The organism is Halanaerobium saccharolyticum, from assembly GCF_003053565.1.
In the GTDB taxonomy this organism is placed as follows: domain Bacteria; phylum Bacillota; class Halanaerobiia; order Halanaerobiales; family Halanaerobiaceae; genus Halanaerobium; species Halanaerobium saccharolyticum_B.
Genome location: NZ_QAXS01000017.1, coordinates 1 through 57671, shown reverse-complemented (window position 1 = coordinate 57671; position 57671 = coordinate 1). Strand labels below are relative to the sequence as shown.

Here is a 57671-nt window from a genome sequence, read left to right as displayed (position 1 = left end):
CAAGAGCAAAGCTGCCAGCAAACTGAAAACCGTCCAAACCCCAAATATTTTTATTCGTTGGCCCTTTAGTTTCCTTCTTAATGCAATAAATGAAAATAGTAAAATAAGTGAGCAGAAAATAAAGATCACTGCAGATAAAATAATCCTATTAACTGGTAATATACTTGATTGATTTACTGAAAATATCATAAATACCCCTCCTAAAGATTTATTGTGAATTAATAATATATTATTCTATAAACAAATACACCCATCTAAAGTTAGGGTTTTAAGATATTTTTATTCACCAATATATTTAACATTGTCCTCTCTGTCAGAAACAATAACCTCTTCAATGTTAAAAATTATTAAATTAATATCTTCTCCCAGAATAAATTGAGGCATCTCACAGTTTTTCATGTGCATTTTTCTATAGTACTCTTCTTTTTCATCTCCCGTATTTAAAGTTAGAGCTGTGCCTAAAAACATAGCACTTTTATTAGTTGAATTTGAAAATATGAGCAGTGATATATTTTTGTTTTTTTGAATATTAGTATATTTTTTGCTGTTTTTTCTACTGCTTAAGATAACTATATTTTCTGATTCTAGATAGGTATAATTCATCAATGATAAGTAAGGCTTTTCATTCCAACAGGTTGCCATACTACACAATTTATTGTTTTTCAGTAAAGTTTTAATTTCTTTTGGAATTTCCATAATTACCTCCTCTATGCTGGCAAAGATTAATATAATGTTTTATGAAAAATAATCTTCTTCAACTTAAATCTCTTCTAAATACTCTTTTTTGAATTTAAAGCCCCAGCCATTTCTTTCTCTCGGATATATATATCCATCTTCTATTTTCATTTTATTGTCTATTAATTGATCAATCCAGTCAAAAGATTCAGCTCCATATGGTTTCGAAATTGTTGTGAGCAGGGGAACATCATAATCTTTATAATAATGAGGAAGAACAGGAATATTATTTAAAATAGCTAAAGAAGCTGATTTTTTCCATTCTTCAACTCCACCAATTCTTATGATATCTGGCTGCCAGAGATCTATAGCATTTCTTCTAATGAGTTCTTTTAAAGCTGTACAATTGTATTCCCTTTCTCCCATTGCAAGAGCAATATTTGTTTTACGTCTAATAATTTCATAACCGGAAAAGTCATTGTGCAAAATTGGCTCCTCAAACCAGTGAATACCTATCTCTGAAGCAAGTTTAGAGAGTTTAATTGCTTCTGGAACTTCCAGGCCCTGATTTGCATCAATCATAATCTTTATATCTCTTCCAACAGTTTCTCTTACTTTTTTAATTCTTTGAACATCTCTTTCAATATTTTCTGAACCGACCTTTATTTTTACTGCTTTAAACCCCCGTTTTTTATAATCTTTAACCTCTTCTAATAATTCTTGTTCTGAATAAGATAACCAGCCCCCACTTCCATAGACAGGAATTTTGATTTTGCTTCCTCCAAGAATTTTCCAGATTGGCTGCTCTAATTGATGGCCCCAGGCATCCCACATTGCAATATTTAAAACTGCTAAAGCCCATCTCTGCAGACCGGGATTACCAAAATATTCTGTTTCAGCTTCATAATCTTTTTTTAATTTAACTGTTTCATAAATATGATATTCTCTTTCTAAAATAAAATTCTTTAAATCTTCTAGAGCACCTTTTATTGCATTAGGAGAATAATGAAAGGAAAGCAGATAACCCTGTCCTCTAATTTCTTTGTCAGTAACTATCTCTAGAATATGAAAAGAAATATCTGAAATATCATGGGTTGCGTCAGAAATTTTTCGAGAAGTCTTAGATTTTGCCTTATAAATTTTTAGATCTTTAATCTTTGTCATAATAACCTCCCTCTTAGAATTTTTCTCTTATAAATCTTTTTATTTCCTGGGCTATAAGATCAGATTTTTCATGATGGACATAATGTCCAGTATTAAGCATTTTATAATTTCCACTTTTAACCTCATCTAAGTACTTAGATAAATCTGCTGTCCAATTGGGAATAATACTGATATCACTATTTTCTGCTATAAAAAAATACATTGGGATATCTGAAGGTATGCCGTTTCTTTTTACTTGGGAAGCGTTCTCTTCAATATAATCAATTTCGTTTAACATATTTTTTGTCAAAGAACTTTTATAAAAAACTGCAGTAAGTTTTTCTTTATCTTCAACTGTTAAATCTTTAGATTTAAGTAGAGGTAAATTTTTTTCTAATTCTGACCTCCCCATAAATCTGGTTAATCCTATTTTTGACATAAAATACATGATATATAATTGACTTTTACTGGGGAGTTTAAAAGCTGAATTCAAATAATGATCTGGAATTGCTGGATCAAGTCCTATAATTGCTCTAATCTCGTCTGGATATTTTTGAGCCCAGCAAATTGCTTCTAAACCTGACATTGAATGAGGTACAAGTACATATGGCCCATCTTCCCCTGAAAGTTTTAGTGCTTTTCTTGTTTTTTCAAGCATTTTTTCTATGTCTCCTGAGCCTGCTGATTGTTCACTCCAGCCATAACCAGCTTTTTCTACTACTGTAATCCTATACTCATCTAATAATTTACTCCACAAAGGTTTAAAATCTATTGTCGGGCCACTTGTGCCAGATCCTGCCATAAATACAAGAGTAATATCACCCTGGCCCTCAGTAAATACATGCATTTTATTATTATCAACCGTTATTAATTTACCAGGAGGAGGATATTTTTTGGCTTCATTTCTGAGCTGATATATATGATAAAAAGTGGAAAAAATCAAAAGTGCTGCTATTAATCCACTACCTAATAATAAAAGCTTCCCAAATATTTTCATTTCATCCCTCCAGCATATTTTTTTATAATCCCCAAATTAATTTTATCTCTATTTAAATAGATCAACTTATAGATAAAAAATTTACTATTAAAAAAATCGCAACAACATCTGCTAAAAGATGGGGAATCCAGGCAGCAAAAACATTTTTAGTTTTATAATAGATTATCCCATAGATAATACTGTCTATGAAAATAGTGATAATATCAAAACTAATAATAGAAAGTGGTCCACTAGCATAGTGCAGAGAAGAAAAAACAGCTGAAGATATTAAAATTGCTGGTATAATCCCGATATACCAGTTTAATCTTTTCTGAAAAAATACGCGAAATATTAATTCTTCTCCCAGTGTTGCTGCAAATAACATGATCATAAAGGGGATTAAGTGTGAAGGATCAATTAAAGGAATTCTAGATTGTATATGCTGCAGAAAACCAGCAAAAAAATATTCACCAATTATTAGGGTAAGCACCTGGGTAACAATTACCACTAAGATGACTAAATACCAATTATTTTTTAGATCAGATAGTGTTTGTTTAAACTTAAAACCTATATCATTCCAACTTCTTCCCCTTTTCTTGCGCTCAATAAGTAGATAAATTAGGGGTGCTAGATTGACATCCTCCCCGCCCGTTCCTATCGTCACGAACGAGGATTCCTTAAAAGAACTTGCGAGGTTGTCGAATGATTAGAAGGCAGTCTATTTCTAGTAGCCCAATTCGACTTCGACTCGAGGCTGTGCCATCAGCCCTCCTGAGATAGCCGACTATACATTTCAATAGTATAATCCTAGCATTATGCTAATATAGGCACTCAGGCACTTAGACTATTACCATCTAAGCAGATTGTTGCTCTAAATATTTATTAGCTATATTACGACTTGCATTTAAATCAGAGTGGATATGATTACCACACTCGCAAGAGTATAAGTTAGCTTTGCGGTTAGATTTTTTAACCTTAGCACATCTAGAACAACTCTGGGAAGTGTACTTTGGATTTATGTATTCCACCTTAATCCCAGCTAATTCAGCCTTATATTCAATAAATTGTTGAAGTTGATAGAAAGTCCAGCTGTGGATGTTTCTATCTGCTCTATTAAGACTATTAGCAGTATTACGGATATTTTCTAGATTCTCCATAATTATAGTACCAACTTTCTTTTGCACAGCAAAATTAATAAGCTGGCGACTAATTTTATGGTTTAAATCAGTCATCCATCTCTGCTCTTTGTCATTAATATTTTTAATAGCTTTAACTTTTTTTGATTGACCCAGTTTTCTTCTTAACATACGATACTTTTTGCGGATAAAACCTGCCTGTTTACCATTGTGAAATTGGCGATTAATTTCTTTGCCTTGGGGATTTTTAACACTGGCAACCGCTAATTGACGAAGCCCTATGTCAATTCCCATTAAATTAGAGGTAGAAGTTTTTTTAGCCGCAATTCTAATTGTTACAGCAAAATACCATTTGCCTCTTTTGTAGAAGAGACTGGCTTTACCCAATTTGCAGCCACTATTGATATGCTGCTGCAGCTTTTCAAATCTTTCAGTCTGCTTAACAGGAAAAGCAAATCTTTGACATTTAGTTGTATAAAGAGGAATTGAGATTATATGGTGATCAATCTTATAATTTTGATTATTATAGCAGATAGGCTGGTTAGCTTTGAATTCGATATTATCTTTATCAGAACCAGATTTTAAAAATAATTTGTGGAGAGCTTTAACTTCCCTAATATTCTGATTCTTAACAGCAGAAGGTAGGTTTATATTCTTAAAATCAGCAGAACTCAATTCAGTTTTTCCTGCTTTAAGTTTAATAGCAATAGCCTGACGATTTTTAACTACTTCTGCAATATTATTTAAGAATATATTTTCTTTTCTTTTAGTTGGTTTTAATAACTCCAGCACATATGTTAATTGCATAGCAAACACCTTTTCATTAATTATTAGATATCAATGATATTTTAATCCAATGCAAAAAACTTTATTACTAAGTATATTATACCACTAAAAGAACAAGTGTTCAACATATAAATTAGCCGATTCATCCCCGCCCATTGACATAAGCGAGGCTTTCTCGGCTAAATTAGGTAATGAAACTCTTATATTCAGGATAGAGAAACGAAAATATTACAGTCAGACCCATAACAGCAATCATTTCATATAGTAAAGCGTTTGATTTTTTAAGCATTATAATACATATCGTAGACAACATAGCCTTTAATCTCTGCAAGTGACCCAGGATAAGTTTCCTGACACATCATACATCGCGGTTCTTCCATAGGAAAACCACTGGTTGGATAAATATCATAGTTACTTGAAGTCTCAAAACCAAGTCTATTATAAAAATTAAAGTCGCCTTCAACTGTTATTCCTCGGTATCCCAATTCTTTTACCTTGTTAATTCCCTGAGTTAACATAGCAGTACCTATTCCCTGTTTGAAGTGATCAGCATGGACTGCTACCGGGGCCAGCATTATTATTTCAGTTTTAGCATTATTATGATGTCCGCCTTCTTTGGTCGGAGATAAAGGAAAATGTGAGAACATAAAATGTCCTACAACTTTATTTTCAAGCTCTGCTACAAATGATAATTCCGGTATATAATACTTAGAGTCTCTAATTTCTTCAATTAATGCTACTACATCTGTACCATCTGAATATGGAGTCCCTTCCTTAAAAGATCGTAATACAAGTGATACGATATCTTGATAATCTTTATGTGTTTCTGGACGAATTTTAATATCTTTTCTGATTGATTTAGTCATTTTATTTTCCTTCCTATAAAAATATTTAATCAGGCTTAATATATATGACTTCCCAAAATTCTGAATATTTTTCGCTAGATCATCAGTCTTATATCTAAGAAAAATAATAGCTTTAATCTTTATCCAATAAATCAATTATATCCTTTTCAGTTAAAGCATCTTTAGGATTAAAGTTTTCCTTTCGCGCTTTTACTATTCTCTCGATAATAGTGTCTTCTATTTTATCATATTCGCTTTCGAGTAAGTTTTGAAACAGATCAGTAGAAACTGAAAGCACCAGGGAAGCAAAAAGAAAAAACATCCCGATTAGAATAAGCCCTGGAGCATCATCTACTTCTCCAACAATATAAAAAAGCGGCAGGGCCAGTAGATAAAGAAAGCTGATAATATATCCATACCTTTTTATCTTATTTAGAGCATTTAATATTGGCTTAGAAAAAAACTCTTCTGCTCGAACATAGTTTAAAACTTTAAATATCTGAAATAAGAGGGCAAAAAAAGGTGCAGAACTAATATACATTATAGTTAAAATGGCATACAACACATAGGCCATCTTTAAACTGCTGGCTGCAGCATCCTCAGCTATTAAGGGTAAGACAAAGATTAATAGAGCTGTGACGAGGATTCCAATTAGAATAACAGCAGCTTTTAAAAATAGAGCTTTTAGTTTCATAGATAAACCTCACTTTTTAAGTCCTAAAAAATCACAAAAAATTTCTACCAGTATTTTGGGTGATTCAACGCCTCAACACAGTGGGAGGCACCGGTAATTACTGGTATTTTACCATTATTTAAATTCTGGCCCAGCCATCCTTCGGGATAGGAAAGTTTTAAAGGAGCATTTACTATTTCTTCAGATATTTTTTTATAACCAACTTTTGAGTAAAAGTTGATATCACCATAGGTGAAGACAAGTTCTATACCTTTTTTCTTTAAATCTTTGTGGCCAAAATTAATTAACTTCTGTCCGATTCCTCTTCCCTGATATTCTGGAAGTACAGCAACCGGTGATAATAAAAAAGCGTTAAACTTGCCTTTTTCAAATTCTAATCTAGTAAAAATAATACTGGCTATGATTTGGCCATTTGCCAGAGCATTGTAGGCATATAGGTCTTCACTATTAGTTTTGGTCAATAAAGCAGATGCGAGTTCTCCTATTAGCTTTCCTTCTGCCTCGCCTTCTGAATCTGAAAAAGTTTTCACAAATAATGCTTCAATTTTATCTATTTCTTCATTTTTATATTTCCTAAATTCCATTGTTAATTCTCCTTCAACAATTAATTTATAATATTTTTTTGTATAAAAAACCTGGTATAATTTTGAGCAGCCAGGCTGCTAATCTCCAGCGTTTTGTAATATAAGCATGGTCTTTCTTTTTTTCTATAGCCCTGAAGATTTGTGAGGCAGCCGTTTCAGCTGAAGCGACCCAGAATTGATTATCTTTAACTGCCATATCTGTATCTACATAACCTGGCTTAATATCTGTAATCTTTAATGATAAATTTTCTTTTTCAGCTTTAACTCTTAAGCCCTCCATGTAATTTGAGACATATGCTTTTGAAGCGTGATAAGCGGGAGCATCATCTGCTCCCCTCAGAGCAGCAATTGATGAAATCCCTACTATATGTCCTTTTCCTCTTTTACTGAAATATTTATAGGCAGTATTTATTACAGCAGTAAAAGCTGAAACATTAAGGTCAATAGTCTTTTTTTCTTTTTCAAAATCAAGCTCTTGATTAATATAAATACAGCCAGCACTAATTATAATTAAATCTACGCCATCCATCTCTTGAATAAGTCTTTTTAATTTCTCTATACTATTCATTGATGTGATGTCCAAGCTTCTAATCAATGATTTATTGGGCAGTTCCTCCTGAAGTTTTTCTAATAGGCTTTTTCTCCTGCTAACTAGACCCAGAGTATAACCTTTATCAGATAAAATCTTTGCCAGTTCTTTTCCTATACCTGAGGAGGCCCCAACAATAACTGCTTTTTTCATAGTGATCATCCTTTTTTAGAAACTGACTGGATAAGCTAAATCACCACTTATTATCTACTAAACTGAAACTTCTCCCTTGATGGTAGGGTGAGGATCATAATCGATCAGCTCTATATCTTCAAAATCAATTTCAAAAATGTTATCAGTCTCTTTATTTATTTTAATCTGCGGTAAAGGTCTGGGTTCTCTACTCAGCTGTTCTTTTATCTGGTCAAAATGGTTGTGGTATATATGAACATCGCCACCGGTCCAGACAAATTCCCCAACCTCGAGGCCAACTACATGAGCAATCATATGAGTTAATAAGCTGTAGCTTGCAATATTGAAGGGGACTCCTAAGAAAGTATCACAGGAGCGCTGATATAGCTGACAGGAAAGTTTACCGTCAGCTACATAAAACTGAAATAAAAGGTGACAGGGAGGAAGAGCCATCTTGTCTAAGTCTCCCACGTTCCAGGCATTTACAATTAATCTTCTGGAATAAGGATTTTCTTTAATCTGTTCAATAACCTCAGATATTTGATCGATTGTGCCCTCTCTGCCTTCCCAGCTCCGCCACTGGTGGCCGTAAACATTTCCTAAATCTCCATTTTCATCAGCCCATTCATCCCAGATATGTACATCATTATCATTTAAATATTTGATATTGGTATCTCCCTTTAAAAACCAGAGCAGCTCATGAGCAACTCCTTTCCAGTAAACCTTTTTGGTGGTCATTAGGGGAAAACCCTCCTGCAGATCAAACCTCAGCTGATGACCAAAGATACTCCTGGTTCCTGTACCTGTTCTATCATCGCGATCGACTCCATTATCTAAAATTTGCTGACACATCTTAAGATACTGCTTCATTAAAAATCACTCCTAGAAATTTTATTTTTTCGCTGATAAAGATGATAAGAATATGAATAAGGATTATCGCTGTCAGTAGTTCCCTGCTTTTCTGATACTTTATCCCACTTCTGCCAGTCTATCTCCGGGAAATATGTATCTCCAGAAAACTGATGCTCAATGATTGTTAGATATAATTTATCACTGTATGCTAAAAACTGTTTATAAATTTCTGCACCACCGATGATAAACGCTTCTTTGTCTTTCTCCAAAAATTCATCCAGGATTTCTTTCTTTGAATGAACTACTTCACAGCCTTCAGCTGCATAATCTTTGTTTCTGGTCAGGATAATATTTCTCCTGCCTGGTAAAGGAAAACCTATTGATTCAAAGGTCTTTCTTCCCATGATAACTGGTGCTCCCATAGTTGTTTTTTTAAAGTATTTTAAATCAGCCGGTAAGTCCCAGGGGATTTTTCCCTGCTCTCCGATTAATTGATTCTGATCCATTGCTGCAATTATTGATAAACTCATCTGATCACCATCCCAAATCTAGATAAAATTATATTAACTGTAATCATTATAGCAAGAAATTGACTTTGAAGAAAGCAAAAATAATAATTAAGGGTTTTAAAAAGTCCAGGCCCAGGCTGATAATTTAATAATTACTAACAATTTGCATAATCAGCCTTTTAAATGATAATCTAAGAATAGAAATAAAACTACTCAAAAAAAGGAGGAATATATTATGTCAAATGAAACTATTCAAAATATCAAAGAACGGAGAAGTGTCAGAAAGTACATTGATAAAAAAATACCAGAAGAAACACTGAAAGAAATAATTGATTGTGCTCGTCTGGCTCCTACCGGTAATAATAGACAGGCCTGGTCTTTTCTAGTCATTACTGATGATGAGATCAAAAATAAAATCGCTTCTTATGCCCGCTATGGTAGATTTATTGAAGAAGCTGGTGCCTGTATAGCAGTTTTTGTTAATCAGGATAAAGCTACTACTCCAATGCAGGATGCCGCTGCAGCTACCGAAAATATCATGATAGCTGCTAAATCGCATGATCTGGGGACCTGCTGGGTTAATTCTTATCAGAAAGAACATTCACCAAAAATTAAGGAGCTGGTTAATTGTCCTCAGGAGATGGAATTAATGACTCTGATGTCTGTTGGGTATTATGATGAGAATGATGTGAGTATGCCTGCTAAAAAATTTTTATCAGAGGTAATGGTCTGGGATAAATTTTAATAAAAAATTCTTTTTGTTTTCCTGTTAATATATTTTGAAAAACAATTTCTTTATTTACAGGAGCGGCATCAAGTAATACCATCCCTGCTGTATTTTCTGGATTGATGCTTGCAAATAATCTTGAAATCAATCCGCCAAAAGAATGACCTACTAATATATAAGGTGGTCCTAAAGATCTATTATCAAGAATTTTAGTCAGATCCTGGACAATATTTATTCACTCTTGGGGCCATCTCTGCTTTCACTTTTTCCTGTCCCTGCTCTATCATAAGAAAATGTTGAGGTAATTGATTATATTTCATCCTGTATCTCTTTCCAGGTACTGCTGTCATCTCCTAAGCCTGATTCAAAAATTACTGTTGGCTGACCATTTTGACAATGTTTACAGTAGATTCTATGATTATTAATTTTATGATAGCCTTGATTGTATTGAATAATTGACATTAAAATCTCTCCAGTTATAGAAAATAGATTTTAATCTAAATTATTTCTAAAATCCGAAATGTTTATAGATCAGTTCAAATTGTTGATCAACGCTCATTTCAGTAGTTCTTTCTAAGATCTTTATCTCATTTTTAATACAGGCCTTTTTTATCTTATTAGAGAATTTAACCATCGATTTATTGCTGTGCTTAATTGTTTGTTGAGGATTTTCTGTATTATTTTCTATACACTCAAGAATCATTTTATGATCATCTCTATAAAAATATAAGTTTTCAATTTCTTTTTTTGAGGTAAAAAGTCCTATTATATTATTTTTAGAGATAAAAGGTAATATATCTTCTGGCATAACTCCTAAATCTACGATAACTGGCCTGTCATCTGGCATTTTTAATAAATCAACCACAAAAAACTCCATCATTTCCCGGGCAAAATCAACCAGCCACTGTAAATGTAAGTCGACTGGTTTATTAAACCATTTATCCCAGTCTAAATTTTGATTTGGTTTTTGAAGAGCACTATGTATTTCTGGATTAGAAAAAGATCTATATTTTAAAACATCATCTTTTAAAGTTTGAAAGCCTAATTCATTTACAAATTTTTTGGTCATCGTAGTTTTTCCAGCACAGGGCCCACCATTTAGCCAGTAGACATGTTTTAATTTTTCTTTTAAATAATTATTATTTATTTTCATTTATATCTTTCCTCCACTAAAATCTTCAATTTGAATATCTAATACATTAACAAAATGAGTTTTCCAGGATTTCTCCAGCTTCTATTATCCTCATTCTGAATATTTTTTTAAAATCCCCAGGTCAGTATCAAATATCTCACCGTTTTCTGGATTTCTGGGAGAATGAATATTATATATATATCCTGTCTTCCCATATCTCCCTTTTTTATTTTCGTCATAATAGTCTTCATCCATTGCTATATGCTTCATTTTTAAACAGACAACAACGTCATTAGCCCCTTTAAAATGGTCTTTTTTCCATAAAAAATCACATTCAATATTTAAAAAGCATTCAGCTATTCTGGGTGCCTCAACTGTTTTTGATTTTTCAGCTGTTAAACCTGATTTTTCAATTTCATCATCTTCAAAATCATTATTTTGAATAGTTGCCTGACATTTATCATATATATCGGCTGCAGGGAAATTTAAGACACATTCTTTTGTCTTCAAGAGACTCTCATATAAGTGTCCCTTTTTTGAAACTGAACCAATAAGACAGATAAATTCTCCTGCATCCCCAGTAAATGTTGACCAGGACTGCAAACAGGCATTTGGCTTTCTATTACTTTTATAAGTAGTAATTAAAAATATTGGAGATGGAATTGCTGTTAAATAATCTCCCCAGGAAAAAGTATTAAATTCTCCAGGCCACTGATCTTCATATAGATCTGGTTTATGGCTAAATTCTTTTTTCATATATATCAACTCCCTATTTCTAATACAAAAATAATATATAAAAAGAAATTAATAAAACAATTATATAGATCCATTTATTCCATTCAAATATTCTTTTACCACCGAAACTGGCAAGCGGATAGAGTGGGACAATGCTGATCATCATTATAAAAACTGACATTTCTCCCATAATTCCTAGAAATTGTGTTTGGCCCAGCTGGGTTTTAGTTATCAATATAATAGTTATCAGAGATATCCATTGGGCCAGTGCGGTGAATCCCAGAGAACGTTTAAAGTCTGACTCTTTTCTATAAACTTCTGGATACCAGTTTCCTGAAATTAGAAAGATACCATTAAAAAAAGAAGCTATAAACGGTATAATATACCCACCATCACAAACTCTAAAATGCCAATTTTCCTTTGAAAACAGTGTCCCAAGATAACCAAAAGCTATTCTAATTACAATAATAGCTGCAATTGCGGCAATAATAGATAAAGCATTTTCGATACCGTGGATGAATCCTGGCGATAATAATAAAGCTGTGAGAATTAAATATTTAAAAGCTTGGAAAAGGGAATTTCCTTTTCGAGTAGAAAGATCATCAGCCCCTAATTTAAGATAATAATCCATACCAGTTGCAAAAATAAAAGGAGTTTTAAATGTAAGTTTTAACATATCTAGGATACCAAAATTTCTCACTAAATCATCCAGACCAACTCTCTGCAGACCTCGATTAATAAACATTTTCCAGGAGCCAACATTGTCATCTCTAACGAGGGCACTGCAACCATCACAGTCTTCTTTTTCCATTGCTTTTAAACAGCGGTCAACAAGTTTGCTGCCAATACCTTTATCATGAACATTTTCATCTACAAAAATGTAATCAACATAACCAATCTTTTTATCAGCTACAGTGAAGAATTTATATAATACTGCACCAATAATATTATTTTCTTCAACAGCAACAAAACAGTTTTTTGGTTCTGGTATAAAAAGCCCTTCAAACCATTCAAAAGTTTTCTTTCCTAATTTTTTTACTTCCTCTGCTTCACTTTTTTTCATGGCTCTAATTTCAATCATGGTATATGTCTCCTCTGATATCTAATTTAATTCTACCTTAAAATTGAAGATACAAACAAATCTCCCTGGCCATCCTTTATACTCTCAATCATATCATCTATATCCTTTATTTTTCTCTCAAACTGAATTCCAGCTGACTTATTAATCTGCTTCTTATGGGTATCTGAACCTACTAACTTTAATAATTTATAATTGTCAGCATACTCAAGAGCCCGTTTGTTTTCAAAATCAGTTCTGCCGGCATTAAATATTTCAACAGCATCTACTTTGCGGGGGAACAATCTGATCATATCTATATATTCTGCTTCCCGGAATGGATGTGCATGAACTAGAAACCCTCCATCTTCATGAACCAAATCACAGTATTCAACTAGACTAAGACTAAGTAAATTAGGATGCCTTAAAAGCCACTTTTTATCCAAACCATAAGTTAAGATATCTGTCCCGCGATACGAATACTCCCAGCCAAAAAATACATCAATACCAACTTTTTTCCCTTCATTATATGCTCTTTTATAACCATTGTAAAACAATTCAATTCGTTCTTCCCACGGTAGATTTTCGGGAACGGTTGTATTTCCATTTAAAAAATGATCACTTATACATATTCCACTATATCCTATTTTTTTATATAGATTAACAAGTTCAACTGCAGATATATTAGAACATTTACTTCCTTCAGTTGTATGAGCATGCATTTCATATTTAAATGATTTCATCAATAATTCCTACTTTCTATTTGATTAAGATAATAATCTTTGCTCAATAATTTTATCAAAAGCTTGAATGTTTTTGTATTAGATAAAATTATTAGTTTGTTTATTTTTAAAATTAAAAAGATGAGCCTGGCTTTCCACGATATATGTTTCTGGAAAACTGATCCAGTAGAATTAAACCATTGTTTAGGGTCTAATTCTTCAAGTCAGAATTTAAGTATTTCTCTACTTTTATCAGTCATTTTTTTCTTTTGCCTTGAAATTTCACTAACGCTAATAAATTTGCATGGAATGTGCTGTGAACTCTTCAATCTTATCTAATGCGTAGTTTTTAAACTTTTAAAATATAAATTCTAATACTATAAAACGTATTCTAACTGACAGTCATGAGGTTCTTTAGCTACTGAGAATATTTTTTACTTCAAATAAATTAGATATCAGTCTATGATTTATTAGTATTTTTACTTATACACTTCTAAAACTAACATTTCTATCACATCATCTGAATTGTTAATTAAACCATGTGATCCAAATGGCTTATTAGTAATGATATCACCCTTTGTGACATTTTTTTCTTCATCATCAATTTTCATAACTCCTTGTCCCTCTAATATTATATAAAGTTCTTCATTATCACCATGTTTATGATATCCAATAGATGTTTTTGGTGGTAATTCCATATACCTTATAAATCTTAAATTAGTCTCAAAATCATCATCGTCAAGTACAAGGGAATTTCTTACTATTCCCTTACCATTATGACAATTATTCTCCTCTTTCACTTTTGAAGATAAAAAATTCTTTATTTTAATTTTAATCACCTCTTTTTTAAAATAGTTAAGCTGATTGCAAATTGCTTTTCTATAATTTCTTCAAACTTTTCTCGAACAAGTACTTAAGATCATTTCTAAGCTCAACTTTAGTAATATCAAAAGCTTGTTAAACGAAAAGTTCTGTCACCTGATCAGTACAGGACCATTTCTAAAAGTTTAGCTTCTTTTTTTGATGGCCTTTGCTCTTATCTTTATTAATTAAGAACGTTAATAATATAATTCTTTTAATAGAAAAAAATACCTGCATAAATATCAAAAACATTATACATGCATATTTCATGCATTATTGTTAAGATGAAGAAATATTAGATCCTGTAAAATTAGTTAGAGAGGATCGTGAAAGATGAGAATTACAATCGATGTAAGTGCAGCTGTTGAAATAGTGATGGGTGGTAAAAGACAAAAAGATATTATAAATATATTAAATGACGCAGACTGGGTTAAATCTGCAAGCTTTATGACAGAAGGCATGACGCCAATCTCATGTTATACGATAGAGCGGGTTTGCTCTTTTGATAAAATTTAGAAATTTTTATAAATAAAAAAAGGGGTTTATCTCCCCCTTTTCAAGTATTCTTTTATATGCACTTATATAAACAACTTGATCTTCTCTTTTACCAACAGACCAAACCATAACTTCTTCTTCATTCAATATTTGATAAACAACTCTATATTTTTTCCGATAAAAGTAGATTTTTAAACAACCTGATAGATCAATTCCACTTTTATTTCCAAGTGGTTTTCTTAATTCAGGTGATCTTTTAATTTTATTAAGTGTACTTTTAAGTCTCGGTTTAATACTTCCATCTAAATTATCAATATCATTTTTAACTTCAGGATGAAATTTAAGCTTCATCAACTTAAGCTCCCTAAAATCTATTCTTTATCTAATAAATCCATTATCTCTTTTTCGCTTACTGCATCTTTAAGATCAAAGTTTTCTTTTCTTTTGGCTATAATCTCTTCAATATGGGCATCTTCTAATTGATCTTCCAGAAATTCGATTTTTTCTAGTAACATTTCATATTCTTCAATATCCATCATAATACCTTCAATATCATTATTTCTGGTAATAAAAAGCGCGGACTCTTTTGTTTTATCTAACATTTTACTAAAATTACGAACAATTTCAGAAGATGAGACCATATGATCTCTATCAATTCTTAAAGTAACCATTATCTGCACCTCCATAAATTAAAATATTTCATAAATGATTATCTTAATTAAATTATACATTAAATTTTATGTAAAATCAATTGCAATATTTTTAGTTTTAATTTATTTTGATTAATATTTATCGTTTTCTAAGGGATTAATTTGATAGATAACATATTATTTTAAAAGACTTTTTTAAACCAGCTCTTTCGTATAACGTTACTGGGATTTGCGCTCGTGCCTGGTTCCGTATGAACTGGCGGAAAGCTTGCCTTCCAAATTTCTTGCAGTTATTATTGCAAGCTTTGTGACAGAAGGCATGACGCCAATCTCATGTATACGCTGTAGCACAGCTTTACTTATGTACTATCCAGAAGCGACATTCAGTTGAAAACTCTTTTACTTCTTTATTCTCTTTAAATAGATCTTCTCTATAAAAATCTTCTATTAGCTCCCAGCCGGTCTCTTCTAGACATTCTATTATTTCTTCCCGGTTTGGAAAATGTATAAATAAATCTCTATTATCATTATCTGATGGCAGGATCTTATCTCCATATTCATAAGTTCTTTTATCTTGATTACCCGCTTCCCAGATCTTTTCTTCTTTTTCCCAGAACTCTTTAAAGTTCTCGTTATTTTCGCGATCATGAGTTGTAAAAATAAAAATACCATTTTCGTTTAAGACTCTTTTTATCTCTTTTAATACTTTAATTCTATTTTTTCTCTCTGGTATCTGCATTAATCCATTAAATGAGAACAATGCTTGATCAAAATAATTATCTTCAAAGTTTAAGTCAGTTGCATCTCCAACTATAAATTCAATTTCAGTCTTTTTTTCTTTATTTATTGTTTTAGCTGCAGATATCATTTCCGGAGTTAAATCTAAACCGATAATATTTTTATAGCCCATTTCATAAAGGTTAAATGTTGTTCTTCCTGCTCCACAACCGACATCTAATATTGATTTATTCTTATCAAAATACTTATTGATTACATATTTCTCTGATTCCCATAAGCCGATATTTTCAATGGCATTACTATAGTTTTCTGTAGCTTTTTCAAAAGATTTTTTTACAAAGTTCTTGGTTATTTTCTGCATATTATCCCTCAATTTTTTTATCTTTAATAATAAAATTCAGTTTATAAAACATATTCTAACTGACAATCATAAGGTTCTTTAGCTACTAATTCTTCATTATATTCAACCGCCTCTTTACATCCTATCGCCGTATAAAATAATTGTGTCTCTTCAGATGAATGTGCCGATATATAAAGTTTTTCTGCACCTGCGTCTTTTGCTTTTTTACATACTAGTTTAAATAAGTTTTTCCCTATGCCTTGACCACGATAATTATTAGATGCATGAATACTGGAAAGTTGTAAATAGTTATTTTTTGAACCCAAAAATTGATTTTCTAAAGAAGCAAAGCCAACAAGATTTTTTCCTTTAAATGCTCCAAACACTGTTCCACCTGTCTTTATAGTTTTTTGTAAGCATTTCACTAAAAATTCATATTCATCAATTCCCCAATTTTCAGTAAATGATATATTTTTTAATATCCATTTTTTATTTTCTTTTCGCCAACACTTAGTAACTTCCTGATGTCTGTCGAAGTTTGAAAATAATGATAGTTTCATTTCGTCAATTTTCAATGATCTATAACTGATATTGTTCATTTTCTTTCTCTTTGATACCTTAGAAAAAACTTCTATCTGGTTTCCTTCAGGATCTTCAAATTCAAAGACTATATTATCCAGGATTTTAGTTAAAGGAAAAATGATCTTTAAACCCCGGTCTTCTATCTTTTCTTTTGTTTTCTCAGCATCATCAACTTCAAAACTCAATAAACAGTTATCTCCATATTTTACTTTTTCATTCTCATTATTATGATCAAATAAGAAAAGGCGGAATCCATCTACTTCAAAGAGAAATAAACTATCACCTTTCTTAGCTGCTGATCTTTCTAAAAACCATTCATAAAAATTTATTGCTCTCTCAATATTTTCTGCAGCAATGTAAGCAGATTCTAATTTGGGTTTCATAAGTCTTTATCCTTCCTTGAGGGATGTTCTTTATTTTTGGTTAATTAAATGTCTGAAAATATAATGTTTACTTGCTTTATAAATAATACAAATAGTATAATATTTATAGGTGATGAAAATGAAATTTAAAAAATGGTTAAAATCATTTTTACGAACAGAACAAAAATATCATCAAGCTTTAAAAAGACTGGCCAGTCCTGAGGGTGATACTGAAAACTTATATGGTATTTTTGAAGATGAGACAGTCCCGGATAAAAAAGAACTTAGAAAATATTTAAGGAAAAAGATATTAGCTGAAATTGAACAAAATAATGAAAAAACAAATGATCCTAAAGAAATATTAGATCCTGTTGAATTAGTTAGAAAAGATCGTGAGAGTGATAGATTGTATAATCTAATAAATGATGAGAAAAAAGAAGAACTTTTAGAATTATACCGAGAACTAGAGAAAGCTGAAAACGAAAGTAAAGATAGTAAGGTTGGTACTTCTCATGATAAATTGATCAAAAAAATTAGAAAAGAACTCGAGAAGTAATTTCAGTTAAATTATATATCAATTTTATGTAATATAAATAGATTTAATTTTAGCAAGTGAGGTGAAACAAAATGGACTTTATGGATCACAAAGATCTTAAGAACGAACTTTTTGAATCTGAAGAAGTTAAAGAAAAATATGAAAAGCTGAATGTTATGTATGAAATAAAAAAGCAGATAATTAGGTATAGAATCGAAAATAATTTATCTCAAAAAGAATTAGCAGAAAAAATAGGAACTAAACAGTCTGCTATCTCCAGACTAGAAAATGATGGTTATAATCCGGGTGTTGAATTTCTTGATAAAGTTGCTCATGCAATTGGTAAAAAACTTGAAATTAGATTTAAATAACAGTGCTGAAGGTTCAACGGCACTGTTTTTTTGTGTTTTAAATTTTTAGTTATTAAAGCGTTTGCTACGGTTTCATATAATATTCCTAGGGTTCCCATCGTGCTCGGGTCCGTAGGACCTGGCAGAAAGTTTGCCTCAAAATTACTTACCTTATTAATTGTAAACTTTGTGACAGAGAGCATATCACGTAGGGTAGCCCGCTCTTTGGCGTTACGAGAACTCTCTGTTATGTGAAGTAATGGCATCTTCATATACAAATTATTTTATTCAATATTTATTTTATATCTATTTACATAAACTTGATCTTCTTTATCAAATACTTTGTCAACAAATTTACCACTATTTTTTTCTATTATTTTTATGGATCCAATATTGTCTTCATCACATGTTACCATTAATTTTTTAATATTCATTTGTTTTGCTTTTTCTAAACTTAATTTTAATAATTTTGTTCCATAACCATTACCTCGATATGATGGAGGTACATCATATCCTATATGTCCATATATTTTTAATGGCTTGTTTCTTATTCTAATAATTCCTATTATCTCTTGAGTTTTACTAGTGATTAGCCAGTAAGTTGAATATCGTCGCCATCCCTTTGGTAGGTTTTTTCCTTTTGCATGATCTTGTAGATCATTAACAAATTGTTTAAAATTTTCTAAAGCAGGTTTATATAAATTATAGTGAACATTTTCATTTGCATTTTTGTAATCTTTTACAGCTTTTAGAAACTTATCTTTATATTCATAAGATGGTTCAATTAATAATAATTTGTTTGACATATTTATTCCTCCTAGAAAATAATAACATAGTCATTATTTCACATAACGTCTCTGGGATTTGGGCTCGTGCCTGATTCCGCAGGAACTGGCGTAAAGCTTGCTTTTTTATATCCGTTATTGGTTAGCTTGCAAGCTTTATGACAGAGGGCATGACGCCAATCTCATGTTATCTGTTCGTTTACTTCTTTTGATCTTCCCTTAATATAATTACTTATTCTCTTTAATTTTCCTGCTTGCTTTTATAGTAATACAAATGTTATAATATAGTTGAGGTGAATGACTATGAAAACTATAAAATTAAGAAAAGTTGGTAACAGTTATGGCTTTACAATTCCTAAAGAACTTAAAGAAAAATATAATCTTAAAGAAGGAGAAGAACTTCATGTTATTGAAACTGAAGATGGATTTAAGTTAACTCCTTTTGATCCTGAATTTGAAGAATGGGCTAAAGCTTTTGATCGAACTAATCAAAAATATAAAGATGCTCTTAAGGAATTGGCTAAATGAATGACATTAAATTTATTCCTAAAGATATAATTCTTTTTTTCCACGAACAACTTGTTAAAATTTATGGTGGTAGTTTTGATATTAGAGATGAAAATTTATTAGATTCAGCTCTTGAACAGCCTAAAGCAACTTATCAGGGTGAATATTTACATGATTCACTGCTAAAAATGGCAGCAGCTTATGGCTATCATCTTTGTAATAACCATCCATTTATTGATGGAAATAAAAGAATAGCTTTTGTAGCTATGGATACTTTTTTGCAAAAAAATGGTCTAGAAATTACATCTTCTGAGAAAGAAGCCTATAAAATGATGATCCAGGTATCTTCTGGTCAGTTATCAAAAAAAGAACTAACATTATGGCTTAAAAATAACACAAAATTTATAAATTGATAAACCTTCTGAATTAATATATCAGGAGGTTTTTTGTTTCGTAATCTACTAATCGGCAAATGTCAGATAACGTATTCGTATTGCCGAAGTTTATCAGACTTAGGTAGCTCTTATCTTAGTCTGATAGATTTGGATGAGGCAATAGCGAAACCGGCAATATTTTGTTATCGGATGGATGAGGTTTCCCCGTTAAACTGCAATATAATAATGATCTTTTAATCCTAGAGTCTATGTAATCTTCTGATTTGTTAATGTCCCTTGATGAAAAATCATTTTCCAACTTCCCTCTATATATTTCCATATTGAACTACGAATAGAACATATTTTTTTATCTTCTAGCTTGTTATTTTTTATTGCCTTATATTTTGCCAATATTATATCTTCTGCCAAAATATCAATTGAAAAATCTTTAATTTTCCAGATCTGAACATCACTATTGTCTTTACTATTAATAACATCACCTTTTTTATATTTATATATTTTTCCTGAACTACAATACTCAGTAAATTCGTCAGATAATAATCCAGAAACCTTTTCTGCAGATAGACGTACTTCCGGCTTTAATAAACTTTTTTCTAAATTCAAAATATGTTCTTTAAGAAAATCACTATCCATAATTTTTCACCTTTTCTTATAATATAGATATTACTTAACAACTATCCTTTAAACGCGATAGCATCAAGTTGAAATAAAAGCCCTTCCTGTCCGCCACGATGAGCAAACTCTGTTTGTATTGATTTTCTAGCTGGATATTCACCCTGGAATTTTTCTTTTATAATTTTTTCCATTACAGGTATATCCCAAATATCCCTAAACATACAATCAATTTTTACTACTGATTCTAATGTCAAACCAATTGACTCTAATCGGCTATTCAAATGATCAAACGCACCATTTATTTGATTTTCAATAGACTGTCCTATATTTCCTACACAATAATTTATGAAAACAAAGTCACCAGCTTCAACAATTCCAGAATGTGCCCATTTCTCATTTATATCACTTCTTATAATTTGACTCATTTAATTACCCCCTTGAATAAAGTATTTTTTTCTAAAATTTATGATTAATAAAATACTAAAGATGTGTCTGCAATATTTTTTTGTTTTTTAGATTTTCAATTTTTTCGCCTCATCTTTCCGATAACGTCCCTGGGATTTGCGCTCGTGCCTGGTTCCGCCAGGAACTGGCGTAAAGCTTGCTTTTTCGTATTCGTGATTGGTTAACCTGCAAGCTTTATGACAGAAGGCATGACGCCAATCCCATGTTATGCGAAGTACAAACTATTTTTTATTAATAATATTCTTATTCAATCCATTCTATTCTTATTTTGTAGGGAATATTTTTATTATCTTCATTTTCATTAATCAATCTTTGAATATTAAATCTTCCCACATTATAAGCACAATAATTAACAATATTTGCTAATACCTTACATGCTGATGGATTATTATTTATTTCTTTTAATAAATCTATTGCAATATATCCAAATTCATCGTAATCAGGAAAACTTAACTTTTTATTTTTTATTTTCTCAAATAACTTTTCTAATAAAAGCTCTAATTCATGATTATATTGAACACTAAAAATTTCCAGTAATTCATATGCTATTCTTCTATTACTTAATATTAATTCTAGCATAGTATTACCTGCGTCTTTTCGAATTAATAAACTATACATTTTTTCCGTAGAAATATCATTTTCTTTATACATTTTTTCTAGCTCTTCAGATGGCTCAAATGAATAACTAGAATTTTTTAATTCTTTGTATGCATTATACAATTCAGAAATATCTTTGTATCTTCTATCTAAATTTTTATTCGTTGCATTATCTACAATACTTGAATATTTATGTTCTATACTTGCAATACTTCCGCTAAAAATATAATCTATAATTTTTCCTAAAGAATATATTTCTGTTTGAATATTTGCATTTTGAATATTATCCAATTGTATAGGATCCGCGAAATGTGCAGTTCCAACTTGTTTTTCAAATTTAGTTTCGTAAGAATAAATTTGAGTCAAATCTTTACCTAATCCAAAATCAGCTAGTTTTGGATTGTCATTAAACATAAGAATGTTGTTATAACTCAAATCACGATGTATTGTATTATTATGTAATTCTTTCATTCCAAGAATTACCTTTTCACATAATTCTTCTTTTTTAGATAAAGAAATTTCATCATTTTTTTCTTTAATATATTCTTCTAAAGTACAATCAGCTAACTCCATTTCAAAAGAATATTCTTCTTCATTAAAATTGTATACTGACACTGTATAACAAGACTCATTAAAATCTTTCATTATTTCATATTCCCTCTTGAATCTGTGGGTATACTCTCTATTTTTTAAAAATTTTCTTTTAAGTTTTTTTACTGCATACTTGCTACCATTATCATTTTTTAAAAAGACTATAGAGAAATAACCTTTTCCTAATATATGCTTTTCTTCATTCATTAAGTATCCCTCACTTAACTGTAGTTTTGTTTGTATTTCGCATAACGATACTGGGATTCGCGGTGTGCCCGATGTCAACAGACCTGGTGAAAAGTTAGCAATCATATCCGCAATTGGTCAAGTGCTAACTTTTTGCCAGAGGGCATGCCGTTAATCCCATGTTATCTGTCTGTTATGACAATATCGACTCTATTACTTCTCATTTATCTTCAAAACTCCGAACCTCTATCCTCTTTTTTGCAACGGTCTTCCCGCAAAAAACTTAACCATTAGTCGGAAGTTTTGAAGATGATGCTGTAACCTATCATAAAATTGATCATGTTCTCCATTTACGCACCCAGGTTCGTTAATACCCTGCAGTTTCTATTTACTTTCCCCGGAGAAAGTATAATCACTTCATCCAGCGATGACCAAACCCTTTCTCTCGGTCTTATTAGCTGCAGTGACATTGTCATAATGTCAGATAACGTTCCTGGGATTTGCGCTCGTGCCTGGTTCCGCAGGAACTGGCGTAAAGCTTGCTTTAATATTTGTTGCTATCTAATATTGCAAGCTTTATGACAGAAGGCATGGCGCCAATCCCATGTTATGTGACGTACTTCGTTTCTAAAAATATATTGTATTTTAAATATCTACAGTATTTCTTAGTTCATACAATTTGTTATATTTAAAAAACTCAGATGGATTACCGTTTTTAATATCATTTTTATAATTATGTCTTTTAGTACTTGTACATAGTATAGAAGCTTTTCGTGCACGAGTTATTCCAACATAATGTAAATTAATATCCTGTTTAGGATTAGGATAATACTTTTCCCCTTTTTTGATTCTTTTTGATGGTAAAATCCATTCATATAAGTCTAAATGAAACACGACATCAAATTCCAACCCTTTAGATTTGTGTATAGTCATAATCTGAACTTCACTTTCCTTAGCTGGTTTAAAAACATCTAATGATTTAGGGTCTTTTAAAGTTTCTTTTATAAGACTAATTGATTTTTCACACTTATTATTCGGATAAATAATTTCAGCAATTTTTATAAAATAATCTACTAAAAATTTAAAATTACTGCTAATATCAGAAACTAATTCTTCTAATTTTTTCATTAGATCAATTAACTTTTGTAATTTATTTTTTTGTTTTGTAAAATCAATAAAATCTTCAAGCATTCCTATTTTTGTTTTACTATCATCAAATAAAACATATAATAATCTTCTAAAAATTATTGACCATCGATTTATATCTTTATCCAGATCTGTAGTAGTAAAAAATTTATGTTCTAAAACTAATGAATTATCTATTATTTTCCCCGTTCTATTACTTCTAACTAAAACTGCAAATTTCTTATTATTATCTATATCAAATTTTTTAGAAAAATAAGGAATTGCTACACTCAACCAGTCAGCTATATTAGATTCTAATCCAATTATTTTTTTGTCAAACACTCTTACATCTTCACAAGTTATTAATTTTGCTTTCTTATTTAATAAACGAGCAGAATAATTAACTATTGAAGGATGACAACGATGATTTACTGTTAATGGATAGAACTCAAAGTCATCATTACCCCCCTCCTCACTAGCTAAAGATTCTAGATATTTAGATTTTTTACCAGAATAAGCATAAATAGATTGATCTATATCTCCAACCGCAATAGCTTTTAAACCTAAGTCTTTCAATCTAAGAAACATAAGGTGTTGCTCAAGACTAGAATCTTGATATTCATCGATAATAATATGAGTATACCTAGCTTTTAAATAGTTTCGACAAGCAAGTGAATTATCATAAATATACAAAGCTAGCAAACCTATACTTTCCAGCCCAATTAAACCTTCAATAAATAAATTTTTTAAACAATCTATTTTATCTTTTGTCAAATCCTTATAATTTAAGTCTGTTATCCAATATAATTCATCTAGTTGTTTATCTACTTTTATTTCCGAATTAGGAAGTCCAAAAATTTGTTTTCCAAAAGGTATAATAATTTCAACAAGTAAAAAATTATGTATTGTTCCAAAAAAAGAAGCTTTCTTATCCAAACCATCTTTTAAACATCTGTTTTTTAATTCATCACTTGCTTTATTAGTGTAAGATATTGCAATAACACCTTTATAATCTAAACCTTCAGGAAGAATTTTACGTATTTTTTTTGATAGAACATAAGTTTTTCCACTTCCGGGTTTTGCAATTACAACTATATTATTTTTTTCATTTATTATTTCTTTTTGTTGTTTAGTAGGAGTAATCATTTTAATTCACCTTTAATAATTTTCTTAGAACAGTATAATGGTTTGGCAATATCATTATTTTCTAATTTTGATAAACAATCGCTATTTCTTAACAAGAAATCAAACATAAAAGTTGCTTTTTTATCTTGCATTTTTTTCAATGCATCAGTTACATCACTAGTTTCTAAGAAATCCATTATTTCATCTTTTATTTCACTGACTAACAAATCATTTTCTAAATCAGTTTCTGCTAAAAATATTTCATATTTTTTTAGTTGATCAATAAATCTAGTTGCCGATTCAACACTTTCATCAGGTGGGTTTTTAGTCTTAAAACAATTTATTAATTCTATTTCTTTTTCTTTTAAACTCTCAATAACTTCATCTTGTTTACAAAAATCATCGTATATCCCTAATGCTCTTTTAATTCCGGCAAATCTATATCTATTTTTATTTTTGATTTTAAAAATATCGTTATCTGTTCTAACTAACCATTCTATGTTTAATGCATTTAAAATATTAATATAATTTTTAAAACCTATTCCATCAACCATTAATATACTGATATTCAAACGGTCTAAGTCTATATTTAATTCTTTTGCCAACGTTTTATAAAATATAACTTCTGATTTTCCTTCTACTAAAAAAACTAAATCTGCAAAAAATGCTTCAGCTGGTATAATACTCATTCTATGACCGAATTCCTCAAATGCTTCATTTATTTTTCTTCCACATCCTTTATTTGCAGCCATAGTCTTTAAATTATCTTCATATAATCTTATTATTGAATTAGGAGAAAATTCAGAAGTAATCTGTGGTGAATGTGTAGTTATTATAACTTGTCCATTCAAAGTATTATAAAGATATCTAGCTAATTTTCTTTGCTGGTGAGGATGGAGATGAGCTTCAGGTTCTTCAATACAATAAATTACAACTTCAAGAGGATTAGATTCTTTTATCTCATTTTTAGCTGCCCATAATGCTAAAAATATTTGATTATTACGACCATCTCCACCAATTGTCAGACTTTTCCCATTAGCTTTAGAAGATAATTTAATATTATCTACAAAATGAGATACATTGGAAGCTCCAACATCAAATATAATTTGTTGATTTTCATGATGAAAAGCTAAATCCTCTAGTTCTTCATTTATACTAGTAGTAGCTTTTTTAATAAAAGATAAATTTGTAACTTGGTTATTAACTTGATCAAGGCTGCCTTCTATCTCATTTAATTTTCTATTATCTTGACTTATTTCTGATTCTACTCTTTTTTCTTTAGCTTCTTGTAGTAGATATTTTTTTTCTCTGCTAATATATGAAAATAAATCTCTATTACTGCTAATATATTTCAAATGCAAAAAACGACGATAAAATCGTTCTCTTAATTCTTCCATTTCATTTTCCTTATGTCCAGCATAAAACTCATAACTTTTTGCGTTTGTTTCTGGGTCTCTTGTAGCCTTATATTTTAAGTATAGTATATCATTATCACTTATATAACCTTTCATCTTAGAGATAACACATTCTTCTTTAACTTCTTCAAATTTTATTAAAATAGACAATTCATTAGTTTCTTCATAAGCATAAAAATCGCTGTCCTTTGGTTCTATATCAACTTCTGAAAAACTTTTATCTAACAAAATTCTCAAAGCATGTAATAAATTTGATTTTCCAACATCATTAGCTCCCATAATTAAAGATTTTTGATTGAAGTTAATTGTTTCATTTTTAAAATTTCTAAATCCTTTAAGTTTCACTTGACTTATTATCATATTATCACCTTTCTCAATTTTTTCATATAATATTATAGAAGACTTGTATAATTAATATAAGGCAGATGCTAATCAAGAAGTATGTCACATAACGTATCAGGGATTTAAGAAGTTCATGAACCTTAGCGCGACGCGCTTGGTGAATGAATTTGGATGGAACGTAGTGGAATCTTAAATCCCATGTTATGTGATGTATTAAAACTCACCTTTTAAATCATTATCTTTCTTCCAATTAATATCGACCAAATTTACTTCCAATTCTCGATAAAGTCCTTTATTATCTTTAATATATATTATTTGTTTTTCGTTTATTTCTTTCGGTATTATTCTTCCATTTTTGTTTGTTGCAACTAACCCATTCATATTATTATTTAAATCAAAAATAGTTAGTTTTACAATTATATTTTCTAAAGCATTTATAAGTTCATTATTACTTGAATTATTTGTAAACCATTCTTCAATAATAAAATATCTTGAACATAAAGACCATTTATAATTACTAGAAAAGTATCTATTACTAATCCTCTTTTGATTTACTGATATTTTATAATAAGGTATAAAATTATCTGCTTTGCTTGGCATGAGTTTTGGTTGATACATATCAACTAATTCTAACTCCACTTTGTATTGTTTGTTCGGGGCAAATATTAATTGGTTTTTCATTATTATTTCCCTCTCTTAATAAAACTCCCTTAAATAAGTTTTTAATAATCTAAGTTTTAATATTTCACATAACGTAACCGTATTGCCGAAGTCCATCAGACCTTAGATAGCTCCTATCTTGGTCTGATGGATTTGGACGAAGTGACGTAGGAGCGGAGTCGGCAATATATTGTTATATGATGTGGAGCGCTATCCCACGTTTATAAACCATAATTTAATTATTATGAATTTCTTTTATTTCTATTTAATTGATTTCATAACCTTACTATAGGATAAACTTCTATTTACCAATACTAATACAGACTTATTTATTTATCATTACTTTTTTTATACTTTATTACTAAATAACTCAATAATATTATACTAATTATAATAAACTCAATAATAAAGTCTCTTTCAACACCAAACTTTTCTAAAACTGTAGATATCACAAAATAACTTAAGACTCCTAACATAAAACTTATAATACTATTTTTTTTTAACATATAGGTTGTCTCCCTTTTAATTATATTAATTTATTATTTCAGCGCACCATTTCATATAACGTTACGAGCATTTGCGACGTGGCTGTCCTGCTCTTTAGGTTGGCACATCTCTTGCCATTAATTCGCATTTTTAGCTTAAGCTGCTGCAAGAGATGTGACAAAAGCCATGTCCCGAAGGGCACGGATGTCTTGCTGCTCAATTTTATACCCAGTAGCGCCAATGGTCTGTTATATGCTGTAATAACTTGCCGCGTAAAAAGTTTATCTCTGCTTCAACTTAATGAAATATCACTATTCTTCCTTAACCAGCAGATAAGTTCATGAATTCTGTACTATATTAAATCTTCACGAAGTGCGTGAAGATAAATTACAGTGACTAATTTACCTTCTGATATATGTAAATAATTTTGTAAATTATAATCGCCCAGGTCTATTGTTAAAACCACAGAAATCTATCAATTACTATTTTCTTCATTTGCAGGAGTTAGTTCATGCCAGTTAGCGATGCCCCAACCCTCCTTTTATCTTTTTCTCTTCTTTGCCGATGTTCAGTTATTATTGCATATAACGATACTGGGATTCGCGGTGTGCCCGGTGTCCACAGACCTGGCGCAAAGTTAGCTATCATATCCACAATTGTTTAAGTGCTAACTTTGTGCCAGAGGGCATGCCGCTAATCCCATGTTATCTGTCTGTTATAGCAACATCGACTCTATTACTTCTCATTTATCTTCAAAACTCCGGACATATATCCACTTTTTTGCAACGGTCTGCCCGCAAAAAACCTTAACCATCAGTCGGAAGTTTTGAAGATAATGCTGTAACCTATCATAAAATTGATCATGCTCTCCATTAATGCACTCAGGTTCGTTAATACCTGGCAGTTTCTATTTCCCTACCCCGGAGAGAGTATAAAAATATCATCATGCGATAACCAAACCCTTTCTCTTGGTCTTATTAGCTGCAGTAACTTTTGCTATAATGTCAGATAACGTCCTGAGAATTGACGACGTGGCTGTCCTTGCTCTTTAAGGTTGGCGCATCTCTTGCCTTTCCTCTGCATTTTCAGCTTAAACAGCTGCAAGAGATGTGACAAAAGCCATGTCCCGAAGGGCACGGACGTTTTAATGTTAAATTTTATACCCAGTAGCGTCAATGCTCTTGTTATGTGCTGTAATAATTTGCTGCGTAAAAAGTTACTCACTACTTCAACTTACTAAATGCTGATATTAACTCTTAACCAGCAAAAAAGTTCATAAATTCTGTACTATATTAAATCTTCACGAAGTGCGTGAAGATCTAACAGTGACTAATTTGCCTTCAGATATATGTAAAAAAATTTGTAAATTATAATTGCCCAAGTATATTGTTAAAACCACAGAAACCTAACAGTTAATATTCTCTTCATTTGCAGGAGTTAATACATCTCAGTTAGCGATGCCCCAACCCTTCTTTTATCTCTTTCTCTTATTTGCTGATGTTCAATTATTATTGCACATAACGTTACTGGGATTTGCGCTCGTGCCTGATTCCGCAGGAACTGGCGTAAAGCTTGCTTTTTCGTATCCATGATTGGGTAATCTGCAAGCTTTATGACAGAAGGCATGACGCCAATCCCATGTTAGACGACGTAGAATTTCATATTTTACTACCATTCATTATCCACTTTCTTAACCAATTAGGTTTTAAACCTTCATATTCTAGCCACATCAATATTTCTTTATAATTTATATCCTTACTACATTTCTTTATAATTTTTTTTGATTTTCTTGCTAATTCATTATCTTTATCATCAGCAAAAAATATTGTTAAAATCGCTAATTCATTTATATTTTGATTATTTAAATTGATTTTTTTAATTACATTATTTAATGATTTTTTTATATCAATGTAATTTAATTTTCCTTTTATATAATATTCAGTAATAGCTGCGAGAGATATTTCTTTATTATCTTCTTGGAAAAATTCATCCTCAGAAATTTTCATATAATCTTTATTTTTTATGAAAGAACGAACTTCTTCAACACTAGAATACAGTTCATTATGTATTTTATTCCACCTATTTTCCCAAATGCCTAATCCAAGTTCCATTGATATTGTTCTAGCTGTTAATGTTTTTATAACCTGTATATATGAAAAATCAATATCAGTGAGAGGAAAAAAGGGAGGTAAAGGCCATATAACTTTATCTTGATAAACTTGTCGTCCATGAGCAACTTTATTTCTTGATTTGATTAATATCTTCACTAAATTTTGCACCTTTTTATCTAGCAAATTAAGATTATCTAACATATAACATATTTTAGTATAAACAGATAAATTATTTCCCAATAAAGCATCATTAAAATAATTTATATTTTTGTTTTTTTCCTGTAATAAATGATCACCATATAAATTAAACATATTTTCTAATATATCATTAAACACTTTTTCTATCTTTTTATTAACCTCAAATTTCAATTGTTTTTGATACTCTGTTGAAAGAAGCTCTAATATATGAAAAAAAGACAATAAAGCTTCATCATCGTGTAAATAACTTCTCTCTTCTGTTTCTTTTAACAAATATAAGGCCTTTCTCCATCTATCTAATAATGATGACACTAGCCTTTTTGTTGATTTATTTTTGGAAGAGACTTTTTCTAACAATATTTCAGCATCATTATTTAAATTTTTACCATCAAATTCAAAATTCATTACTTTAACATTTTCAATTTCAGCAACTCTATCTCCTTCACATAATTTTTCAGCTTCTGTACTTAAAATTTCATATGAAGTAAATGGATATTCTGTTAAAAAACTTAATACACTAAGTATGATTAACAAACGTGGTCTGACATACCTAGATATTTCTATAACTGAATCAATTTCATATAATGGTGATTCAATTTCTATTAATATATATTTTTTTATATCTTTAGATAAATAATCTAACCCTTCCGATTCACTTTTTATGTTAGGTAATTCCTTTATTGTTTTAATATGTGAGTTTAATACAAAAAAATTAACATTTAAATTAAAGTTTATTGGCAAATAGTATCTTTTAACTCCTCTTTTTAAATTAATATTATTGTTACATTTATTCATAATATGCCTCCAATTCTATGTCGTCTAACGTCCCTGGGATTTGCGCTCGTGCCTGATTCCGTCAGGAACTGGCGTAAAGCTTGCGTTTTCATATCCGTAATTGGTTAAGTTGCAAGCTTTATGACAGAAGGTATGACGCCAATCCCATGTTATGTGAAGTATTATTCGGCCTCTATTTCAATCTGACAATAACTAGATCTCAATATTATTTTTTCATTATCTCTAACTGCATTCACATAGGTATTTAAATCATCTAATGAAAAATTAACTAAAAATTCTTTTGCAATTATTTTAACTGGTTGTCCATTTCCACGTACAATAATATCTCTACTCATCATTAAATATCTAATTATAAAACCTAAATGTTTCTTTTTTAATGACATCAATTCTGTTCCACCATGCATAATACTTTTAATTAAAAGTCTCGCAACATTTTCTTTTTTGTTAATTAAATCATAATATAAATCAAAACTTATAGATAACATATATTCTTTAAATTTTTTTGTGATCTTTCTATTATTTATTAGTTCTGCTAGCATACGTCCTAATAAAATTATACTACTAATAATTATATTATCATTTTGATGTTCTACACGATCAATTTCAATTTTAGCATGATTGTTTTCTTCATTTAAGTATTCAATAGACTTTATCCAATCCCTAACATCAGAAAATAATAAATATAAAATATAATTATATTTTGTGGGAAACTCGTCATCTAAATTCACATATTTATTAGGGTTATAATTAATACATATTTCTTTTACAAAGTAGTAATAATAATATAACCACATATGCCAGTCAATTTCTTGAAGAATAGAATTATAAATCATGTATACAAAAAATTTTCTTCCTTTAACAATAGGATTTTTTTCTAATAATTCCTCATCTTCATTTTCATAAGGTTCATTGAATTTATCATTATCAGTTCGCCTCATTTCAAGTAGAGTACTAATAATTCCTTCACCAATTGGTCTATATACCTCATATTCTTTTGCTACACTGATATCATTAAATAAAAAGAATAATATTTCATTATCATTATTTGGCTTTTTCTCACATTGATCATAATCTAAAGTACTTATATAAGAAGTTTCGTCTAATTCTTTATATAAGATACTTTTAGGATCAAGTATACAAAAATTTAAGAATGTTTCAAGGAAATTATTTGTATAATAATTTTTTTCTAATTTTACCAAATCTAATGCAAAATAAGGTTTAATTTTTATAAGATTCCTAATAAAATTTTCATCTGTAAAAAGTATTCTCAATAGTTCTTCAACACTTTCTTGTTTTTTGATTTTATTATCATTAAAAATTTTAAATAAAGAGGACTTAATCTTATTTATCTTTTTGTTTTTTGTCTTGGAGTTCTCAAAATCGTCTGAAAGAAAATCTTCTAGCTTATTTTTCTTTTTAGAAATGTTAAAATTTAATATTTTCCTCAATACATTCATATTACTACTTAGCAAATAAATTAATTCATTATAATTTTCTTTAAATTGCAATTCTTCTAAGGTTAATTTTAAAACATCTATTTTATAGGTAGGTATTTCTCCATATTTTATTCTCAAAAATAAATATAAAAACATAATTATAAACAACATATATAATGAATTAGCTGGTGTAACTCCATATTTCGATAATCCAAATCCCAAATTTAAATTGAAATTTACAAATATATTATAATACAATAAATAGTGAACTACTAAAATAAAAATAGTGAAAATTATAAAATCTATTCTCCTGCTTTTGGTTTTTAATTCCAATTTTTTATATTTAGGCATAATACTATATATTGCAATTATTATAGATCCCACTGTAAGTATACTGTTAAAAGACATAATTACTCCCCTTTTTTAGAATAATATTTCACATAACGTCCCTGGGATTTGCGCTTGTGCCTGATTCCGTTAGGAACTGGCGTAAAGCTTGCTTTTTCATATCCGTTATTGGTTAACCTGCAAGCTTTATGACAGAAGGCATGACGCCAATCCCATGTTATCGGATGTACGGACGTGTTTTTAATATCATCTCATAAACTTTCTAGAAAAAACTGAAATGAATGCAGCAATTAAAAATGCTCCAATTAAAGCTTCAAAACTAGCAAATAATTTTATCCAAGATTTTGTTGGTACAAGATCACCATAGCCAAGAGTTACAAAAGTTACCATACTAAAATATAAACTTTCTAAAAAAGTTGAATCTTTTAAGCCTCCCGAAAAGAAATAAATAAAACTTGAACCTAAAATTGTTGAAATCCATAAGAATAAAATCCGTAACCAACTTGTACCATATTCAGTAGTAAAGTCGGCTAAACAAAACTCCAAAAATTTATGCAAATAAGAATTATATTGATTTCTTTTAGCTCTTCTTTCTAATTTAAAATATTTATCAGCTTCTTCTCTATCACCAGTTTCCTCACAAAACAATCTAGCTTTTCTACATAAAAACTCTTGCACTTTTTTATCTTCAAAAAATGTTTTTTTACATGTGACTTCCTTAAATTCAGATCCTGAAAATTTAACAGAATTCTTAAATATAGATCTATCAAAGTTAACATTATTATGAAATTTTGTATTATAGAAACGAACTTCCTTTTCAAATATTGAATCAGAAAAATTTGCCTTTAATACAAATTTTGTATTTGAAAAATCTGCTAATGACATAAAAATTGTCTTTCCACAATCTGTAATATCCAACATTTTGATTTTTGAATTTTTAAAGTTGGCTCTTCCAAAGAATTTTACATTTGAAAGATATATTTGATAAAAATCAATCGAAGAAAATTCGCAGTCTTTTTTAAAGACTACATTTTTAAAAGTTATACTTCCTTTGGGAGATTTTACGTAAGAAAAATTGACTTTTTCTTTAAAAAGAGTTCCCTCAAAAACACATTCATTAGTAAAATAGCTGTTATTAAATATAATTCTTTTTTTAATTTCTCTGTTTTTAAAAATTGATAAATCACAAAAATAAACCTCTGTTAAATCGAGTTCTTTATTTTTATTATTTTTAATTTTTTCGTTAAGTTTATCATTAAACAGTTCTTTAGGTTTTTTGTTATTTTTAGCATGTAATATGCAATAATTTTTTTTTGAATTCTTCCAAGCTTTATTATTACATTCATGGTATTTCCCGAAATCGTCTTTATAATTATGTTTGCATTTGTTTTTTTCCATAATTTCACTCCACATTCTTTAAAAAATAATATGAGTTTAATAAATGATTTAAAAGAAAATCTACCAAGTATTTCCGATAACTATCAATTTGCGAATAAAAGTTCATTATTTGTAAAAATGCTGGATCTTCACGTAGTTTTTTTCGTTAAAATCTGTATATATCATAACTTATCAAAAGGATTAGTTATTTCAATCAAATTTTTATTACTTACATGAGTATAAATCTCAGTTGTGGTCGAGCTCTTGTGCCCCAGCAGATTCTGAATATATCTCAGATCAACTCCCTGCTCCAGCAGATGGGTGGCAAAAGAATGCCTCAGCGAATGAATCCCAACCTCTTTATTGATCCCGGCTTTCCTGCAGGCGCGCTTAAAAACCTTCTGAGCACTCCGCTTTGAGAGATGCTTATCTTGGTTTTGCCCAGGGAAAAGCCACTGTGCATCATATTTATGCACCTGAAAAGCCTTCAAATAGAGCCTAAGTTTAGTTAAAGCACTTTTAGACAGCAGAGTATAACGATCCTTATATCCCTTTGCAGAACGGACATAAATCAGCATTCTATCAGAATCGATATCAGAAATTTTTAGTTTTACTACTTCACTTACCCTCAGGCCGGCTGAATAAGTTAAAATTAGGAGTAACTGATGTTTTAAATTATCAACAGACGCAATAATCTCCTTAACCTCTCTCTTATTTAAAACCTTGGGCAGCTTCTTTTTCTTTTTTGGGCGCAGCAGTTTGTTGTTAATTCCATCCAGTTCTAAAATTAACTTATTAAAAGTTTTAAAAGCACTGATAAACTGATTGGCATAAGAATGGGTGTTATTTAAATCCTCCAAAAGATACAGCACATAATCATTAATATCAGCCATTTCTATCTCAAAGAGATCTTTTTGAAGATATTTAATAAAGTTTTTATTGTGGTTTAAATAAGCCTTAATCGAATTTTGGGAATATCCCTTTAATTTCAGCTTCTTTTCAAATTGAGGCAGATAATGATGATTAAAATAGTCAGCAATTAATTCTGGAGCAGAAAAATCTTCTAACTTTGAATCAAAAAGTAGATATTCTCCTTTGAACATCTCTAAAAACAGGGCTAGATTGCTGTAGTTATTTTCAAAAGTCCAGTGCTTTCTTCTTGGATTCCAGCGGCTCCCAGGAATTGAGTTCATTTTTCTGATCATAACTTCATCATAATCAAAACTCACACAAATTAAATTTTTATTTTTATCTAACTTTAACCTCATTTAGTAAATAAGCTCCCATCTCTTATTGGTTTCCATATTCTTATATTTCTTTATCTGGCTTATTTTTCCTTTATTTTTATTAATTTATTTTTTTATTTTAAGCTGCTGAAAATTTAACAGGGCGAGGGCCAGAAAAGATAGAGATAGTATGAGATAGAAAACAGCAGTCACCAGCCACAACTTTTTATTTAACTCCAGATTTTTAATCATTAAGTCTCTCTCCTTTATAGGGCTGATCATTAATCTTTCTGTAGACACCATTTTTAAAGGCCTGAAAACGCCAGTTTAAATTGCCGACTAAGGTATAAAGCCACTTTTGAGAAATTAAAGGTTTAGAGGTCTTTTCAATTACAGTATTTGATAAATAATGATTTCTTACAATATCATCAGCTGCCTGATCAAGGCCTTCAATTAGATCTTTAGCCATTCCTCCCATCTCTGAGAAGGCTTTACCGCTGACTGCTCCACCCATGCCAACTGCAATTCCCCCAAGATATTTAAGTTTAGCTTCTCTGGCAAATTCCTGATAGACTTTAAGTGCGGTTTTATTCTGCTCAGCTTCTGGAAAACCGCAGTTAACTATTACAGCAAAACTCTGATTTTTAGCTGATTTAATATCATCTACATATAATTTTTTTCGTTGATCAGCAATTAAGCTTAAGGCCTTAATTACTTTTGCCGGCAGGGTATCAACATAAAGCGGAGCTGCCAGAATAATTAAATCGGCTTCCTCTACCTTTTCCAAAAATAGAGTCTGTTTCGCGTCAGTTCTTATTTCAGAATGAAGATGGAGGGCTTCAGTTTCAATATCATATTTTTCAAGTTTGGAAAGTAGATAAGATCCCAGGCTGGCTGAAGAACTATTGTTACCCTTTGGACTTCCAATTAATAATACTGCCCTTTTAATTGTCATTTTTTTCACCTGCTTTTTTTGAAAATTGATTGACAGTATCTTTTAATTCCTGATAATCCAAATCTGTTTCAGCAAAAACTTCAGTCTGGAAATGTGGAGAATGAAAATTAATGCTATTTCTTTCCACCAGATTTTTAAAAATTCGACTTGTCTGCTCATTAGTTTCTTCAATTATTCCAATAGCTAAAAGAGAAGGATATTTAGGATAACGCTTTTTGTGGTGGATTTCTCCTTTAACTTTCTTGAAATAGGGAGAAATAAGTGGAATCATTCTATCCAGAGCCTTTTTAAGCTGATAGGAATAACTGCCAAAGACAACTGGGGTCAGAAAAACCAAAAGATCAGAATTAATCAGCCTGGCTGCAGCCTCTCGGCCGTAATCATCAATTATACAGATTCCTGGTGTCTTTACCCAGCAGTCAAAACAGCCCAGGCAGTCAGCAATTTCTTTTTCTTTTAGTAAAATCTCTTCAACCTCAAAATCATTGGCCTGCAGCTCTTTACTGATTGTTTTTGAAAACTGCTCCAGAGTAATACCATCCAACTCTTCTCCATTTAAAATTAAAGCTCTCATTTTTTTCTCCTTTTAAATGCCGCTAAACAATAATTTCTAACTAGTCTCCTCTTTTTTCCAGCCAGTCAACTGCAAAATCAACTATTTCTTTCTGCTTAAATAATTTAGCTTCTGTTAGTCCAATTTTGGCGGTGCTGTAGTCATGTTCTGACTCAAAATCTTTTCCGATTGCAGGAAAGAGATCATCATTAAATTCTAGATCCTGATATTTTGTCCAGACATTTTTCCCGTTCTTTAAAACTGATGAGCCAAAGATTTTGATTTTAAGATCATGCTCTGCTCTGTATTCAGCAAGATGCAGTGAAGTATTACTGTCATGACCAACACCGATTAAAAGTATTTTTCCTTCTCTCCTGTAGATTTTAGCCAGAGGCGAGTTTTCTCCAAGAGCATAATCCAACTTATGATCGGCTGTTATCGCTTCTGCTTCCTTCCCCCAGGCTGCAAATGAGAGGCAGGGATGATCACTTCTTACAACTCCTGGAAATTTACGAAAAATTTCTGGAGTAACACCTAAGCCGCGGGTTGGAGTGACTTCTGGTCTGTAGGCCGGCATCTCCTCTCTAATTGTCTGATACCACTCTTCTGGCACCGGTGGATTGCCCCAGTATTTGGGTTCCGAGTAGTCTCCACTGTGAGCAGGCATGATCAGCGTTCCTTCTAAAGTAATAACCTTCTGCAGCGCTTCAATGAGAGCTACTGCTCCTCCACAGACCCAGCCCAGTTTGCTGAGGGCGGTGTGAACAATTACAACTTCCCCTTTTAGGTTTAATTTACTTAATTCGTTAATTAATGTTTTCTTTGTAACCGGTTCTTTGGTTTTTTCAATAATATCTGCTTCCTTCATTTTAACTGCCTCCATTATTTAATTATTCCACCGTGAAATCTACATTCGTAGACTTTATTATCTGCTTAAATTGCTCCTTTGTTAAGACTATTTTTCTTTTAGTTTAATCCAGCTGATCATTCTGTCAAATTCAAAGCCCAGTGAACTGAATAACTTTTTTGCTTTAAAATTATCAGGCTCGACATTTAAGAAAATATCCTTCCTATCTTTCCTTTTGTCGCTGATCAGCTTCTGCATAATCAGGCGGGCAAAGCCTTTTTTTCTAAAAGCTTCTCTAACATGAATAAAACCTAATGCGCCATCATCATGAGTCAATCCCCAGGCAGCAAGCTCTCCATTGATAATAATTCCAGCTGAGCAGTCTGCTGCTATTCTTTCCCTGATATAGGCTTTAGAAGTAAAATCCTGATAGTGGGAGTGAGCAAAGATAAAATCAGCATCTTTAGCTTCAAGGTCTCTGATTTTAAATTCAGACTCTATACTTCTTTCATTTTCAATCCTCTTATTATGCTCAAGTTCAGCTTTCACTGCAGCATTTTCAGCTAAAATTAATCTTTCAGTCTTTAATTCCCATTCGATTTCTCTCTTCTGACTGATAACTGGAAGCATCCAGTTTTCCAGAGAGGCAAAATAAAGAGTCCGATATTGAAATTTTTTCAATAATTCTTTTAATTCCTCTTTATTTTCGGCTGCTGGATAGCACCAGAGATGGTCGGTATTAACAGTAATCAAAATCGATTCTCCAGCCTGAAAACTTTCTTTGAGTCCATAGTTCTCGATTATCCCGATTATACTTATATTTTTAGCCCAATTTTTTCTCAACTTTTTTAAAATTTCATTTTTATTCATTATTATCTTCCTAACTCTGTCTACTAATTAATTTTTTACATTTATACCTTTTCAGCTTTATAAAAGCGGCTCAAGACTGCTCCCAGAATTCCTACCAGACCGATCATCCAGAAACCCATTTTGAGACCGGCCAAATCACTGATAGTTCCGACAAAGATTGGACCGGTAAACATGCCCAGTCCGTAAATTGCCTGGAAAAAGCCCATTGCAGTTCCCCGCTTGTTGGCCTCTACATTTTTGATGCTCAGCCCCATTAAAACCGGAAAGATCATTCCCTGAGCAAAGCCGTTCAGCATCTGGTTGAAATATAATAGATAGAGGTGATCGATTAAAGGCACCAGCAGACAGGATAAGGCAAGCAGTGAAAAGCCAACAGTGACAGTATTTTTTTCTCCCAGCCGCTGGCTGAAATAGCTGCCGCTTAAATAGGAGGACAAAATCCCGGGAATAGTTGTGATGGTTGTTAAAAGCCCCAGGTGAAAACTAGTTGCTCCCAGATTTTTGGCAGCCACCGGAATAAAACCAAAGGTGGTAGAGTGCGAAATCATCATCATTAAAATCGCCAGAAAAGAAACGGTTAAGAGGCTCTTGTTTCGGCCCACTTTTAAAATTTCTTTAAAAGTAATTGCCTGATGATCAACATCTTTCTTTTCATCAACTTTAAGACTTAAGCTAAAGCCAACTACTGCCCCGGCTGCAGCCAGTAAAAAGGGAAACTGCTGGCCCAGTGCTTGAGCTATTATCCCGCCCAGGAGCATTCCAACAACCTGACCCGATTTATTAGAAGCATTGATCAGACCAATTGCGTGAGCAGTATCATCTTTTTCAAAATAGGAAGAAAAAAGCACGGTAAAGCTGACCCAGGTGGCGGCAGATGCTCCTGCCAGAGAGCGAAAGACTAAAATTAAAGCCGGTGTCTCCGCAAACCACATCCCTGCGGTGCTTAAGAAACTCAGCAGAATACCAATATTGACAAAAATCTTTTTTTTATTAATCCTGTCCGAATATATTCCCAGTGGAATTCGAATCAACATCTGAGTAAAGCCATAGGAACCCAAAATTAAGCCGATCATCTTATGTGAGGCCCCAAGTGATTCTATGTAAGGAGAAAAAGTTGGAATATAGGCATACATTGAAAACCAGTAAAAAGCGGTGACCAAAATAAAGAGTCGAATATTATTCTTATTCTTTGACATTTAAATACCTCGCATTTTTAGATTAATAACTTCATTTAACAAATAAATTATGTCCAGTAGTTATATTTCGTGATAGAAGAATATTTTCCTTCATTAAAAGCAAAAAGCAGACCAGTAATTAACCGGTCTGCACTTAGAATTATTTTTATTTACTCAAACTCTGTTGAATTAATTATTAAATTTAAATTCACCATTTTCAAAATCGACTTCTACAGTATCTCCTTCTTTAATCTTTTCTTCCAGTAAGAGCATAGCCAGCTCATCTTTAATCTGATTTTGAATAACTCTTCTTAAAGGCCGGGCTCCATAAGCGGGATCAAAGCCGAGTTCTAAGAGCTCCTCTTTGGCTGCCCTTGTTAAATCAATTTCTATATCCTGTTCAGATAAGTTATCCTGCAGATAGGAAATCTGAATATCAATAATCTTAAAGATATCATCTTTGCTTAAGGAGTGGAAAATAATCTTTTCGTCGATTCGATTTAAGAACTCAGGTCTAAACTGCCCCTTGAGGGCTTCGTCAATTTCTTCTTTAATTTTTACTTCATCATCTAAATCCTGAATATACTGGGAGCCGACATTGGAGGTCATAATAATTACTGTGTTTCTAAAGTCAACTTCCTTACCCTGACTGTCAGTTAAGACTCCGTCATCAAGGATCTGGAGCAGGATATTGAATACATCCGGATGAGCTTTTTCGATCTCATCAAATAAAATAACAGAATAAGGATTGCGTCTCACCTTTTCTGTCAGCTGTCCACCTTCTTCAAAACCGACATAACCGGGAGGTGAACCGATCAGTTTGGAAACTGCATGTCTTTCCATGTACTCAGACATGTCAATTCTGGTCAGCGCTCTTTCGTCATCAAAGAGGTATTCCGCCAGAGTTTTGGCCAGCTCAGTTTTACCGACACCGGTTGGTCCCATAAACATAAAGGAAGCAAGTGGTCGATTGGCATCCTGAAGACCTGTGCGGGAGCGGCGAATTGCGTTGCTGACTGCTTTAACGGCATCATGCTGTCCAACGACTCTTTTTTCCAGCTCATCTTCTAAATGAATCAGCTTTTCTTTTTCCTCTTCCATCAGCTTCTGCAGTGGAATATCGGTCCAGAGAGAGACAATTTCTGCGATATCCTCTTCTGTTACTTCTTCTTTAACCAGATGGCCGACATCTTTTTGTGATTCTTCTACCTTTTTACTGACCTCGGCCAGCTCCTTACGCAGCTCATTTAACTCACCATAGCGGAGGCGGGCTGCTTCCTCATAATTGGCCTCTCTTTCGGCAGCTTCAGCTCGGTATTCAATCTGATCTATTTTTTCCTTCAGCTCCTGCATCTTAGCCAGCTGGTCTTTCTCGTTTTTCCATTTCAAGCGCAGGGGATCACGCTGATCCTTTAATTCCTGCAGTTTTACTTCAATCTCTTCCAGCAGCTCCTGAGCCTCATCTGTATCTTCATTTTTTAAGGCCTCTTTTTCTGTTTCCAGCCTTCTAACTCTGCGGTCCAGCTCATCAATCTCTATCGGCATCGAATCAATTTCAATTCTGATTTTAGAAGCCGCCTCATCAATCAAATCAATTGCCTTATCCGGCAGAAATCTTTCTGTCAGGTAGCGGTCCGAAAGTTTGGCGGCAGCTACTATTGCATTATCCGTAATTTTTATTCCGTGATGAATTTCATACTTTTCTTTTAAGCCTCTTAAAATTGAAACTGTATCATCAATATCGGGCTCTGAAACCTGTACCGGCTGAAATCTGCGCTCTAAAGCGGCATCTTTTTCGATATGCTTTTTATATTCAGCTAAAGTTGTTGCTCCAACACAGTGCAGTTCACCCCGAGCCAGGGCTGGTTTTAAAAGGTTGGCTGCATCCATAGAGCCTTCTGTAGCACCTGCGCCAACCAGGGTGTGCATCTCATCGATAAAGAGAATGATCTGACCTTCAGCCTTTTTAATCTCCTTTAAGACTGACTTTAATCTTTCTTCAAACTCACCTCTAAATTTGGTTCCAGCAACCAGAGAACCCATATCAAGGGAAATCACTTTTTTCTTCTTCAAGCCTTCGGGAACATCACCATTAATAATTCTCTGGGCCAGTCCTTCGACAATGGCAGTTTTACCGACACCCGGCTCACCGATTAAGACCGGATTATTTTTGCGGCGGCGGGATAAAACCTGCATCACCCTTCTAATTAAGTTATCACGGCCGATCACCGGATCCAGCTTACCATTTTTGGCCTGCTCGGTGATATCAATAGTATATTTTTCTAAAACATTAAAACCTTCTTCTCCCTGCTGGGAATCGATTTTATCTCCTCCCCGGACTTCCTGAATAATCTGCTTTAAGTCATTGTAATTTAAATTTTTCTCATAGAGCATTTTCCCCAGCTCAGTTTTGCGGTCTCTCAAAATTGCCAGCAGAAAGTGCTCGGTTGAAATATACTGATCCCCCAGAGCATCTGCCTGTTTTTCAGCTTCCCGCATAATATCATTGAGCTGATGGGACATGTAGGCCTGCCCACTCTGCTCTGAATATACCTGTGGCAGTTTTTTGAGCAGTTTTTCGTTTTCAGCCTTCAGCTCTGCTAGATTGGCTTCTGCCTTCTGCAGCAGGGGAATTACAATTCCGTCATCCTGATTTAATAAAGCTTTAAATAAATGGGAAGGAAAGATTTCCTGATGCTGATAATCTTTAGCAACATTTTGTGCTTCTACCAGACTCTGCTGTGCCTTGCGTGTAAACTTTTCCATATCCATCTTTTTATTCCTCCTTTGATTCTAAATATTCAATTTTAATATATTTTTTAAATTTGCTTTCTATAATAATTATAATACAAAGGTCAGAGAAGGTCAAGAGACAAAATAGAGGAAATTAACCTTTTTAATTGAATATAATATATATAGGATTGGACCTGGTTAAAAAGAAAAAAAGCACAAAGTAAAGGAAGTGATTAAGATTTCTCAATTAGATTTTTTACAGGCTTTAAATAAATTTAAAAAATATCTTGATGTGGAAAAAGGATATTCACAGCTGACAATTAAGGAATATGACAGTGATCTGCATCAATTACATAAATATCTGAGGGAAGAATTAGATTTTGAGGAAGGTTTTGAGCCGGATGAGGTTGATCGACTTGATATCTCAGAGTTTCTGGCTGATGCAGTGATTATTAATGACAATAAGGCAGTTACTAGAAATCGGAAGCTCTTTGCTGTCCGCTCTTTTTATAAGTATCTCCTCCACTACGGGATTGTGACCAAAAATCCGGCTGAGGCGATTGAAAGCAGCAAAACTGATAACAGGCTGGAGCCAATTTATCTAAAACTCAAAGAAGCTCAGAAATTTATTCAGGCAATTGATGAGCATGGTGGAATTAACCGCCTGCGTGATCTGGCGATAGTTAAGCTCTTTCTCTATGCCGGCCTCCGAATTTCTGAACTCGTTAATTTAGATTTTGACAATATTGATTTTGAAGATGGTTCAATTAAGTTTTACGGTAAGGGTAAAAAGGAGCGCTATGTGCCGCTGCATAATGATGTTGTTCTGGCAATCAGGCGCTATATGCGGGAGAGAAATTCGATTAAAATTAAGGACAGTGATGCCAGGCAGGCAGTCTTCATTTCCCGCCACGGCAGAAGGATCAGTCCGCGGACTATTCAGCTTTTCGTTAAAAAATATGCTAAAAAAGCAGGTTTAAGTAGAGCTGATAAAATTACTCCCCACAAACTCCGCCACACCTTTGCTTCTACTCTTTACAGACAGACAAAGGATATCAAGGTACTGCAGGACCTTTTGGGGCATGCCAATCTGTCTACAACTCAGATCTATACTCATGTCGACACTGAAGAAAAGAAAAATGCCATTGATGAAATGCCTGATTTTTAGAACTTAAAAACCAACTAAATTCAAAAAACCGGGTATCTGGAAATATTCTCCAGGTACCCGGTACCGTTTAAATTATTTTTTTCAATTTCTCTACCAGCTCATCAATTTCAAATTTAGTAATGTTAAGGGCCGGTAAGAAGCGGATCACTTTACCTTTAACAATATTCAGCAGAACCCCTTCTGCCTGAGCCTGATCTCTTAAATCAGGGATTTCTTCTTTTAGTTCAATTCCCAGCATTAAACCGATTCCTCTAACCTCTTTAATTTTATCAGATTCAAGCTCTTTTAATTTATTTAAAAAATATTCTCCTCTTTCAGCGATTGAAGCTTCCATTGTTTCTAATTTTTCCAGGACTACTTTGGCCCCTCTTAAGGCCAGTGGATTGGGAGCAAAGGTTGAGCCGTGATCACCGGGTTCTAAAACCTCGGTCATTTCTCCCTTCATAACTACAGCACCTAAAGGCAGACCACCACCAAGTGCTTTAGCAGCAGTAATTAAATCAGGTTTAAGATCAAAGTGCTTGTAGGAATATCTCTCTGCTGTTCTGTAAAGACCGGCCTGAACCTCATCAACTGCCAGAATCCAGTCATTTTGCTCAATCTGCTTATTTAATTCAGCCACAAATTCTGCTGATGCCGGCTGAACTCCACCAGATCCCTGCAGCGGTTCAAAAAACACTGCCTTGATCTCAGGATTTTGAGCTGCGGTCTCTTTTAGACTCTCAAGATCATTAAACTCAGCTTCGATTGTATCCGGCAGCAGCGGCTTAAACTGATCTCTGATCCCGGAGAAACCATTAACCGAAAGTGCTCCCAGACTTCTGCCGTGGAAGGAATTACTGAAAAATAGTATCTTACCTTCTCCAATTTTCTTTTTAATAATCTTTAAAGCAAGCTCAGTTGCCTCGGTTCCGGAATTAACAAAAAATGCTTTATCACCAGGGTCAGTTATTAACTCAGCTACTCTTTCTGTATCCTGGTCCAAAAAATAATTAGATGTATGTGCATATTTATGCAGTTTATCACTGATTGCATCCACAACTTCAGGGTGGCTGTGGCCTAAGGCCATTACTCCAATTCCAGCAAAGGTATCAAAATATTTATTGCCTTCCTGATCGTAGATATATACTCCTTCTGCCTTCTCGATTGTAAAATCATAACTGTTATAAAGTTCTAAATAACGCATTTTAATACACCCTTTTTAAAATTATTTGGGAAAAATTTATTTTCCTGCCTATTTAAAAGCTGACCGGAATAAATCCAGCCAGCTTAGAATTTATACTTTTAAGTTGTTATACTTAGTTTAGAATTATTTTTAATAAATCATATCAAATCTATTTTGATTTATAGCTGCCTCAGACTGGCCATTACTTCAGTCTTCTGCTTTGTCTTGTCATCTACATCTTTAATCTTTTTAGCAGGAGCACCAGCATAAACAGTACCTGCAGGTACATCATCAATTACAATTGAGCCGGCTGCAATTACAGCACCTTCACCAATCTGAACTCCTTCTAAAACAACTGCATTGGCACCGATAAGTACATTATCTTCCACAACAACCGGGTCAGCACTCGGCGGCTCAATTACTCCAGCCAGCACAGTTCCTGCACCGATATGGCAGTTATCACCAACAGTTGCCCGTCCTCCGAGCACTGTGTTCATATCGATCATTGTATTCTCGCCAATCTTAGCCCCTATGTTGATTACAGCTCCCATCATTAAAACACAGCCGTCACCAATTTCAACCTGATCGCGGATATGTACCCCTGGCTCTATGCGACAGTTGTACTGGCTGTAATCAGCTAAGGGAATAGCAGAATTTAACCTGTCCATTTCAATTCTGGACTGAGTTAATTTATCGCCCAGCTTTTCTTTTAAAGCTTCTGCTTCTTTCAGCTCACAGAAAACAACTCCTGAGCTGTCATCCCCATAATATTCGTAGCTGCTTAAAACTTCTTTTAATCCTTCACCCTTTAGATAAAATTTAACAGGTGTTTTTTTAGTCGAATTTGAAATATAGTCAATTAAATCGTAAGAATTCATATTTTTTCCTCCACTTATATCTTTTTATTAAACTTTATCATTTTGACTTAAGTTTGATCACTTAAAATTTGACTGAATGTATAAAAACCTGGATCCAGGTCTAAAATCGCCTCAGCACTCATCAAGACACCTCTGGTAAAAGCCTCTCTCGAGTAAGCTCTGTGCTTTAAAGTCAGCACCTCACCGGTACTGGCAAAGTCGACTTCATGTTCTCCAAACTCTGAGCCCAGTCTTTTTGAATGCATTTCTACTTCTCTATCCAGAAGATCTCCCAGCATAATCGCTGTTCCGGATGGTTTATCCTTTTTAAAGCGGTGGTGGGTTTCGGAAATTTCGATATCCCAGTCCTGGTCCACATACTGATTTACCTTTTTGATCAGTTCAGATAAGATATTAATACCGATCGAAAAATTAAAGCTCTGAATCACCGGTACTTTTTCTGCCAGTTTATCTAATTCAGCAAAATCATTTTCATCTAAGCCTGTAGTACCGATTACTAAAGGAACTTCTTTTTCTTCAATCACCCTGACTGTATCCGCAAAGGCTTCTTTTAAAGAAAAGTCAATAATTACTTCCGGTTTTTCAATTTCCTTTTCACCATTTTCATCCTTCTGATAGACCAGCTCGTGACCGGCTTCAGAAAATAATTCTTCTATTGCCTGGCCCATCCGGCCTGAATATCCTATAATTCCATATTTCATACTAAATCAAGCTCCTTCATTTCAGTTAAGATTAACTGCTGATGCTCTTTACTTAAATTAACTAAAGGTCGGCGCAGATTATTATTAGAAAGTCCTAGCTGCTGCATGGCAAATTTAATTGGAATTGGATTAACATCGACAAAGATTAAGCGCATCAGTTTTAAGTATTTATAATGTAAGTCTCTGGCTGCCTGATAATCCTCAGCTAAAATATGAGAAGTGATTTTTTTCATTACTCCCGGCAGTAAATTAGAAAATACAGAGATAACTCCACTACCTCCGGACATCATAAGCGGTAAAGCCTGATCATCATTGCCGGAAAGAATAGTTTTATTGTCTCTGACCAGTTCAATCACATTTAAAATCTGGCTCATATCTCCACTGGCCTCTTTGATGGCTACAATATTGTCCTCCATTTCAGCCATTTTCTTAAAAGTTTCCGGCTCAATGTTAACTCCAGTTCTGGAAGGGACATTATAGGCAATAATCGGCAGCTCAGTTTTGCTGGCCACATATGTGTAGTGGTCAACTAAACCCTGCTGACTTGTTTTATTATAATAAGGAGTTACTATTAAGAGTCCATCAGCACCATTTTCTGCTGCCAGCTCATTCATTTCAACAACCTTAGAGGTATCATTTGTTCCAGTTCCAACAATTACCGGCACCTTACCATCAGCCTTACTGACTGCCATTTCTGTCAGCAGTCTTCTTTCTTCTAAATGAACGGTAGGTGATTCACCAGTAGTCCCCAGCACAACCAGGGCATCAATTTCATTTTCTAACTGGTGGTCCAAAATCTTCTCAAAGAGCTCATAATCAACTTCACCGTTTTCTTTAAAAGGAGTAATTAAAGCAGTACCTACACCTTTAAACATATTAATAGCCTCCTATTACAGTAGTTGTATAATCTTCAAAAGTCTCATCCCGCCTGATCTGTTTAACCTCAGCGTCAGTTGTGTATAAAAATTCTCCGTTCCTCAGCATGCCGTTGTAATTAAAACCCATTGCGTGTCCGTGAGCCCCGGTATCGTGAATAACCAGCAGGTCTCCCAGTTTACTCAGCGGCAGTCTGCGGTCAATTGCAAACTTATCATTATTTTCACAGAGGGAGCCGATTACATCATATTCTTCAAATTTATCTTCTCCTCTGGCTTCTGCATCAATATTTGTTAAATGGTGGTAGCTTCTGTACATGGCCGGCCTCATTAAATCTGACATTGAGGCATCCACGCCCAGATATTTTTTGTAGGTTTCTTTTTCCTTAATCACCCTGGTTACTAAATAGCCTGACTCTCCGGTAATGTAGCGGCCTGACTCCATAAAAATCTTGGGCTGCAGTCCATTTTCTCTTAAAACTTTATCATAGGCTGCGTTGACTGCACCTGCAATCGCTTCGACATCAACCTCTGTCTCAGCCTGATAGGGTATCCCGATTCCTCCCCCAATATTAATGAAGTCAATTTCAACTTGATATTCTTCAATTATCTCTCTGGCAAAGTTGAAAAGCATCTCTGTATATTCACCAAAAATCTGCGGGTCATTTTCATTGGAAACTACCATCGTGTGCAGTCCAATTGAGTCGATTCCCTGCTCACTCAAAAAAGCCACCGCTTTTTTAATCTGTTCTGCAGTTGAGCCAAACTTTGACTCCTTGGAATCACCCATAATCTCATTTTCAATTGAGCCGGGGTTTAGTCTAAAACAGATATTATCCGGTATTATCTCATTTTCAAAAAGCTCATAAATATCTGCAGCCCAGTCAATATTAATGATACAGCCGCGGTCAACTGCATACTGATAAGCATCGATGGTGGTCAGATTGGAAGTAAACATTATCTCCTCACCATTAAAGCCGGCAGCTTCTGCCAGTTTAATTTCCGGCACAGTTGCTGCATCAACTCCACAGCTGTTTTCCTTCATCACCTTTAAAATATGAGGGTTGGGATTGGCCTTAATGGCAAAATACTCCTTAAAATCTACCCAGCTAAAGGCACTGATCAGTCTATTTAAACGGTCTACAATTGTCCTTTCGTCATAAATATGAAAAGGAGTTCCATATTCTCTAACTGTCTCTCTAATTTTTGCTTCAGGTATAGTTATTGTTTTCATAAATCTACTCCATTTTTAAATTATTGTCTAAAATTATTTTATCACAATTTGCTGGCAAAAGAAAAATATCTATAGATAACAAAAACTCAGCGAAATCGCTGAGTTAAATACTAATTCAGAGAAATCACCTCTTCCATCTTTTGAGATAGCTCAACATTAAAAGTCTGGATAAACTTTTAATGACAGTTCTGCATATTTTTTATACAGACCCAGCAGACAGCCATTAAACCCTGACTGAAAACTTCGGCAAATTAGCCTTTCTTCTGCAGCAGCGGTTTAAGCTTCAGCAGGCAGAATACTGATCAAAATTTGCGCCTCTACCTCACCAGAAGTGATGAGGCATTTTCCTATTGAAATTTATTATCTTTTAGCTTTGTTTAAGTATATATAATTGAAGAAAAGTTGTCAAGAAATAACTGATAATTTTTCTCACTAAATTTTCAGCTTCAGCTATTAACCTTTAAAGCCTCTTATCTATTTCCGGGATAATCAAAATAAGGGCAGCAGCAACAAAGCTAGAAGTAAAACTGTAAAGTAGTATTAATAATATTGAATTGCCTGCAGCCACTGAAGCCAGCACATTTCTCAGCGCCGTTCCTAAAATTGTATCGGTTAGAGTTAAAGTAAGATAAAAACCGCCTCCAAAGCCGACAGCTAAAATTAAAAAACTAAAGAATTTACTGTAGTTTTGCCTTAAAATTCTTTTGATTAAAACTGCCATTACAGCGTAGAAAAAAATAAAAAATAGCTGCTGAAAAAAGAAAAGCAGGGCCATAATAAAGCTAAGTAGAACTAAAGTAGAATATTCTCTGAGACTGAATTTGGAATAATTTAAATATAGAATTGTAGGAATAGTGACTGCATTAAAGACATTGGTCGATCCTTTAAAAAGAATAAAAGAAATAGTAATTAATGATAAACTGATTGCTGTATGGGTGAGTTCTCTTGTTTTCAAATTTTATCCTCCCAGGTAATATATTGCTCTTACTCGTTGATTATATTAATCTAAAGCTCGACTGTCAAGTTAAAGCGCTAAAGAAGTATCCTTGTATACACTCAAAACTTTGGCTGTTTTAATTGATTTTAAGTGAAATTTATATTAAGATTAATTTGTGATAGTTTAATGATAAAAAATTTTTGAGGAGTGAGAAGCATGAGCAATTATACTGAGCGAGTTTTAGAAATGGTAAAGGACAGAAATCCAGGTGAAGTAGAATTTCATCAGGCTGTCGAAGAAGTTTTAGAATCTTTAAATCCGGTTTTTGATAAACATCCTGAATACGAAGAAAATGGTATTTTAGAGAGAATTGTTGAGCCAGAAAGACAGATTATCTTCCGGGTTCCCTGGGTTGATGATGATGGTAATACCCATGTTAACCGCGGTTTTAGAATTGAATTTAATTCAGCCTTAGGACCTTATAAAGGTGGACTAAGATTTCATCCTTCTGTGTATACTGGTATAGTTAAGTTTTTAGGTTTTGAACAGATCTTTAAAAATGCTCTAACCGGTCGCCCTATTGGTGGCGGTAAGGGTGGAAGTGATTTTGATCCTAAGGGTAAATCTGACCAGGAAGTTATGCGCTTCTGTCAGAGTTTCATGACAGAGCTTGCCCGCCATATTGGAGATAAGACTGATGTTCCGGCTGGAGATATTGGTGTTGGTGGTAGAGAAATTGGTTATCTCTTCGGTCAGTACAAGAGAATTAAAAATAGATATGAAGCTGGAGTTTTAACTGGTAAGGGTTTAGACTGGGGTGGAAGTCTGGTAAGGACTGAAGCTACAGGTTATGGTCTGGTCTACATATTAGAAGAAATGCTTAAAGATAATAAAATTTCTTTAAATGATAAAAAAGTTGTAATTTCCGGTTCCGGTAATGTTGCTATCTATGCTAACGAAAAAGTAACTCAGCTGGGTGCCACAGTTGTAGCAATGAGTGATTCCTCCGGTTATTTTTATGATGAAAATGGAATTGACCTTGATCTGGTTAAAGAAATCAAGGAAGTTAACCGCGGCAGAATTAAGGAATACTTAGAAGAATATCCTGAGGCCGAGTATTATGATAACTGCAGTGATATCTGGTCAGTTGACTGTGACATAGCTCTTCCCTGTGCAACTCAAAATGAAATGGACGCAGCTGGAGCTCAGAAGTTAATTGATAACGGAGTTATCGCTATTGGTGAAGGTGCCAATATGCCCCTAACACCAGAGGCAATTAAACTGGTTAAAGATAATGACCTCTTCTATATTCCCGGTAAAGCTGCCAATGCTGGTGGTGTTGCAACTTCTGCTATCGAAATGACTCAAAATGCAATGTTCGATGAGTGGACATTTGATAAGGTTGATCAGGAGCTGCAGAAAATAATGGTTGGTATTTATAAAGATGCGAGTGCAGTTGCTGCAGAATACGGAATGGAAGGTGACCTGGTTGCAGGAGCCAATATTGCTGGTTTCTTAAAAGTTGCAAATGCAATGTTAGATCAGGGTGTAGTTTAAATCATAGTTTTCGATTATGAAAATCAAATAAATTAAAATACTAAAATCCCGCCCGGCAAATTAATGCTGAGCGGGATTTTTTTATCTGAAATAATTTATGATTTTAATGATTTGCTTTTAAATCTGCTTTTAACTTAATTTCAGCTTGATTATGAATCTCTACCAAACATTCTATCCAGTACCATAGCTATGATTACTACACCAAGACCAGCTTCAAAACCTAAGCCGATATCTACTGTATTTAAAGATCTTAAGACAGGTTTACCAAGTCCACCTGCACCAATCATGGCTGCAATAACTACCATGGAAAGTGAAAGCATAATACACTGATTGATTCCCATCATAATTGAAGGCATCGCCCCCGGCAGTTCAATTTTGAATAAAATCTGCCACCAGTTGGCACCAAAGGCATGACCTGCCTCTTCTAGCTCTTCGTCCACCTGTTTAATTCCTAAGTAAGTTAATCTTATTGGAGGTGCAATCGCAAAAACAACTGTTGCAATTACTCCCGAAACATTTCCCAGGCCGAAGAACATCAGGGCTGGAATTAAATAAACAAAGGGTGGAATTGTCTGCATAAAGTCTAAAATTGGTCGAGTTATTAAGTCGACAATTCTGTTATGAGCCTTTAAAATACCAATTGGAATACCAATTACAAGTGCCACTAAGACTGAAGTAATAATTGAAGCTAGAGTAACAATTAAGGGATCCCACATTTCAATATTTAATACAAGTCCCAGTCCAAGTGCAACAAAGACTGCCATCCTCTTTCCTTTAAGCTTCCAGGCTGCGGCAGCAAAGATTGCAATTAAAACTAAAGGGTGTGGGTAAGCTAAAATCATTTCTGCCGTACCAACAATTGATTCTATAATTGAAGAAAAACCATTTAAAGGGCCACTAAAATTAATTATTAAAAAATTAACCAAATTTTCTATCCAGTTTCCGAGAGGGATTTTTGTAGTTAAAAATTCAGTAATACTGTTAATAATGATCACCATCCTTATTTAATTTTAACTGGCGGCATCAAAATGATACCACCAGCTTTTATTAAATCTATTTAATCGAAATTATTTATTTTCTCAGTTATATTAGCTAAGAGTTTAATTACTTACTTTTTCTACTATTACTTTTCTGGCCATTCTACCATCAACACTATCCATTCCGAATACCCACTGATTAACAATATCTATATTATTAGCAATCCATTCTTCTGCAACTACTTCGGGATCACGTTCTTTATTTTGATATTCGTCAATCCAGACATTCTGAATTGGAGCAGTAACAGTAAACTGTTCCAAGAATTTATAGAAATTAGTGTTTTCATCCTGATATCCTTCTCTGGCTACAGTATAAACACTGTCTTCTTCTCCCCAGATTCCTTCAGGGTCTTCAAGATATTTAAGGTCAAACATTAAGTTCATATAGTGAGGTTTCCAGCCATTGAAAGCAATCCACTCTTCGTTATTAACAGCTCTCTGAACTGCAGAAAGCATTCCTGCTGTAGAGCTGGACTGTAAAGTCCAATCTTTTAAGTTATAGTTATTGTTCTTAATCGCATCCTGAATAACAATATTTCCTGCATTACCGGGTTCAAGACCATAAATCTTACTGCCAAATTTATCGGCATTTTCCTGCAGGTCTGCCAGTGATTTTACTCCTGCTTCATAAACATATTCAGGTACAGCTGTTCTATATACTACATCTTCTAAATTAACTCTAACATTATGAACTACACCTTTTTTCTCATACTCGGCATAAGTTTTTTCCATTGTCGGCAGCCAGTTACCTAAGAATACATCCAGATCTTTGTTTTCTAAACTTTTAAAGATAACTGATTCTGGAGCTGCTGTCATTTCAGTTTCATAGCCTAAATACTGAGCAATTTTAGCAGCAACATGAGTTTTAACTGTAACTCCAGGCCACTGAACATAACCAAATCTAACTGTATCTTCTGCTGCCTGAGCCTGTGGTACTGCAGCGAATAGTCCAAATCCTAGTAGAACGATTAATAAAGTTGAAATTAATTTTGTCTTATACATTTATATCCCTCCAGAGATATTATTAATTAATTTAACCTAAACTGAATTAGCAAATTTATATAAAAGTTTAAAATTAAGCTAAATTAAAGTTTAAACTTTTTCTGATGCCAGATTTGCTACCACATTTGTTTTAACAATTATTCCCTTTAATTTATCATTTTCATCAAGCACAGGCAGAGGTGTATCTATATCTGCAATTTTTGAGAATAAATCGTTGACACTTTCTTCTGGCTCAGCAATTGGAACCTCTTTAATAATTTCATCTAAATTTTCCTTGTCTTTATTCAAGGATTCAACAACATCTTCGATGGTAACAATTCCTCTGTATTTTCTATTTTCACCGAGTACAAAAATGCTGCCCAGCTCATTATGCCTCATTTTATGGAGTGCAGTCCTTAAACCATCCTGTTTATAGAGGACAGCTCTCGGTTTATCCATAATATCTTCAGCAGTTAAAACACGAGAACGGTTAACATCCTGAACAAATTCAGCTACATAATCATTTTCAGCGTTTGTCAGAATTTCTTCGTGATTACCTACCTGAACAATTTCTCCATCTTTCATGATTGCAATTCTATCACCAAGTTTTAGTGCCTCATCCAGGTCATGAGTAATAAAGACAATGGTTTTATCTATATGTTCATATAAGTCTAAAAGCTTATCCTGCATATCTTTTTTGATCAGTGGGTCAAGGGCACTAAATGGCTCATCCATCAGCAGAATATCTGTATCTACAGCCAGTGCTCTGGCAAGACCAACTCGCTGCTGCATTCCACCACTGAGCTGATCAGGCTTCTGGTCCTCATAGCCTTCCAGTCCAACCTGCTTGAGAGCGGTCATCGCTTTTTCTCTTCTCTGTTCTTTGTCCATTCCCTGAATTTCTAAACCGAATTCAGCATTTTCTAAAACTGTTCGGTAGGGAAAGAGGGCAAAATTTTGAAAAACCATTCCAAACTTTTCTTTTCTAAACTCACGCAGCTCGTTTTTATTCAGCTCCATAATATTGGTTCCATCGATCTCTACACTGCCGGCTGTTGGCTCAACCAGTCTGTTTAAAGTTCTAAGCAGAGTTGATTTACCACTACCAGAAAGACCCATGATTACAAATATCTCGCCTTCTTCTACTTCAAAACTGGCGTTATTAATTCCGACGGTAGCACCTGTTTTTTCTAAAATATCATCTTTACTTTTTCCATTTTTCAGCATTTCAATTTCTTTTTGGCCTTTACCGTCAAAAACTTTATAAAGATTTTCCGCTTTTATTTTCAATATTTTCACCTCTTTATTTGGGTTTTTGCCAGAAAATTTACTGGCATTAAAAAAGGTTTAGAAAATGTTCTCACAGAACAAATTCTAAACCTTATGATTAAAATTATCGTTCATTTAATTATTATCAGCAAGCAAATGACTCTGATAATAACGCGGGATAAAATCAACCCGCTTGCTTAACTCCTTAACAAGAATAACAAACTCGCTGTAGTCTGTCAAACCGATAGCTAAATTAAAAATTGTCATTAAATTTATAATATATTTAACTGTTTAACTCATCCAGACTACAGCAGTCCATAAGCAGTTTATTTTTTAAGCGGCAGCCAGTCAATTACAGTCTGAATTTTCTTATCCCAGTACCACCACTCATGGGCAGCCTTTTCTTCTTCATATTTTAATTTAATATTATTTTTGCTGCAGAATTTTTTAAATTTTTGATTATCCTGATATAAAAAGTCTTCAGTCCCACAGCACTGATATAATTTTGGAATTTCAGCCTGGCGTCCTTTTAACCTTTTGAGCAGATAAAATAAATCATTATTTGAATTCTTTACTTTCTCTAAATCTCCAAAAATCCATTTAAATTCCTCATAAAGTTCTCCTGCTTCATTTTTATTTGTAACATGTTCGGCCATATTTACAGCGCCTGATAAACTGGCAGCAGCGGCAAAACGCTCCGGCTGATTTAAGGCGAGTTTAAAAGCACCATAGCCTCCCATTGAAAGTCCGGCGACAAATGTATCTTCTCTTTTATTACTGAGCGGCAGTATCTTTTCCAATTTCTGCGGCAGCTCCTGACTGAGGTAAGTAAAATAATTCTGCCCCTCTGCCATATCAGTATAAAAGCTGCGGTGAACATTGGGCATAATCACAGCCAGTCCAGCATCTTCTGCATATCTTTCTATTGAACTCCGCCGCATCCAGGAGCTGTGATCATCAGATAAACCATGGAGCAGATATAAAACTGGATATTCATCTTCAAATTCTCGGATAACATCTCTTTCAGATTTACCTACTTTTTTGTATGTCTCAGGTAAAATAATATTAACTGGAGAAGCCATACCTATACTATCACTAAATAAATTTAATTCTAAAAGTGCCATAAAAATCCTCCTATTCGGTTCTTTTATTTATTATTATAATTATTCTAAACTTTAAATATTCCTGCTTAAAAATTTAATTAATATGTGAATCATTTCTTTTAAACCAGGTCCAAATCGGGCGTTTTGGACCTGGTTTAAAAAGATTTGACTTTAGCTCCAGGCTGGGATATACTAAAAGAGCTGACTAAAAAAATTAGTGTTTTATAACTTAATAGATAATATAGCAACTAAGCCCTGACTATATGAAATGTAGTCGGGGTTTTTTAGCGTCTACTTATATAAGTATAGATTTATCAACCGGATGCAGTATTATTTGTTAAGAAATTTGTGTGGTTGGTAGATTTAGTATAAGAATATAATTAAAAAAGGAAGTGGAAGTAAATTTGCAAAAGATTAAATTTAATGAACTAAACGTATCAGATGAGATTTTAAAGGCAGTTGAAGAAATGGGTTTTGAGGAAACTACCCCGATTCAGACAAATGCTATTCCGGCTGTACTTAATGGTAAAGACATCGTAGGTCAGGCCCAGACAGGAACCGGTAAAACAGCAGCCTTTGGTATCCCTCTTTTAGAAGAAATGGATGCTGAGAACAAAAATCCTCAGGCAATTATTCTCTGTCCAACCAGAGAACTTGCTATTCAGGTATCAGAAGAATTAAAAAGACTGGCAAAATATAAGAGAAGAATTTATACTCTCCCGGTTTATGGTGGACAGTCAATCGGACGCCAGATCAAAGCTTTAAATAAAGGTGTACAGATTGTTATTGGTACTCCCGGTAGAGTAATGGATCACATTCGTCGTGGTACATTGAAACTTGACAATATAGATTATTTTGTCCTTGATGAAGCTGATGTAATGCTCGATATGGGCTTTATTGATGATATTGAAACTGTGTTAAGAGATATTCCAGAAGACAGACAGACTCTCTTCTTTTCTGCTACTATTCCCAAATCTATTAAAAGATTGAGTAAAAAGTATCAGAAAAACTCAGAGTTTTTAAGAGTTGCTCACGAAAAATTAACCGTTCCTTCTATTGATCAGTACTACTATGAGATTAGAAGACACGATAAACTTAAAGCTTTAACCAGAATCCTTGACTTAAGCAGTCCAGAACTGGCTATTGTTTTCTGTAACACCAGAAAAATGGTTGACGAGCTGAATATTAAGCTGCAGGCTCGCGGTTATTTATCTGATGCTATCCACGGTGGTTTAAACCAGAATCAGCGTGATCGAGTAATGGGTAAATTCAGAAATGGAATTATCGAAGTACTGGTAGCTACAGATGTAGCAGCGCGCGGGATTGATGTAGATGATGTAGAAGCAGTATTTAACTATGATCTACCACAGGATACTGACTATTATGTACACAGAATTGGTCGTACAGGTAGAGCAGGAAAAAGTGGTGAAGCTCACAGTTTTGTAGTGGGTAAGGATATCTATAAGTTGAGAGATATTCAAAAATATACAAAATCTAAAATTAAAAGATCAGAGATTCCTTCTCAGTCTGATATTGAAGCAGCTCAATTTGAGCAGTTTAATGATGAACTGAGCAGTTATATGGATTCTGCTGATTTAGGAAAATATATTGAGTTAATTGAAGACTTAGTTGATGAGCAGTATTCTGCCCTTGAAATTGCAGCTGCTTTAATGAAAAAGTCAATGGAAAGAGAAGATAATGATGATAATCAGGCCGAAAATTCAGGTCAGAGCTTTGGTGATACTGGAGCTGAGCCGGGAATGGTTAGATTATTTATCAATATTGGTAAAAAAGATAGAGTTTCTCCCCGCCACATTGTAGGAGCTATTGCTGGTGAAACAGGAATGCCCGGTGGTTTAATTGGAGCAATTGATATCTATGATAACTTTACTTTTGTGGAAGTTCCCAGAGAAAAAGGTCATGAAGTATTACAGATCATGAAGGACAACTACATTAAAGGAACTAAAGTTAACATTGAAGCTGCAAGAGCTAAGTAAAACTATAAAAAAATAGAATAAATAACAAAAAGGTACTGAGAGCAGTTTGCTCCCGGTACCTTTTCTTTTTGTCTTTAGTTTTTAAAGATTTTTTAAGGAACAGCAATTAACATAGATGTTAGTCCAGTTTGTACAGATTGTTGATTAATTAACTCATCATGGTTAATAACTAGTATTGAAGCAAAATGAGGATCATCTAAAGTTAAATTAGTATTTAAACTTAATTGATCAGTATTGATTTCTAAAACTTTATTTGGATCTGATAAATTTTTATCTCCAAGAGAAATCACACCCAGAGAATCAGCTGAGTAGTTTTTAATATTTGCTGTAAAGCTAAATCCATCACTATAATTTGGTTCAAACTGAGAAATTTCTGGTGATTTTGATGGAGATTCAGCCTGATAAGTTGTTGTCATTTTTTTCAGTTGATTTTTATTATCATCAAATATTAATTCATCAATATTATAACTTATTTTTTTCTTTCCTGTATCAATAGGCTCTAAATTACTATCTGTTGGTGGTTTTCCCTTAATTTGATATTCAAAAACTCACTAGCATTGCATAAAAATATTTAAGCATTGTCAAATTTAAGTTATTGAGAACATATACTATCTACAGAATATTCAGTCACTACCTTATCCTTT

Annotated in this window: 60 protein-coding genes and 1 riboswitch (1 of these 61 running past the window's edge); of the genes, 9 read left to right on the top strand and 51 right to left on the bottom strand. The window is 32.9% G+C overall.

The features are described from left to right. From C8C76_RS08160 to C8C76_RS08105, 12 genes are all read right to left on the bottom strand, one after another. Positions 1 to 189: the start of a S41 family peptidase gene (locus C8C76_RS08160; protein ID WP_108140552.1), read on the bottom strand. It extends 1275 nt beyond the left edge of the window; the window shows 189 of its 1464 coding nt (coding positions 1-189); its start codon is at positions 187 to 189; its stop codon lies beyond the left edge, outside the window. 90 nt (positions 190 to 279) lie between these two features. Beyond that, entirely contained in the window at positions 280 to 696 is a 417-nt protein-coding gene (locus tag C8C76_RS08155; protein ID WP_108140550.1) for a pyridoxamine 5'-phosphate oxidase family protein, read from the bottom strand. A gap of 63 nt (positions 697 to 759) precedes the next feature. After that, positions 760 to 1839 carry a mandelate racemase/muconate lactonizing enzyme family protein gene (locus tag C8C76_RS08150; protein WP_108140548.1) on the bottom strand — a complete coding sequence of 360 codons (1080 nt, stop codon included), beginning with the start codon at positions 1837 to 1839 and terminating at the stop codon, positions 760 to 762. Positions 1840 to 1852: 13 nt separating this feature from the next. Next, positions 1853 to 2815: an alpha/beta hydrolase gene (locus C8C76_RS08145; protein WP_108140546.1), complete on the bottom strand. Its 963-nt coding sequence runs from the start codon at positions 2813 to 2815 to the stop codon at positions 1853 to 1855. Positions 2816 to 2876: 61 nt separating this feature from the next. Then, positions 2877 to 3458: a CPBP family intramembrane glutamic endopeptidase gene (locus C8C76_RS08140; protein ID WP_108140544.1), complete on the bottom strand. Its 582-nt coding sequence runs from the start codon at positions 3456 to 3458 to the stop codon at positions 2877 to 2879. A 190-nt stretch (positions 3459 to 3648) separates the two neighbouring features. Further along, positions 3649 to 4605 carry an RNA-guided endonuclease InsQ/TnpB family protein gene (locus C8C76_RS08135; protein WP_258222452.1) on the bottom strand — a complete coding sequence of 319 codons (957 nt, stop codon included), beginning with the start codon at positions 4603 to 4605 and terminating at the stop codon, positions 3649 to 3651. A gap of 392 nt (positions 4606 to 4997) precedes the next feature. Next, positions 4998 to 5582, bottom strand: a complete 585-nt coding sequence (locus C8C76_RS08130) for a GNAT family N-acetyltransferase (protein WP_258222451.1) — start codon at positions 5580 to 5582, stop codon at positions 4998 to 5000. Positions 5583 to 5694: 112 nt separating this feature from the next. Further along, a complete protein-coding gene (locus C8C76_RS08125; RefSeq protein ID WP_108140540.1) occupies positions 5695 to 6255 on the bottom strand; it encodes a DUF2975 domain-containing protein in 561 nt (186 codons plus the stop codon). A 44-nt stretch (positions 6256 to 6299) separates the two neighbouring features. Beyond that, positions 6300 to 6839, bottom strand: a complete 540-nt coding sequence (locus C8C76_RS08120; RefSeq protein ID WP_108140537.1) for a GNAT family N-acetyltransferase — start codon at positions 6837 to 6839, stop codon at positions 6300 to 6302. A gap of 25 nt (positions 6840 to 6864) precedes the next feature. Further along, on the bottom strand, positions 6865 to 7581 hold the full coding sequence (locus C8C76_RS08115; RefSeq protein ID WP_108140535.1) for an SDR family NAD(P)-dependent oxidoreductase: 717 nt from the start codon (positions 7579 to 7581) through the stop codon (positions 6865 to 6867). A gap of 57 nt (positions 7582 to 7638) precedes the next feature. Continuing rightward, positions 7639 to 8430, bottom strand: a complete 792-nt coding sequence (locus tag C8C76_RS08110; protein WP_108140533.1) for a thymidylate synthase — start codon at positions 8428 to 8430, stop codon at positions 7639 to 7641. After that, entirely contained in the window at positions 8430 to 8942 is a 513-nt protein-coding gene (locus C8C76_RS08105) for a dihydrofolate reductase (RefSeq protein WP_108140531.1), read from the bottom strand. Before C8C76_RS08105 ends, C8C76_RS08110 begins: the two co-directional genes overlap by 1 nt. Before the next feature lie 214 nt (positions 8943 to 9156). Between C8C76_RS08105 and C8C76_RS08100 the strand changes: the two genes are divergently transcribed. Continuing rightward, entirely contained in the window at positions 9157 to 9666 is a 510-nt protein-coding gene (locus tag C8C76_RS08100) for a nitroreductase family protein (protein ID WP_108140529.1), read from the top strand. On the opposite strand, the gene C8C76_RS15495 is transcribed toward C8C76_RS08100, so the two are convergent. From C8C76_RS15495 to C8C76_RS15125, 6 genes are all read right to left on the bottom strand, one after another. Then, on the bottom strand, positions 9623 to 9865 hold the full coding sequence (locus tag C8C76_RS15495; RefSeq protein ID WP_375135291.1) for an alpha/beta fold hydrolase: 243 nt from the start codon (positions 9863 to 9865) through the stop codon (positions 9623 to 9625). The genes C8C76_RS08100 and C8C76_RS15495 overlap by 44 nt on opposite strands. 291 nt (positions 9866 to 10156) lie before the next feature. Further along, entirely contained in the window at positions 10157 to 10801 is a 645-nt protein-coding gene (locus C8C76_RS08090) for a hypothetical protein (RefSeq protein ID WP_108140525.1), read from the bottom strand. A 90-nt stretch (positions 10802 to 10891) separates the two neighbouring features. Continuing rightward, positions 10892 to 11536, bottom strand: coding sequence for a flavin reductase family protein (locus C8C76_RS08085; protein ID WP_108140523.1), 645 nt, complete (start codon positions 11534 to 11536; stop codon positions 10892 to 10894). Positions 11537 to 11555: 19 nt separating this feature from the next. Then, positions 11556 to 12578: a GNAT family N-acetyltransferase gene (locus C8C76_RS08080; protein ID WP_181248174.1), complete on the bottom strand. Its 1023-nt coding sequence runs from the start codon at positions 12576 to 12578 to the stop codon at positions 11556 to 11558. Positions 12579 to 12628: 50 nt separating this feature from the next. Continuing rightward, positions 12629 to 13315 (bottom strand): PHP-associated domain-containing protein, encoded by a 687-nt coding sequence (locus C8C76_RS08075; RefSeq protein WP_108140520.1) that lies wholly within the window; start codon positions 13313 to 13315, stop codon positions 12629 to 12631. Positions 13316 to 13773: 458 nt separating this feature from the next. Beyond that, positions 13774 to 14133, bottom strand: a complete 360-nt coding sequence (locus tag C8C76_RS15125) for a cupin domain-containing protein (RefSeq protein ID WP_219909375.1) — start codon at positions 14131 to 14133, stop codon at positions 13774 to 13776. A 355-nt stretch (positions 14134 to 14488) separates the two neighbouring features. Between C8C76_RS15125 and C8C76_RS15120 the strand changes: the two genes are divergently transcribed. Continuing rightward, on the top strand, positions 14489 to 14671 hold the full coding sequence (locus C8C76_RS15120) for a hypothetical protein (RefSeq protein WP_181248173.1): 183 nt from the start codon (positions 14489 to 14491) through the stop codon (positions 14669 to 14671). A 6-nt stretch (positions 14672 to 14677) separates the two neighbouring features. Here C8C76_RS15120 and C8C76_RS08055 read toward each other — a convergent pair whose 3' ends face one another. The 4 genes from C8C76_RS08055 to C8C76_RS15360 form a co-directional block, all read right to left on the bottom strand. Then, positions 14678 to 15001 (bottom strand): type II toxin-antitoxin system RelE family toxin, encoded by a 324-nt coding sequence (locus tag C8C76_RS08055; RefSeq protein ID WP_108140518.1) that lies wholly within the window; start codon positions 14999 to 15001, stop codon positions 14678 to 14680. 20 nt (positions 15002 to 15021) lie between these two features. Next, positions 15022 to 15321, bottom strand: a complete 300-nt coding sequence (locus tag C8C76_RS08050; RefSeq protein ID WP_108140516.1) for a type II toxin-antitoxin system Phd/YefM family antitoxin — start codon at positions 15319 to 15321, stop codon at positions 15022 to 15024. Positions 15322 to 15655: 334 nt separating this feature from the next. Further along, the gene (locus C8C76_RS08045; RefSeq protein ID WP_258222450.1) at positions 15656 to 16411 is read right to left on the bottom strand and encodes a class I SAM-dependent methyltransferase; all 756 of its coding nucleotides are present in this window, start codon (positions 16409 to 16411) and stop codon (positions 15656 to 15658) included. Between the two features lie 29 nt (positions 16412 to 16440). Next, positions 16441 to 17343, bottom strand: a complete 903-nt coding sequence (locus tag C8C76_RS15360; protein ID WP_258222449.1) for a GNAT family N-acetyltransferase — start codon at positions 17341 to 17343, stop codon at positions 16441 to 16443. Positions 17344 to 17461: 118 nt separating this feature from the next. Between C8C76_RS15360 and C8C76_RS08035 the strand changes: the two genes are divergently transcribed. After that, positions 17462 to 17878, top strand: coding sequence for a hypothetical protein (locus tag C8C76_RS08035; RefSeq protein ID WP_108140512.1), 417 nt, complete (start codon positions 17462 to 17464; stop codon positions 17876 to 17878). 71 nt (positions 17879 to 17949) lie between these two features. Then, positions 17950 to 18228: a helix-turn-helix transcriptional regulator gene (locus tag C8C76_RS08030; protein WP_108140510.1), complete on the top strand. Its 279-nt coding sequence runs from the start codon at positions 17950 to 17952 to the stop codon at positions 18226 to 18228. Positions 18229 to 18491: 263 nt separating this feature from the next. Here C8C76_RS08030 and C8C76_RS08025 read toward each other — a convergent pair whose 3' ends face one another. After that, the gene (locus tag C8C76_RS08025) at positions 18492 to 19013 is read right to left on the bottom strand and encodes a GNAT family N-acetyltransferase (protein ID WP_108140508.1); all 522 of its coding nucleotides are present in this window, start codon (positions 19011 to 19013) and stop codon (positions 18492 to 18494) included. A 282-nt stretch (positions 19014 to 19295) separates the two neighbouring features. Here C8C76_RS08025 and C8C76_RS08020 point away from each other — a divergent pair, with 282 nt between their 5' ends. Together C8C76_RS08020 and C8C76_RS08015 are read left to right on the top strand one after the other, a co-directional pair. Continuing rightward, positions 19296 to 19520 carry an AbrB/MazE/SpoVT family DNA-binding domain-containing protein gene (locus C8C76_RS08020; protein ID WP_108140506.1) on the top strand — a complete coding sequence of 75 codons (225 nt, stop codon included), beginning with the start codon at positions 19296 to 19298 and terminating at the stop codon, positions 19518 to 19520. After that, positions 19517 to 19912 carry a type II toxin-antitoxin system death-on-curing family toxin gene (locus C8C76_RS08015; protein ID WP_108140504.1) on the top strand — a complete coding sequence of 132 codons (396 nt, stop codon included), beginning with the start codon at positions 19517 to 19519 and terminating at the stop codon, positions 19910 to 19912. The genes C8C76_RS08020 and C8C76_RS08015 overlap by 4 nt, the downstream gene beginning before the upstream one ends. Before the next feature lie 228 nt (positions 19913 to 20140). Here C8C76_RS08015 and C8C76_RS08010 read toward each other — a convergent pair whose 3' ends face one another. From C8C76_RS08010 to clpB, 17 genes are all read right to left on the bottom strand, one after another. Then, complete coding sequence (locus tag C8C76_RS08010) at positions 20141 to 20527, bottom strand: nuclear transport factor 2 family protein (protein ID WP_108140502.1); 387 nt, start codon at positions 20525 to 20527, stop codon at positions 20141 to 20143. 41 nt (positions 20528 to 20568) lie between these two features. After that, on the bottom strand, positions 20569 to 20934 hold the full coding sequence (locus C8C76_RS08005; protein WP_108140500.1) for a RidA family protein: 366 nt from the start codon (positions 20932 to 20934) through the stop codon (positions 20569 to 20571). Between the two features lie 283 nt (positions 20935 to 21217). Next, the gene (locus C8C76_RS08000; protein ID WP_181248172.1) at positions 21218 to 22369 is read right to left on the bottom strand and encodes a protein kinase domain-containing protein; all 1152 of its coding nucleotides are present in this window, start codon (positions 22367 to 22369) and stop codon (positions 21218 to 21220) included. Positions 22370 to 22993: 624 nt separating this feature from the next. Then, positions 22994 to 24619, bottom strand: coding sequence for a UvrD-helicase domain-containing protein (locus tag C8C76_RS07995; RefSeq protein ID WP_108140496.1), 1626 nt, complete (start codon positions 24617 to 24619; stop codon positions 22994 to 22996). Further along, positions 24616 to 26373, bottom strand: coding sequence for an ATP-dependent nuclease (locus C8C76_RS07990; RefSeq protein WP_108140494.1), 1758 nt, complete (start codon positions 26371 to 26373; stop codon positions 24616 to 24618). The genes C8C76_RS07995 and C8C76_RS07990 overlap by 4 nt, the downstream gene beginning before the upstream one ends. A 195-nt stretch (positions 26374 to 26568) precedes the next feature. Then, entirely contained in the window at positions 26569 to 27036 is a 468-nt protein-coding gene (locus C8C76_RS07985; protein WP_108140492.1) for a hypothetical protein, read from the bottom strand. A gap of 2123 nt (positions 27037 to 29159) precedes the next feature. Further along, complete coding sequence (locus C8C76_RS07975; protein ID WP_108140488.1) at positions 29160 to 30605, bottom strand: hypothetical protein; 1446 nt, start codon at positions 30603 to 30605, stop codon at positions 29160 to 29162. A gap of 161 nt (positions 30606 to 30766) precedes the next feature. Next, a complete protein-coding gene (locus tag C8C76_RS07970; protein ID WP_108140486.1) occupies positions 30767 to 32449 on the bottom strand; it encodes a hypothetical protein in 1683 nt (560 codons plus the stop codon). Between the two features lie 186 nt (positions 32450 to 32635). After that, positions 32636 to 33787, bottom strand: a complete 1152-nt coding sequence (locus tag C8C76_RS07965; protein ID WP_181248171.1) for a potassium channel family protein — start codon at positions 33785 to 33787, stop codon at positions 32636 to 32638. Between the two features lie 161 nt (positions 33788 to 33948). Next, positions 33949 to 35034, bottom strand: coding sequence for a site-specific tyrosine recombinase/integron integrase (xerA, locus tag C8C76_RS07960; protein WP_108140482.1), 1086 nt, complete (start codon positions 35032 to 35034; stop codon positions 33949 to 33951). A gap of 84 nt (positions 35035 to 35118) precedes the next feature. Then, positions 35119 to 35244, bottom strand: a complete 126-nt coding sequence (locus C8C76_RS15355; protein WP_258222448.1) for a hypothetical protein — start codon at positions 35242 to 35244, stop codon at positions 35119 to 35121. After that, positions 35237 to 35947: an NAD(P)H-dependent oxidoreductase gene (locus tag C8C76_RS07955; protein WP_108140481.1), complete on the bottom strand. Its 711-nt coding sequence runs from the start codon at positions 35945 to 35947 to the stop codon at positions 35237 to 35239. Before C8C76_RS07955 ends, C8C76_RS15355 begins: the two co-directional genes overlap by 8 nt. Next, the gene (locus tag C8C76_RS07950) at positions 35937 to 36521 is read right to left on the bottom strand and encodes a flavodoxin family protein (protein WP_108140479.1); all 585 of its coding nucleotides are present in this window, start codon (positions 36519 to 36521) and stop codon (positions 35937 to 35939) included. Before C8C76_RS07950 ends, C8C76_RS07955 begins: the two co-directional genes overlap by 11 nt. Positions 36522 to 36561: 40 nt before the next feature. Beyond that, positions 36562 to 37368, bottom strand: coding sequence for an aminoglycoside N(3)-acetyltransferase (locus C8C76_RS07945; RefSeq protein ID WP_108140477.1), 807 nt, complete (start codon positions 37366 to 37368; stop codon positions 36562 to 36564). A gap of 87 nt (positions 37369 to 37455) precedes the next feature. After that, positions 37456 to 38217, bottom strand: a complete 762-nt coding sequence (locus tag C8C76_RS07940) for a GNAT family N-acetyltransferase (protein WP_108140475.1) — start codon at positions 38215 to 38217, stop codon at positions 37456 to 37458. A 41-nt stretch (positions 38218 to 38258) separates the two neighbouring features. Then, a complete protein-coding gene (locus tag C8C76_RS07935) occupies positions 38259 to 39413 on the bottom strand; it encodes an MFS transporter (protein WP_108140473.1) in 1155 nt (384 codons plus the stop codon). A 168-nt stretch (positions 39414 to 39581) separates the two neighbouring features. Further along, positions 39582 to 42164: an ATP-dependent chaperone ClpB gene (clpB, locus tag C8C76_RS07930; protein WP_108140471.1), complete on the bottom strand. Its 2583-nt coding sequence runs from the start codon at positions 42162 to 42164 to the stop codon at positions 39582 to 39584. 190 nt (positions 42165 to 42354) lie between these two features. Between clpB and xerA (C8C76_RS07925) the strand changes: the two genes are divergently transcribed. Beyond that, entirely contained in the window at positions 42355 to 43293 is a 939-nt protein-coding gene (xerA, locus tag C8C76_RS07925; protein ID WP_108140469.1) for a site-specific tyrosine recombinase/integron integrase, read from the top strand. A 67-nt stretch (positions 43294 to 43360) separates the two neighbouring features. Here xerA (C8C76_RS07925) and C8C76_RS07920 read toward each other — a convergent pair whose 3' ends face one another. From C8C76_RS07920 to C8C76_RS07895, 6 genes are all read right to left on the bottom strand, one after another. After that, the gene (locus C8C76_RS07920) at positions 43361 to 44479 is read right to left on the bottom strand and encodes an aspartate aminotransferase family protein (protein ID WP_108140467.1); all 1119 of its coding nucleotides are present in this window, start codon (positions 44477 to 44479) and stop codon (positions 43361 to 43363) included. A 158-nt stretch (positions 44480 to 44637) separates the two neighbouring features. Continuing rightward, positions 44638 to 45336 (bottom strand): 2,3,4,5-tetrahydropyridine-2,6-dicarboxylate N-acetyltransferase, encoded by a 699-nt coding sequence (gene dapD, locus C8C76_RS07915; RefSeq protein WP_108140465.1) that lies wholly within the window; start codon positions 45334 to 45336, stop codon positions 44638 to 44640. Positions 45337 to 45383: 47 nt separating this feature from the next. Next, the gene (locus tag C8C76_RS07910; protein ID WP_108140464.1) at positions 45384 to 46037 is read right to left on the bottom strand and encodes a 4-hydroxy-tetrahydrodipicolinate reductase; all 654 of its coding nucleotides are present in this window, start codon (positions 46035 to 46037) and stop codon (positions 45384 to 45386) included. Continuing rightward, on the bottom strand, positions 46034 to 46912 hold the full coding sequence (gene dapA / locus C8C76_RS07905) for a 4-hydroxy-tetrahydrodipicolinate synthase (protein WP_108140462.1): 879 nt from the start codon (positions 46910 to 46912) through the stop codon (positions 46034 to 46036). The genes C8C76_RS07910 and dapA overlap by 4 nt, the downstream gene beginning before the upstream one ends. Position 46913: 1 nt before the next feature. After that, positions 46914 to 48146: a diaminopimelate decarboxylase family protein gene (locus tag C8C76_RS07900; RefSeq protein ID WP_108140460.1), complete on the bottom strand. Its 1233-nt coding sequence runs from the start codon at positions 48144 to 48146 to the stop codon at positions 46914 to 46916. A gap of 138 nt (positions 48147 to 48284) precedes the next feature. Next, positions 48285 to 48474, bottom strand: a riboswitch (Lysine riboswitch). A 132-nt stretch (positions 48475 to 48606) separates the two neighbouring features. Next, positions 48607 to 49101, bottom strand: a complete 495-nt coding sequence (locus tag C8C76_RS07895; RefSeq protein WP_108140458.1) for a hypothetical protein — start codon at positions 49099 to 49101, stop codon at positions 48607 to 48609. Positions 49102 to 49299: 198 nt separating this feature from the next. Between C8C76_RS07895 and gdhA the strand changes: the two genes are divergently transcribed. Continuing rightward, the gene (gdhA, locus tag C8C76_RS07890) at positions 49300 to 50640 is read left to right on the top strand and encodes an NADP-specific glutamate dehydrogenase (protein ID WP_108140456.1); all 1341 of its coding nucleotides are present in this window, start codon (positions 49300 to 49302) and stop codon (positions 50638 to 50640) included. A 149-nt stretch (positions 50641 to 50789) separates the two neighbouring features. Here the strand turns inward: gdhA and C8C76_RS07885 are convergent, their stop codons facing one another. From C8C76_RS07885 to C8C76_RS07870, 4 genes are all read right to left on the bottom strand, one after another. Beyond that, positions 50790 to 51638, bottom strand: coding sequence for an ABC transporter permease (locus C8C76_RS07885; protein WP_108140454.1), 849 nt, complete (start codon positions 51636 to 51638; stop codon positions 50790 to 50792). Between the two features lie 102 nt (positions 51639 to 51740). Further along, the gene (locus tag C8C76_RS07880) at positions 51741 to 52679 is read right to left on the bottom strand and encodes an ABC transporter substrate-binding protein (protein WP_108140452.1); all 939 of its coding nucleotides are present in this window, start codon (positions 52677 to 52679) and stop codon (positions 51741 to 51743) included. 90 nt (positions 52680 to 52769) lie between these two features. Beyond that, entirely contained in the window at positions 52770 to 53951 is a 1182-nt protein-coding gene (locus C8C76_RS07875; protein WP_219909376.1) for a quaternary amine ABC transporter ATP-binding protein, read from the bottom strand. Between the two features lie 302 nt (positions 53952 to 54253). Beyond that, entirely contained in the window at positions 54254 to 55051 is a 798-nt protein-coding gene (locus C8C76_RS07870; protein ID WP_108140448.1) for an alpha/beta hydrolase, read from the bottom strand. A gap of 383 nt (positions 55052 to 55434) precedes the next feature. Here C8C76_RS07870 and C8C76_RS07865 point away from each other — a divergent pair, with 383 nt between their 5' ends. Beyond that, on the top strand, positions 55435 to 57027 hold the full coding sequence (locus C8C76_RS07865) for a DEAD/DEAH box helicase (protein ID WP_108140446.1): 1593 nt from the start codon (positions 55435 to 55437) through the stop codon (positions 57025 to 57027). A 92-nt stretch (positions 57028 to 57119) separates the two neighbouring features. Here C8C76_RS07865 and C8C76_RS07860 read toward each other — a convergent pair whose 3' ends face one another. Continuing rightward, positions 57120 to 57443, bottom strand: coding sequence for a hypothetical protein (locus tag C8C76_RS07860; protein ID WP_108140444.1), 324 nt, complete (start codon positions 57441 to 57443; stop codon positions 57120 to 57122). Between the last annotated feature and the right edge of the window lie 228 nt (positions 57444 to 57671).

What these genes read in the sequence shown, in the direction of transcription:
- C8C76_RS08155 (WP_108140550.1), bottom strand. Translation starts at nt 696, where the DNA reads ATGGAAATTCCAAAAGAAATTAAAACTTTACTGAAAAACAATAAATTG.
- C8C76_RS08150 (WP_108140548.1), bottom strand. Translation starts at nt 1,839, where the DNA reads ATGACAAAGATTAAAGATCTAAAAATTTATAAGGCAAAATCTAAGACT.
- C8C76_RS08145 (WP_108140546.1), bottom strand. Translation starts at nt 2,815, where the DNA reads ATGAAAATATTTGGGAAGCTTTTATTATTAGGTAGTGGATTAATAGCA.
- C8C76_RS08130 (WP_258222451.1), bottom strand. Translation starts at nt 5,582, where the DNA reads ATGACTAAATCAATCAGAAAAGATATTAAAATTCGTCCAGAAACACAT.
- C8C76_RS08125 (WP_108140540.1), bottom strand. Translation starts at nt 6,255, where the DNA reads ATGAAACTAAAAGCTCTATTTTTAAAAGCTGCTGTTATTCTAATTGGA.
- C8C76_RS08120 (WP_108140537.1), bottom strand. Translation starts at nt 6,839, where the DNA reads ATGGAATTTAGGAAATATAAAAATGAAGAAATAGATAAAATTGAAGCA.
- C8C76_RS08115 (WP_108140535.1), bottom strand. Translation starts at nt 7,581, where the DNA reads ATGAAAAAAGCAGTTATTGTTGGGGCCTCCTCAGGTATAGGAAAAGAA.
- C8C76_RS08110 (WP_108140533.1), bottom strand. Translation starts at nt 8,430, where the DNA reads ATGAAGCAGTATCTTAAGATGTGTCAGCAAATTTTAGATAATGGAGTC.
- C8C76_RS08105 (WP_108140531.1), bottom strand. Translation starts at nt 8,942, where the DNA reads ATGAGTTTATCAATAATTGCAGCAATGGATCAGAATCAATTAATCGGA.
- C8C76_RS08100 (WP_108140529.1), top strand. Translation starts at nt 9,157, where the DNA reads ATGTCAAATGAAACTATTCAAAATATCAAAGAACGGAGAAGTGTCAGA.
- C8C76_RS08090 (WP_108140525.1), bottom strand. Translation starts at nt 10,801, where the DNA reads ATGAAAATAAATAATAATTATTTAAAAGAAAAATTAAAACATGTCTAC.
- C8C76_RS08085 (WP_108140523.1), bottom strand. Translation starts at nt 11,536, where the DNA reads ATGAAAAAAGAATTTAGCCATAAACCAGATCTATATGAAGATCAGTGG.
- C8C76_RS08080 (WP_181248174.1), bottom strand. Translation starts at nt 12,578, where the DNA reads ATGAAAAAAAGTGAAGCAGAGGAAGTAAAAAAATTAGGAAAGAAAACT.
- C8C76_RS08075 (WP_108140520.1), bottom strand. Translation starts at nt 13,315, where the DNA reads ATGAAATCATTTAAATATGAAATGCATGCTCATACAACTGAAGGAAGT.
- C8C76_RS15120 (WP_181248173.1), top strand. Translation starts at nt 14,489, where the DNA reads ATGAGAATTACAATCGATGTAAGTGCAGCTGTTGAAATAGTGATGGGT.
- C8C76_RS08055 (WP_108140518.1), bottom strand. Translation starts at nt 15,001, where the DNA reads ATGAAGCTTAAATTTCATCCTGAAGTTAAAAATGATATTGATAATTTA.
- C8C76_RS08050 (WP_108140516.1), bottom strand. Translation starts at nt 15,321, where the DNA reads ATGGTTACTTTAAGAATTGATAGAGATCATATGGTCTCATCTTCTGAA.
- C8C76_RS15360 (WP_258222449.1), bottom strand. Translation starts at nt 17,343, where the DNA reads ATGAAACCCAAATTAGAATCTGCTTACATTGCTGCAGAAAATATTGAG.
- C8C76_RS08035 (WP_108140512.1), top strand. Translation starts at nt 17,462, where the DNA reads ATGAAATTTAAAAAATGGTTAAAATCATTTTTACGAACAGAACAAAAA.
- C8C76_RS08030 (WP_108140510.1), top strand. Translation starts at nt 17,950, where the DNA reads ATGGACTTTATGGATCACAAAGATCTTAAGAACGAACTTTTTGAATCT.
- C8C76_RS08025 (WP_108140508.1), bottom strand. Translation starts at nt 19,013, where the DNA reads ATGTCAAACAAATTATTATTAATTGAACCATCTTATGAATATAAAGAT.
- C8C76_RS08020 (WP_108140506.1), top strand. Translation starts at nt 19,296, where the DNA reads ATGAAAACTATAAAATTAAGAAAAGTTGGTAACAGTTATGGCTTTACA.
- C8C76_RS08015 (WP_108140504.1), top strand. Translation starts at nt 19,517, where the DNA reads ATGAATGACATTAAATTTATTCCTAAAGATATAATTCTTTTTTTCCAC.
- C8C76_RS08010 (WP_108140502.1), bottom strand. Translation starts at nt 20,527, where the DNA reads ATGGATAGTGATTTTCTTAAAGAACATATTTTGAATTTAGAAAAAAGT.
- C8C76_RS08005 (WP_108140500.1), bottom strand. Translation starts at nt 20,934, where the DNA reads ATGAGTCAAATTATAAGAAGTGATATAAATGAGAAATGGGCACATTCT.
- C8C76_RS08000 (WP_181248172.1), bottom strand. Translation starts at nt 22,369, where the DNA reads ATGAATGAAGAAAAGCATATATTAGGAAAAGGTTATTTCTCTATAGTC.
- C8C76_RS07995 (WP_108140496.1), bottom strand. Translation starts at nt 24,619, where the DNA reads ATGATTACTCCTACTAAACAACAAAAAGAAATAATAAATGAAAAAAAT.
- C8C76_RS07990 (WP_108140494.1), bottom strand. Translation starts at nt 26,373, where the DNA reads ATGATAATAAGTCAAGTGAAACTTAAAGGATTTAGAAATTTTAAAAAT.
- C8C76_RS07985 (WP_108140492.1), bottom strand. Translation starts at nt 27,036, where the DNA reads ATGAAAAACCAATTAATATTTGCCCCGAACAAACAATACAAAGTGGAG.
- C8C76_RS07975 (WP_108140488.1), bottom strand. Translation starts at nt 30,605, where the DNA reads ATGAATAAATGTAACAATAATATTAATTTAAAAAGAGGAGTTAAAAGA.
- C8C76_RS07970 (WP_108140486.1), bottom strand. Translation starts at nt 32,449, where the DNA reads ATGTCTTTTAACAGTATACTTACAGTGGGATCTATAATAATTGCAATA.
- C8C76_RS07965 (WP_181248171.1), bottom strand. Translation starts at nt 33,787, where the DNA reads ATGGAAAAAAACAAATGCAAACATAATTATAAAGACGATTTCGGGAAA.
- xerA (WP_108140482.1), bottom strand. Translation starts at nt 35,034, where the DNA reads ATGAGGTTAAAGTTAGATAAAAATAAAAATTTAATTTGTGTGAGTTTT.
- C8C76_RS15355 (WP_258222448.1), bottom strand. Translation starts at nt 35,244, where the DNA reads ATGATTAAAAATCTGGAGTTAAATAAAAAGTTGTGGCTGGTGACTGCT.
- C8C76_RS07955 (WP_108140481.1), bottom strand. Translation starts at nt 35,947, where the DNA reads ATGACAATTAAAAGGGCAGTATTATTAATTGGAAGTCCAAAGGGTAAC.
- C8C76_RS07950 (WP_108140479.1), bottom strand. Translation starts at nt 36,521, where the DNA reads ATGAGAGCTTTAATTTTAAATGGAGAAGAGTTGGATGGTATTACTCTG.
- C8C76_RS07945 (WP_108140477.1), bottom strand. Translation starts at nt 37,368, where the DNA reads ATGAAGGAAGCAGATATTATTGAAAAAACCAAAGAACCGGTTACAAAG.
- C8C76_RS07940 (WP_108140475.1), bottom strand. Translation starts at nt 38,217, where the DNA reads ATGAATAAAAATGAAATTTTAAAAAAGTTGAGAAAAAATTGGGCTAAA.
- C8C76_RS07935 (WP_108140473.1), bottom strand. Translation starts at nt 39,413, where the DNA reads ATGTCAAAGAATAAGAATAATATTCGACTCTTTATTTTGGTCACCGCT.
- clpB (WP_108140471.1), bottom strand. Translation starts at nt 42,164, where the DNA reads ATGGATATGGAAAAGTTTACACGCAAGGCACAGCAGAGTCTGGTAGAA.
- C8C76_RS07920 (WP_108140467.1), bottom strand. Translation starts at nt 44,479, where the DNA reads ATGCGTTATTTAGAACTTTATAACAGTTATGATTTTACAATCGAGAAG.
- dapD (WP_108140465.1), bottom strand. Translation starts at nt 45,336, where the DNA reads ATGAATTCTTACGATTTAATTGACTATATTTCAAATTCGACTAAAAAA.
- C8C76_RS07910 (WP_108140464.1), bottom strand. Translation starts at nt 46,037, where the DNA reads ATGAAATATGGAATTATAGGATATTCAGGCCGGATGGGCCAGGCAATA.
- dapA (WP_108140462.1), bottom strand. Translation starts at nt 46,912, where the DNA reads ATGTTTAAAGGTGTAGGTACTGCTTTAATTACTCCTTTTAAAGAAAAC.
- C8C76_RS07900 (WP_108140460.1), bottom strand. Translation starts at nt 48,146, where the DNA reads ATGAAAACAATAACTATACCTGAAGCAAAAATTAGAGAGACAGTTAGA.
- gdhA (WP_108140456.1), top strand. Translation starts at nt 49,300, where the DNA reads ATGAGCAATTATACTGAGCGAGTTTTAGAAATGGTAAAGGACAGAAAT.
- C8C76_RS07885 (WP_108140454.1), bottom strand. Translation starts at nt 51,638, where the DNA reads ATGGTGATCATTATTAACAGTATTACTGAATTTTTAACTACAAAAATC.
- C8C76_RS07880 (WP_108140452.1), bottom strand. Translation starts at nt 52,679, where the DNA reads ATGTATAAGACAAAATTAATTTCAACTTTATTAATCGTTCTACTAGGA.
- C8C76_RS07870 (WP_108140448.1), bottom strand. Translation starts at nt 55,051, where the DNA reads ATGGCACTTTTAGAATTAAATTTATTTAGTGATAGTATAGGTATGGCT.
- C8C76_RS07860 (WP_108140444.1), bottom strand. Translation starts at nt 57,443, where the DNA reads ATGACAACAACTTATCAGGCTGAATCTCCATCAAAATCACCAGAAATT.